Source organism: Streptosporangium sp. NPDC049078 (assembly GCF_040648855.1).
In the GTDB taxonomy this organism is placed as follows: Bacteria; Actinomycetota; Actinomycetes; order Streptosporangiales; family Streptosporangiaceae; genus Streptosporangium.
The window spans coordinates 437,125-494,795 of the sequence record NZ_JBEZEL010000002.1; the positions used below are offsets into that span (position 1 = coordinate 437,125).

Annotated in this window: 48 protein-coding genes; 23 read left to right on the top strand and 25 right to left on the bottom strand. The window is 70.7% G+C overall.

The features are described from left to right. Positions 1–110 precede the first annotated feature (110 nt). On the bottom strand, positions 111–308 hold the full coding sequence (locus tag AB0B90_RS04905; protein WP_350944751.1) for a DUF397 domain-containing protein: 198 nt from the start codon (positions 306–308) through the stop codon (positions 111–113). A gap of 318 nt (positions 309–626) precedes the next feature. Continuing rightward, positions 627–1,409: an SDR family oxidoreductase gene (locus tag AB0B90_RS04910; RefSeq protein ID WP_362920827.1), complete on the bottom strand. Its 783-nt coding sequence runs from the start codon at positions 1,407–1,409 to the stop codon at positions 627–629. Between the two features lie 87 nt (positions 1,410–1,496). Between AB0B90_RS04910 and AB0B90_RS04915 the strand changes: the two genes are divergently transcribed. Further along, positions 1,497–2,348, top strand: coding sequence for a helix-turn-helix transcriptional regulator (locus tag AB0B90_RS04915; RefSeq protein ID WP_350944754.1), 852 nt, complete (start codon positions 1,497–1,499; stop codon positions 2,346–2,348). Between the two features lie 132 nt (positions 2,349–2,480). Here AB0B90_RS04915 and sigJ read toward each other — a convergent pair whose 3' ends face one another. Beyond that, the gene (gene sigJ, locus AB0B90_RS04920; RefSeq protein ID WP_362920830.1) at positions 2,481–3,365 is read right to left on the bottom strand and encodes an RNA polymerase sigma factor SigJ; all 885 of its coding nucleotides are present in this window, start codon (positions 3,363–3,365) and stop codon (positions 2,481–2,483) included. A 145-nt stretch (positions 3,366–3,510) separates the two neighbouring features. On the opposite strand from sigJ, the gene AB0B90_RS04925 reads away from it, so the two are divergent. Continuing rightward, the gene (locus AB0B90_RS04925) at positions 3,511–3,993 is read left to right on the top strand and encodes a carboxymuconolactone decarboxylase family protein (protein WP_362920832.1); all 483 of its coding nucleotides are present in this window, start codon (positions 3,511–3,513) and stop codon (positions 3,991–3,993) included. 114 nt (positions 3,994–4,107) lie between these two features. Here AB0B90_RS04925 and AB0B90_RS04930 read toward each other — a convergent pair whose 3' ends face one another. Then, positions 4,108–4,809: a pentapeptide repeat-containing protein gene (locus AB0B90_RS04930; RefSeq protein ID WP_350944759.1), complete on the bottom strand. Its 702-nt coding sequence runs from the start codon at positions 4,807–4,809 to the stop codon at positions 4,108–4,110. A 170-nt stretch (positions 4,810–4,979) separates the two neighbouring features. Beyond that, entirely contained in the window at positions 4,980–6,485 is a 1,506-nt protein-coding gene (locus tag AB0B90_RS04935; RefSeq protein ID WP_350944760.1) for a glycoside hydrolase family 3 N-terminal domain-containing protein, read from the bottom strand. Positions 6,486–6,835: 350 nt separating this feature from the next. On the opposite strand from AB0B90_RS04935, the gene AB0B90_RS04940 reads away from it, so the two are divergent. Next, positions 6,836–7,525: a TetR/AcrR family transcriptional regulator gene (locus tag AB0B90_RS04940; protein WP_350944762.1), complete on the top strand. Its 690-nt coding sequence runs from the start codon at positions 6,836–6,838 to the stop codon at positions 7,523–7,525. A gap of 80 nt (positions 7,526–7,605) precedes the next feature. Beyond that, positions 7,606–8,289, top strand: coding sequence for a DNA alkylation repair protein (locus tag AB0B90_RS04945; protein WP_350944764.1), 684 nt, complete (start codon positions 7,606–7,608; stop codon positions 8,287–8,289). A 98-nt stretch (positions 8,290–8,387) separates the two neighbouring features. Here the strand turns inward: AB0B90_RS04945 and AB0B90_RS04950 are convergent, their stop codons facing one another. The 7 genes from AB0B90_RS04950 to AB0B90_RS04980 form a co-directional block, all read right to left on the bottom strand. Continuing rightward, complete coding sequence (locus AB0B90_RS04950) at positions 8,388–8,879, bottom strand: hypothetical protein (protein ID WP_362920835.1); 492 nt, start codon at positions 8,877–8,879, stop codon at positions 8,388–8,390. 13 nt (positions 8,880–8,892) lie between these two features. Next, positions 8,893–9,468 (bottom strand): helix-turn-helix domain-containing protein, encoded by a 576-nt coding sequence (locus AB0B90_RS04955; RefSeq protein ID WP_350944766.1) that lies wholly within the window; start codon positions 9,466–9,468, stop codon positions 8,893–8,895. 87 nt (positions 9,469–9,555) lie between these two features. Beyond that, positions 9,556–10,467, bottom strand: coding sequence for a carbohydrate ABC transporter permease (locus tag AB0B90_RS04960; RefSeq protein ID WP_350944767.1), 912 nt, complete (start codon positions 10,465–10,467; stop codon positions 9,556–9,558). Then, positions 10,464–11,369, bottom strand: a complete 906-nt coding sequence (locus tag AB0B90_RS04965; protein ID WP_350944769.1) for a sugar ABC transporter permease — start codon at positions 11,367–11,369, stop codon at positions 10,464–10,466. The genes AB0B90_RS04960 and AB0B90_RS04965 overlap by 4 nt, the downstream gene beginning before the upstream one ends. A gap of 108 nt (positions 11,370–11,477) precedes the next feature. Then, positions 11,478–12,887: an N-acetylglucosamine/diacetylchitobiose ABC transporter substrate-binding protein gene (ngcE, locus tag AB0B90_RS04970; RefSeq protein WP_362920837.1), complete on the bottom strand. Its 1,410-nt coding sequence runs from the start codon at positions 12,885–12,887 to the stop codon at positions 11,478–11,480. Positions 12,888–12,926: 39 nt separating this feature from the next. Beyond that, positions 12,927–13,685, bottom strand: coding sequence for an SIS domain-containing protein (locus tag AB0B90_RS04975; protein ID WP_350944771.1), 759 nt, complete (start codon positions 13,683–13,685; stop codon positions 12,927–12,929). 2 nt (positions 13,686–13,687) lie between these two features. Then, positions 13,688–14,563: a MurR/RpiR family transcriptional regulator gene (locus tag AB0B90_RS04980; protein ID WP_350944852.1), complete on the bottom strand. Its 876-nt coding sequence runs from the start codon at positions 14,561–14,563 to the stop codon at positions 13,688–13,690. A gap of 200 nt (positions 14,564–14,763) precedes the next feature. On the opposite strand from AB0B90_RS04980, the gene AB0B90_RS04985 reads away from it, so the two are divergent. From AB0B90_RS04985 to AB0B90_RS05020, 8 genes are all read left to right on the top strand, one after another. After that, positions 14,764–15,138 carry a hypothetical protein gene (locus AB0B90_RS04985; RefSeq protein WP_350944772.1) on the top strand — a complete coding sequence of 125 codons (375 nt, stop codon included), beginning with the start codon at positions 14,764–14,766 and terminating at the stop codon, positions 15,136–15,138. Positions 15,139–15,388: 250 nt separating this feature from the next. Continuing rightward, entirely contained in the window at positions 15,389–15,982 is a 594-nt protein-coding gene (locus AB0B90_RS04990; protein WP_350944773.1) for an HAD family phosphatase, read from the top strand. 36 nt (positions 15,983–16,018) lie between these two features. After that, positions 16,019–16,654, top strand: coding sequence for a MerR family transcriptional regulator (locus tag AB0B90_RS04995; protein ID WP_350944774.1), 636 nt, complete (start codon positions 16,019–16,021; stop codon positions 16,652–16,654). Between the two features lie 255 nt (positions 16,655–16,909). Then, on the top strand, positions 16,910–17,923 hold the full coding sequence (gene glnII / locus AB0B90_RS05000; RefSeq protein WP_350944775.1) for a glutamine synthetase: 1,014 nt from the start codon (positions 16,910–16,912) through the stop codon (positions 17,921–17,923). A 194-nt stretch (positions 17,924–18,117) separates the two neighbouring features. Then, entirely contained in the window at positions 18,118–18,708 is a 591-nt protein-coding gene (locus tag AB0B90_RS05005; RefSeq protein WP_350944776.1) for a TetR/AcrR family transcriptional regulator, read from the top strand. A 329-nt stretch (positions 18,709–19,037) separates the two neighbouring features. Next, positions 19,038–19,964, top strand: a complete 927-nt coding sequence (locus AB0B90_RS05010; protein ID WP_350944777.1) for a helix-turn-helix domain-containing protein — start codon at positions 19,038–19,040, stop codon at positions 19,962–19,964. Between the two features lie 86 nt (positions 19,965–20,050). Then, the gene (locus tag AB0B90_RS05015) at positions 20,051–21,724 is read left to right on the top strand and encodes an FAD-dependent oxidoreductase (RefSeq protein ID WP_362898689.1); all 1,674 of its coding nucleotides are present in this window, start codon (positions 20,051–20,053) and stop codon (positions 21,722–21,724) included. A gap of 44 nt (positions 21,725–21,768) precedes the next feature. Continuing rightward, the gene (locus AB0B90_RS05020; protein ID WP_362920841.1) at positions 21,769–23,190 is read left to right on the top strand and encodes an ATP-binding protein; all 1,422 of its coding nucleotides are present in this window, start codon (positions 21,769–21,771) and stop codon (positions 23,188–23,190) included. A gap of 152 nt (positions 23,191–23,342) precedes the next feature. On the opposite strand, the gene AB0B90_RS05025 is transcribed toward AB0B90_RS05020, so the two are convergent. Both AB0B90_RS05025 and AB0B90_RS05030 read right to left on the bottom strand, forming a co-directional pair. Continuing rightward, complete coding sequence (locus AB0B90_RS05025) at positions 23,343–24,602, bottom strand: alpha/beta fold hydrolase (RefSeq protein ID WP_350944782.1); 1,260 nt, start codon at positions 24,600–24,602, stop codon at positions 23,343–23,345. A gap of 76 nt (positions 24,603–24,678) precedes the next feature. Continuing rightward, positions 24,679–25,911 carry an ROK family transcriptional regulator gene (locus tag AB0B90_RS05030; RefSeq protein WP_350944783.1) on the bottom strand — a complete coding sequence of 411 codons (1,233 nt, stop codon included), beginning with the start codon at positions 25,909–25,911 and terminating at the stop codon, positions 24,679–24,681. Positions 25,912–26,257: 346 nt separating this feature from the next. On the opposite strand from AB0B90_RS05030, the gene AB0B90_RS05035 reads away from it, so the two are divergent. Continuing rightward, entirely contained in the window at positions 26,258–28,417 is a 2,160-nt protein-coding gene (locus AB0B90_RS05035) for a protein kinase (RefSeq protein ID WP_362920843.1), read from the top strand. 307 nt (positions 28,418–28,724) lie between these two features. Next, complete coding sequence (locus AB0B90_RS05040; RefSeq protein WP_362920845.1) at positions 28,725–31,103, top strand: LuxR C-terminal-related transcriptional regulator; 2,379 nt, start codon at positions 28,725–28,727, stop codon at positions 31,101–31,103. A 239-nt stretch (positions 31,104–31,342) separates the two neighbouring features. On the opposite strand, the gene AB0B90_RS05045 is transcribed toward AB0B90_RS05040, so the two are convergent. Together AB0B90_RS05045 and AB0B90_RS05050 are read right to left on the bottom strand one after the other, a co-directional pair. Beyond that, positions 31,343–31,774, bottom strand: coding sequence for an ATP-binding protein (locus AB0B90_RS05045; RefSeq protein ID WP_362920847.1), 432 nt, complete (start codon positions 31,772–31,774; stop codon positions 31,343–31,345). Between the two features lie 139 nt (positions 31,775–31,913). After that, on the bottom strand, positions 31,914–32,129 hold the full coding sequence (locus tag AB0B90_RS05050; protein ID WP_350944788.1) for a DUF5999 family protein: 216 nt from the start codon (positions 32,127–32,129) through the stop codon (positions 31,914–31,916). 533 nt (positions 32,130–32,662) lie between these two features. Between AB0B90_RS05050 and AB0B90_RS05055 the strand changes: the two genes are divergently transcribed. Further along, entirely contained in the window at positions 32,663–34,453 is a 1,791-nt protein-coding gene (locus AB0B90_RS05055) for a CHAP domain-containing protein (RefSeq protein WP_362920849.1), read from the top strand. A 259-nt stretch (positions 34,454–34,712) separates the two neighbouring features. Here AB0B90_RS05055 and AB0B90_RS05060 read toward each other — a convergent pair whose 3' ends face one another. Together AB0B90_RS05060 and AB0B90_RS05065 are read right to left on the bottom strand one after the other, a co-directional pair. Beyond that, positions 34,713–36,461: a serine protease gene (locus AB0B90_RS05060; protein ID WP_350944792.1), complete on the bottom strand. Its 1,749-nt coding sequence runs from the start codon at positions 36,459–36,461 to the stop codon at positions 34,713–34,715. Between the two features lie 94 nt (positions 36,462–36,555). Beyond that, complete coding sequence (locus AB0B90_RS05065; RefSeq protein WP_362920852.1) at positions 36,556–38,790, bottom strand: MMPL family transporter; 2,235 nt, start codon at positions 38,788–38,790, stop codon at positions 36,556–36,558. A 126-nt stretch (positions 38,791–38,916) separates the two neighbouring features. Here AB0B90_RS05065 and AB0B90_RS05070 point away from each other — a divergent pair, with 126 nt between their 5' ends. Further along, positions 38,917–39,507 carry a TetR family transcriptional regulator gene (locus AB0B90_RS05070; RefSeq protein WP_350944794.1) on the top strand — a complete coding sequence of 197 codons (591 nt, stop codon included), beginning with the start codon at positions 38,917–38,919 and terminating at the stop codon, positions 39,505–39,507. A 115-nt stretch (positions 39,508–39,622) separates the two neighbouring features. Here AB0B90_RS05070 and AB0B90_RS05075 read toward each other — a convergent pair whose 3' ends face one another. Then, positions 39,623–41,680, bottom strand: a complete 2,058-nt coding sequence (locus AB0B90_RS05075) for a PASTA domain-containing protein (RefSeq protein WP_362920854.1) — start codon at positions 41,678–41,680, stop codon at positions 39,623–39,625. 215 nt (positions 41,681–41,895) lie between these two features. Here AB0B90_RS05075 and AB0B90_RS05080 point away from each other — a divergent pair, with 215 nt between their 5' ends. Together AB0B90_RS05080 and AB0B90_RS05085 are read left to right on the top strand one after the other, a co-directional pair. Continuing rightward, entirely contained in the window at positions 41,896–42,714 is an 819-nt protein-coding gene (locus tag AB0B90_RS05080; RefSeq protein WP_350944797.1) for a HipA family kinase, read from the top strand. Continuing rightward, complete coding sequence (locus tag AB0B90_RS05085) at positions 42,711–43,088, top strand: DUF3037 domain-containing protein (protein WP_350944798.1); 378 nt, start codon at positions 42,711–42,713, stop codon at positions 43,086–43,088. Before AB0B90_RS05080 ends, AB0B90_RS05085 begins: the two co-directional genes overlap by 4 nt. A gap of 196 nt (positions 43,089–43,284) precedes the next feature. On the opposite strand, the gene AB0B90_RS05090 is transcribed toward AB0B90_RS05085, so the two are convergent. The 4 genes from AB0B90_RS05090 to dxr form a co-directional block, all read right to left on the bottom strand. Next, entirely contained in the window at positions 43,285–44,127 is an 843-nt protein-coding gene (locus AB0B90_RS05090) for a GNAT family N-acetyltransferase (RefSeq protein WP_350944854.1), read from the bottom strand. Positions 44,128–44,187: 60 nt separating this feature from the next. Beyond that, positions 44,188–45,846 carry an alpha/beta hydrolase gene (locus AB0B90_RS05095; RefSeq protein ID WP_362920856.1) on the bottom strand — a complete coding sequence of 553 codons (1,659 nt, stop codon included), beginning with the start codon at positions 45,844–45,846 and terminating at the stop codon, positions 44,188–44,190. Between the two features lie 494 nt (positions 45,847–46,340). After that, a complete protein-coding gene (gene ispG, locus AB0B90_RS05100; RefSeq protein WP_350944802.1) occupies positions 46,341–47,510 on the bottom strand; it encodes a flavodoxin-dependent (E)-4-hydroxy-3-methylbut-2-enyl-diphosphate synthase in 1,170 nt (389 codons plus the stop codon). Positions 47,511–47,545: 35 nt separating this feature from the next. Next, the gene (gene dxr, locus AB0B90_RS05105; protein ID WP_350944803.1) at positions 47,546–48,730 is read right to left on the bottom strand and encodes a 1-deoxy-D-xylulose-5-phosphate reductoisomerase; all 1,185 of its coding nucleotides are present in this window, start codon (positions 48,728–48,730) and stop codon (positions 47,546–47,548) included. A 302-nt stretch (positions 48,731–49,032) separates the two neighbouring features. On the opposite strand from dxr, the gene AB0B90_RS05110 reads away from it, so the two are divergent. Both AB0B90_RS05110 and AB0B90_RS05115 read left to right on the top strand, forming a co-directional pair. Next, the gene (locus tag AB0B90_RS05110; protein ID WP_362898730.1) at positions 49,033–50,136 is read left to right on the top strand and encodes a peptidase; all 1,104 of its coding nucleotides are present in this window, start codon (positions 49,033–49,035) and stop codon (positions 50,134–50,136) included. 53 nt (positions 50,137–50,189) lie between these two features. Further along, positions 50,190–51,278 (top strand): trypsin-like serine protease, encoded by a 1,089-nt coding sequence (locus tag AB0B90_RS05115; RefSeq protein ID WP_362920859.1) that lies wholly within the window; start codon positions 50,190–50,192, stop codon positions 51,276–51,278. A 306-nt stretch (positions 51,279–51,584) separates the two neighbouring features. Here AB0B90_RS05115 and AB0B90_RS05120 read toward each other — a convergent pair whose 3' ends face one another. Beyond that, on the bottom strand, positions 51,585–53,012 hold the full coding sequence (locus AB0B90_RS05120) for an aldehyde dehydrogenase family protein (protein WP_350944806.1): 1,428 nt from the start codon (positions 53,010–53,012) through the stop codon (positions 51,585–51,587). Positions 53,013–53,223: 211 nt separating this feature from the next. Here AB0B90_RS05120 and AB0B90_RS05125 point away from each other — a divergent pair, with 211 nt between their 5' ends. Beyond that, positions 53,224–53,853 carry a TetR/AcrR family transcriptional regulator gene (locus tag AB0B90_RS05125; protein ID WP_350944807.1) on the top strand — a complete coding sequence of 210 codons (630 nt, stop codon included), beginning with the start codon at positions 53,224–53,226 and terminating at the stop codon, positions 53,851–53,853. Positions 53,854–53,861: 8 nt separating this feature from the next. Here the strand turns inward: AB0B90_RS05125 and AB0B90_RS05130 are convergent, their stop codons facing one another. After that, the gene (locus tag AB0B90_RS05130; protein WP_362920861.1) at positions 53,862–55,322 is read right to left on the bottom strand and encodes a PucR family transcriptional regulator; all 1,461 of its coding nucleotides are present in this window, start codon (positions 55,320–55,322) and stop codon (positions 53,862–53,864) included. A 99-nt stretch (positions 55,323–55,421) separates the two neighbouring features. Here AB0B90_RS05130 and gabT point away from each other — a divergent pair, with 99 nt between their 5' ends. Beyond that, the gene (gabT, locus tag AB0B90_RS05135) at positions 55,422–56,774 is read left to right on the top strand and encodes a 4-aminobutyrate--2-oxoglutarate transaminase (RefSeq protein WP_350944809.1); all 1,353 of its coding nucleotides are present in this window, start codon (positions 55,422–55,424) and stop codon (positions 56,772–56,774) included. Between the two features lie 528 nt (positions 56,775–57,302). After that, on the top strand, positions 57,303–57,545 hold the full coding sequence (locus tag AB0B90_RS05140; RefSeq protein ID WP_350944810.1) for a hypothetical protein: 243 nt from the start codon (positions 57,303–57,305) through the stop codon (positions 57,543–57,545). The last annotated feature ends 126 nt before the right edge of the window (positions 57,546–57,671 follow it).

The window sequence follows — 57,671 nt, forward strand, 5'->3', positions numbered from 1 at the left end:
ACGCACCACTTCAGGGTCGATCAGGTACGGGCAACATGGTCGATGTCGTCGGAGCAGGCGAAAGACGCAGACCGGACCGGCCCGCTGTGGAACTTTGGTTGCGCTATGGCCTACGCGCCGTTTTTCAGGTCGGTCACGAATGCCGCCCAGGTGTTACGGGCGAAGACGAGCTTGGGGCCTTCGTGGTCCTTGGAATCCCTGACGGCCACTGCATCACCCAGGTCCGCGACTTCGACGCAGTCTCCGTTGCCTCCGCTGAGCGAACTCTTTCGCCACACGGCTTTGGTCGGGTCTACCGGGTCGGACATCGCACGGCCCTTCCGCTGGACACTCACACCAGGTTGTTTGACGCGTTCATCAGCATAACCGCCGTATCCGCCGGACTGAGTGCCGCTGCTCTGAGGTAGTCGAACACCGCGACGTAGCGCCGGGTTCCCCCGGTAGTCCGGCAGGCAATGCGCCGTCGGGTCCGGCGCTCGTGCCCCTTGTGAGGCAAGGGGCACGTCTTGCGGGGGCGCCGACTGCGGTCCCTGGCCGGGCTAACCCGCAGGCGATGTCTGTCCTCCGAACCGGCCTGTCCCTAGAGCCGGTCTCGGTAACCGCTCGAATCACGGATTGGCCCGGACTCAGGCGCCGGCGCCGCCGTCCACCGGCACGATCGCGCCGGTCACCATCGAGGCCCGGTCGCTGAGCAGCCACGCCGCCACCTCGGCGACCTCGCGAGGCTCGGCCATCCGGCCGAGCGGGATGCTCGCGTTGATGCGCTCGACGACCCCCGGGGACACCGCCTCCCACTCGTCGATCATCTGCGTCGCGGTGCCGCCGGGGGTGATGCCGTTCACGCGGACCCCCTGCCGTCCCCAGGTCACGGCGGCGGTCTCGGTGATGCTGTTGAGCGCGCGCTTCATCGCGCCGTACGCGGGGAGCTCCGGGTTCGCGCGGCGGCTGCCGATGCTCGAGGTGTTGACGATCGCCCCGCCACCGCCCCGGCGCATGAGCGTGGCCTCGGCTGTCATCGCGGTCCAGTGCGCGCGGAAGTTCACCGCGAACTGCTCCTCGATGTCCTCGTCGCTCGTCGTGTCGAGCGGTCCGGGCTGCTGGATCGCCGCACCGTTGTTGAACGCGCCGTCGAGCCGGCCGTGCAGCTTCTCGACGTGGTCGACCGCCGCGCGGATGCTCGCCCGGTCGGCGAGGTCCACTGTCACGGCGTCCGCCACGCCGCCGTCGGCGCGGACCTCGGTGACGATCTGCTGGAGGGCATCGGTGCTGCGGGCGGCGAGCACGACGGCGGCCCCCTCGGAGGCGAAGAGCCGGGCCGCGGCCGCCCCGATGCCGCGGCTGGCGCCGGTGATGAACACGACCTTGCCGGTGAGCAGGCCGATGGGTGCGATGTCGATGGTGTTCGTCATGACGGCAGTGTCAGGTCGGCCACCAGGCCGGATACAGGCACAGGCAGTACCAGGATCGGCCGCCGCGCGGCGTGCAGACTGGGAGTCATGGACAAGCAGGAGCTCGGAGCCTTCCTCCGGAGCCGCCGCGAGCGACTCCAGCCGCGTGACGTCGGCCTGCCCTCGGGCTCGCGACGCCGGACACCGGGTCTTCGCCGCGAGGAGGTGGCGGTCCTCGCGCACATCTCCACGGAGTACTACGTCCGGCTTGAGCAGGGCAGGGCACCGCGCCCGTCCGGCGAGGTCCTCTCCGGGATCGCCGGCGCGCTGCGGCTGACCGACGCCGAGTCCGATCACCTTCACGTCCTGGCGGGCACCGCGCCAAGCCGTAGCGGACTGCACCGGCGCGACGTCCGCCCGAGCATCCTCGCGCTCCTCGAACGGCTGCCGCAGACGGCCGCTTTCGTGACATCCGCCGTGTTCGAGGTGCTCGCGTGGAACGACCTCATGGCCGCGCTCATGGAGGACTTCTCCGCGCTCGACCCCAAGGACCGCAACCTCGCGCGCAAGGCGTTTTTCGGATCGGCGCGCGCCGACGCGGCGCTGTACGGGGTCTCCGACGCCACGGAGTTCCGGCACCACGTCGTCATGGGACTTCGATCCGCCCTCGCCCGGTACCCGTCCGACCCCGCGGTGATCGAACTCGTCGACGAGCTCCGCGACGGCAGCCCCGAGTTCGCCCGGCTCTGGGAGCGGCACGACGTGCAGGCCGCGCCGACGCTCACGAAGACCTTCCGGCACCCGGTCGTCGGAGAGGTCACCGTCGACTGCGACTCGCTCACGCTCGCCGACCGTGACCAGAACCTCGTGCTCTACAGCGCGCCGCCGGGATCCCGTGACGCCGAGATTCTCGCCCTTCTGAATGTATTGGGAGCCGAGAGCTTCAACGCGAGCAGATAGCGCAGATGACTCTGACGAAGCCGGAAGTCCAGGCGTTCGTTCGGTGTGCACGGTCGACCTCCTGTCAGCTCTTGGGAGGAGGCGCGGCGTCTGGTCGAGGCTCGCCGATTCCCGCTCGACAAAGGTCGGGTGTCACAGCTCCAGGTGGGTGCGGTCGAGGTCGGCCAGCCGGTCGGGGTCGGAGAGGATGTCGATCGCGGCGATCCTGCCGTCGGAGACGGTGAAGCTCATAACGGAGATCAACCGGTCGTCGATGGTGTTGACCAGGCCTGCGAGGCCGTTGACGAGGACGGGATGAGTGGCGGCGCTGGTGGCCATGCGTTGGAAGGTGGCGAGTTGTCCGGCCACGGCCGCGACGCCGCGGATGACCTTCATGCCGGTGAGCGGGCCGGCGTCGGCGCGAAGCACCACGTCGGGGTCGAGGATGGACACCAGCGCGGTGAAGTCGCCGCCACGTGCGGCGGCGAGGAAGGCGTCCACCACTCGTCGCTGACCGCTCAGGTCGGGGTCGGGCTTCGGGGCCGTGTCACGAACGCGCCGGCGGGCGCGGCTGGCGAGCTTCTTGGCCGTCGCCGGCGTACGGTCCACGATGGGCGCGATCTGCTCGAACGGCAGCCCGAAGACGTCGTGGAGCACGAACGCGAGCCGTTCGGCCGGGGTGAGGGACTCCAGCACGACCAGCAGCGCCAGGCCCACCGAGTCGGCCAGCAGCACTTCCCGTTCGGGGTCGGCGGCATCCGCGCGGCTGATCATCGGATCGGGCAGACGCCCCTCCAGCGACTCCTCACGCCGGGACCTGCGGGCTCGGAGCATGTCCAGGCAGACCCGGCCGACCACCGTGGTCAGCCAGCCACCGAGATTGCCGATGTCACCCGAGTCGGAACGCGCCAGCCTCAGCCAAGCCTCCTGGACCGCGTCCTCGGCCTCGCTCAGCGAGCCGAGCATGCGGTAGGCGACCGCCTTCAGATGGGGGCGGTGCACCTGGAACCGGTCGGCCAGAAATTCATGGGGCGTCATGGTCGCATTCCTCTCGTCTCGGCCACGTCGAATCGCTGACGCGGCGGAGCGGTGAAAGGTGACCGCGAACGTACCCGGTCACCTTCGCCCCGTGCGATCCGTCAGAGCGGCGATCCATCATTCGAACCCGGCAGGAAGGCCCACCATGACCACCACCGAGTCGCGTCTGCCCAACCCCCTCGTGCTCGTTCCCGAACTCAAGGACATCGGCGGCGCCCTGTACAGGGCGACCGGGAACGGCACGGTCCCGCCGACCACCATCGGCCTGGTGCAGCTGCGCGTCGGCCAGGTCGTCGGCAGCACGTACCTGACCGTCCTGCACACCGGCAACCTCCGCGAGGCCGGCGCCACCGAGGAGAGCATCGCCGCCGTGGCCTCCTGGCGGGACGCCCTCTGTTTCACCGATGCCGAACGCGTCGCGCTGGAACTGGCCGAATCCGTGCTCACCCCGAACCTGTCGGGTGAGCGCGTCTCCGACGAGCTGTACGCCCGGGCGTCCGAGCAGTATGACGACAAGGCGCTCGCCACGCTCATCATGGCCATCGGCCAGGTCTGCTTCTTCCTCCCCCTCGCCCTCATCGGCAAGCCGCTGCCGGGGGTGTCCGCGGCGGAGCAGTGGAGGCGGTGAGGGCCGATCCCGCGTCTATCCGGTGCTGAAACCGGTTGCGCGGGACGGGTGGGCCGGGGTCGGTGTGTCCGCGGTGGACGAGCCTCCGTCAGCTCCGATCGTCGGCCCTGGCCGTCAGCCCACGGTCAGTCCTCGGGAGGCGAGGATCAGGGCGGCCTGGGTAGGGCTGACGATCGCTCCGCGCAGTGATCGGAGCCGGGTGTCGTCGACCTCGCCGAGGTCGGCGCCGCGCAGGTCCGTCTTGGTGAAGACCGTCTCGACGGTGCGGGCGCCGATCATGCGGCAGTCCTCGAACACACTCTTGGTGAAGTCACAGCCCGACAGGTTGGCGTCGTCGAAGCGGACGCCCCGCAGGTGGAGACCTCGCATCGAGCAGCCGGTGAGGTCGGCCAGCGCCAGGTTGGAGCCGTCGAACCGGTAGCCGGTGCCCCGGCAGGAGGAGAGCACCGCGCCGATCATGCGGCAACCGGTGAAGGTGACGTCGGTGAGCAGGGCCAGCTCGAAGCGCGCGCCCGACAGGTCGACGTCGGTGAAGGTCGCGTCGACCAGCTCGGCGTTCGTGAACCTGAGCCCCGCTCCCCCACCGCCGGAGAAGCGCGCCCCGTCCAGGTCCGCACGGCGGAAGTCGGCCCGCTCCAGCACGCACTTCTCGAACGAGGCCTCCACCAGCGACGCCCCGGCGAGGTCCGCGCCGGTGAGATCGCACTCCCTGAACACGTAGGGTCCTTCACCGGTCAGATGATCGCTGAGCGAGAGCCCCGCCAGATCGACCCCGTGGATCTCGCGTTGCTCTGTCAGCAACCGTGCCGCATTCATGCCGCGATTCAAGCAGCCCCCACCGACAGAATTCTCCCCACCGTCTGGGAGACCACCACGCTCCCGAATACCTCATGCTCCGGGAGGCCGCTGTGGTCCAGGAGACCCCGCGAGTCCGGGGTCCCCGCGTTCCGTTCCGGGGCCGTCGTGGTCGGTGGGAGCGCTCCCGCTCAGGCCGTGCCTGGATCCCCGGCGAGGAGTTCGGCGGCGGCCTGGCCGCAGACGCGGGAGGCGCCGTGGGTCGCGATGTGGACGGCGCCGAGGTCGGAGCGGCCCGGCAGTCCCATCTCGACCACGACCGCGTCGGCGCGGGCGGCCAGCAGGTGCAGGAGCGCGTCGGCCTGCCAGGGGTGGCGGTGGGCGTCGCGGACGACCACGACGAGGGGGCGCTCGGCCGCCGCGGCGAGTGCGGCCTCGACGGCGCCTCCGGTGGCGCCGGAGGCGGTGAGCCGGGTGACCGTGGTGCCGGGGAGGAGCTTGCCGAGCGGCTCCCCGACGCCCCACGGGGTGTCCTTCTCGATGGCGAGGTTCATCTCGGGGGCGAGTTCGACGACGTGCGGCGGTGCGGACAGGGGGATGGGCGCGGTCGCGGAGCGGCGGGTGATCCGCAGGGCTCGCCGGGCGGCGGTCAGGCCGATCGACGGGGTGCCGGAGCCCGCCGACGCGCTCCGGTGGGCGGCCGTGGTCCAGAGGGCGAGTTCGCAGACGCGCCGGGAGGCGTCGGCGAGCCGCTCCTCGGAGAGCCTGCCCTCGATCACGGCGTCCACGATCGCGTCGCGGATCCCGATCGCGGTCTCCTCGTCGGCGTGCTCGCCGCCCACGCAGATCGCGTCGGCACCCGCGGCGACGGCGAGGACCGAGGCGCCGCCGATGCCGTAGGGGCCGGAGACGGCGGCCATCTCGATGCCGTCGGTGACGACGACGCCCTCGAAGCCCAGCTCGACCCTGAGCAGGTCGTGCAGGACCGGGCGGCTGAGGGTGGCGGGCATCGCGGGGTCCAGGGCGGAGACGAGCAGGTGCCCGGTCATGACCGTGCGTACTCCCTGCTCGACGGCGGCGCGGAAGGGCCGCAGCGCCACCGCGCGCAGTTCCTCGGGGGTGGCGGCGACGAGCGGCACGCCGTGGTGGGAGTCGACGGAGGTGTCTCCGTGGCCGGGGAAGTGCTTGGCGCAGGCCGCCACTCCCGCCGACTGCATGCCGCGGATCCAGGCCACGGTGTGTCTGGCGACGAGGTCGGGGTCCGCGCCGAAGGAGCGCAGGCCGATGACCGGGTTGTCGGGGTTGGAGTTCACGTCCGCCGAGGGGGCGAAGTTGAGGTTGACGCCGGCGAGGGCGAGGTCGCGGCCGAGGTCGGCGGCGAGTTCCTCGGTGAGGTCGGTGTCGTCGACCACGCCGAGGGCGAAGTTGCCAGGGCGGGTGCTCCCGCCCGTGGCCTCCAGGCGGGTGACCTCGCCGGACTCCTCGTCGATGCCGACGAGGACCTGGGGGTTCTCCCCTCGGAGTACGGCGGTGAGCTCGGCGACCTGGGAGGGGGTGGCGATGTTCCTGGAGAAGAGCACCACTCCGGCCAGTCCCTCGCCGATCCGGCGCCGGATCCAGTCCGGCGGCGATTTGCCCTCGAACCCGGGAAAGACGACCGTCTCCGCCAGACGGAGCAGCTCTGGGCCGCGCTTCATTCACCCCTCCTCGCCTGACGACCGGTCGGCGTTCCTGCCGGGAACGCGCAGGCACCGCGTTGTCACCGGACCCCCGGGGAAAGCGCTCCCACGGCGGCTCTGCGCAAATCTAATAGGAAAGTTTCCTAATTGCTAGTGGGCTGACCATAGGGCTTCCGCTCAGGATTTTGCGGATCGCGACGATGGACGAGCCGAAGGTCCGCTGATAGGCGGGCGGAGAACGAGAGGTCCCGCGCCCGGCGGGACCCGTCCGGCGACAAATGCGGTGAGCGTTCGGTCGCGGGAGATAACCGGGATGAGCTGGCGCGTTCCGGTGAACAAGCGATTGCGCAAGGGCTCATAATGGGGGCGTGAACACGCGAAAGAACTCCGGCGGCGCGACCACGACCCCGGTCAGGCGCCAGAGCGGGACCAGACGCGCGGCCACATCGGGCCCCGCCTCGGAGCGCCGTGACCATCTCGTCAAACTCGCCGCCGAGCTCTTCGCCCGCAAGGGCTTCCAGGCGACGACCGTCCGGGAGATCGCGGAAGAGGCGGGCATCCTGTCCGGAAGCCTCTATCACCACTTCGACTCCAAGGAGACGATCGTCGACGAGGTGCTCACCACCTTCCTCGACGACCTCGTCGGCCGCTACCGCGCCGCCCTGGACCGCGACGGCGACCCCCGCACGATCCTCTCAGAGATGGTGCGCATCGGGTTCGGCACGCTGGAGCCCCACCGCGCGGCGATCACCGTCATGCAGAACGACTGGAGTTACCTGAGGTCGCTCCCCGGCGACCGCTTCGACTACCTGGTCAGGGCCGAGGAGGAGGTCGAGCGCATGTGGGTCGGGCAGATCAAGCTCGGCCAGGCCGCCGGCCTGCTCCGCGCGGACGTCGACCCCAAGCTCACCTACCGCATGATCCGCGACACCATCTGGGTGACGGTGCGCTGGTTCCGCCCGGGGGGCCGTCTCAACACCGCGGGCCTCGCCGAGCACTACATCACCATCCTGTTCGACGGCCTGGCGACCGGCGAGCGAAGTAGCCAGAACGAATAACGCCCACGGAACCGGCGCGGCGGGCGGCGCGGCCTGTGAGAATCAAGCGTCCGCGAAGCGAACGGGAAGTGGTGGGCAGCGTGGAGATTCTGCAGAAGGCCGTACGAATGGCGCTCACCGACGTGGCCGATCCCGCCAAGGCTCCGGTGATGCAGACCTACATGAGGTCGTCGATGCCGTTCCTCGGCGTGCAGGCCGCGCCCCGCCGCGCCGCGCTGAAGCGGGTCTTCGCCGACTATCCCGTCGACGAGGCGTCCACATGGCGAGAGGCGACGCTGACCCTGTGGCGCGGGGCCGAATACCGCGAGGAGCGCTACGCGGCGATCGAGCTGACCGGTTTCCGCCTCTACCGCTCCTTCCAGACGCTCGACGCGCTGCCGATGTACGAGGAGATGATCGTCACCGGAGCCTGGTGGGACTACGTCGACGAGCTCGCCGTCCACCGCGTCGGCGGCCTGCTCGCGGCCTTCCCCGACACCATGCGCCCCCTCATGCTCCGCTGGGCCCGCGGCACCGACCTGTGGAAGCGCCGCACGGCCATCCTCAGCCAGAACCGCTTCAAGTCCGCCACCGACACCGGCCTGCTGTACGCCTGCATCGAGCCGAGCCTGTCCGACAACGACTTCTTCGCCCGCAAGGCGATCGGCTGGGCCCTGCGCGAGTACGCCAAGACCAACCCCGACGAGGTCGTCCGCTACGTCGACCACACCCGCATCAGCGGCCTGAGCCGCCGCGAGGCCCTGAAAAACCTCCCCAACCGATAGACCCGATACGCGCTGTCATGGCTCTCCTGGGAAGACCGCGCCCCATGTTGCCCAAGCCCGAATATGCCTGCTTCACGGCAGAACGACGATGTCGATGATCACTTTCGGGGGACCGACCCCTGCGGAAAGAGATCGAGCTTCGACACGAGACGTTCGCAGAAGTCAATGATCTCAGCGGTCCACGCGGTCGCCTCGTCGAGTTCGGCGCCGGTGACCGCCTCGCTGGGCTGGCCGGAGTATTCGAGGACATTCCTTCTTCGCCGCATATGATCGAGTCGACGGAGCGAAGCACCTTCCCTGGTCTGCCCGAACTGGGCCGTGACAGCCTCCCTGAGTGCGATGTGGCCACCGGCAGACGTGGCACGCAGGCCCTGGGCTTGCAGAAGCGCCGCTGATGCCTTCCTCGCGGCGTCGTAGCAGAGGGTGTAGGCACCGTCGGGATCGGTGTCACGGATCAACTCCACCGATTCGAGATGGCTTCGCGCCGATTCGAGCATCGACTCGGCCATGTGATCGGCCAGGGGAACCCGTTGGAGCTCACGATCGTCGAGAAGCTTGCGGATCGCGGCTTCCCCGATGGTCCACTGCACTGCCGAGTTCCCCCTAGACCTCCACGGTTACCGTCGGCCCGTTCGCGATCTCGCGGAGCAGACCTTCGTCGCCAGACTCCCACGCGGATACGCTCCGTAACACCGGATTCACGGAAATGCCCAGACGGCGCTCGGCTCGCTCCGCCGCGTCATAGACGTCCCCCCGGGAGGGGGAGCCGATGACCAGGAGGTCGACGTCATTGGGCTGAGGGCCGGAGTGTCCGTGATAACGCGCGGCCCAGGAGCCGAAGATGACGAGCCGCTCGATGCCCGCCACCGACGCGAACTCCTCAGCGATGATCGCGGGAGGACCGAAGGTGACGGCCAGCAGTTGCGCCAGTGGCCGTGAGGCGGCGGCCTCGGCGTTGGCTCTGACAAGCCGCGCCCTGCCGATTCTGCGCTCCCTGAGGAGACCGGCGCGCACGAGGCGATGCACCTCCCGCTGGACCGTGGGAAGCGGAGAACCGAGGAGGTCGGCCAGATCGGTGATCGTGAATTCTTCGTCGGCGGCCAGGAACAGGCGTGTCAGAAGGCGGGCCTGAAGAGGTGATCGGAAGATGGGCATGAGTTCGGGAGCTGATGCTCTCATATAGTTGACGATAACTCTCGTTATACGAGAGCGTCAACGATGCCGAAGTGTCACGGAGATGGTTCCTGCGGGAGGCGACCGGGTGTCCTACTTGAGGGCTCCGGCGGTGAGGCCCTTCTGGATCTGGCTCTGGAAGATCGTGTAGACGATCAGCATCGGCAGGATGGCCATGCTGAGGGCGGCGAACAGCGCCGACCAGTCGGCGTCGTAGCCCGCGGCCGTGGAGATGTCGGCGATGCCCTGGGTGAGCACCCACTTGTCCCGGTCGGAGTTGAGCAGGACGAGGGGCAGTTGATACTGGTTCCACTGGCCGAGCACGTTGAAGATGGTCACGCTCACGATGCCCGGCTTGGCCATCGGCAGCATGATCTGGAAGAACACCCGGGCGTGCGAGGCCCCGTCCACGAAGGCCGCCTCGGCCACCGCTCCGGGCAGCGTCCTGAAGAAGGCCGCGAGGAAGAAGACGGTGAAGGGCAGCGAGTAGGCGATGTAGACCAGCACCAGCCCGCCGTGCGTGTTCAGGCCGATGAACGGGCCGATCACCGGGACCGCCCCCATGTTCTGCACGACGAAGAACAGCGGGGTCAGCGCCAGGTAGACCGGGAAGGCGAGGCCGGAGACGAAGAGCAGATAGATCGACCGGTTGCCCCGGAAGCGGTAGCGGGCGAGCACGTACGCGGCCATCGAGCCGAACAGCATCGTGCCCAGGGTGCCGAAGGCCACCACGACGATGCTGTTGATCATGTACTGGCCGATGTGCGCCTGCTCCCAGGCGCGGGCCCAGTTGTCGAGGCGGAGGTGGGCGGGCAGCGACCAGGCGTCGCCGAAGATCTCGTCCTCGCTCTTCACCGACGCGAGGAACGTCCACACGATCGGCACGACGACCAGAACCGTCCAGACGAGCAGCGCGACGTGCGTCAGGGCCGACAGGGGCCCCAGGCGCCGCCTGCGCTCCTCGCGGGCGAACGCCCTGCTCGGGGAAGTCACGACGTCGGTCACTGGAACTCGATCCGCTCACGCCGCGACAGGCGCAGGGCCAGCGCCGCGAACCCGATGGTGAAGAAGAACAGGACCACGCCCATCGCGGAGGCGTAGCCGAACTTGAAGTACTGGAAGGCGGTGCGGTAGATCTCCGCCGCCATCACGGTCGTGGAGTGGTCGGGGCCGCCGTGCTCGGCCGTCATCACCCACACGATGGCGAAGACGTCCAGCGCGGCGATGCCCAGATAGACCCAGCCGACCTGGATGGTGTCCCACAGCAGCGGCAGCGTGACCCGCAGGAACAGCGAGGGCCCTCCGGCGCCGTCGATCGCCGCCGCCTCGAAGAGGTCGCGCGGGATGGAGGCGATGCCCGCGGAGAAGAGCACGACGTAGAAGCCGACCGCCTGCCAGACCAGCACGGCGAGGATCGACCAGAAGGCGACGTCGGTGCTGGACAGGAAACCGATCGGCTCGAAGCCCAGGGCGATGAGCGGCGCGTTGAGCATGCCGCTGCGGTCGGGCCTGAAGACCTGCTGGAACAGTACGGCGACCACGGCGACGGCCAGCACCTGGGGGAAGAAGAACACCACGCGGTAGAACTTCGACCCCCAGATGCCCCCGGTGCCGCCCCGCCCGCCCGCGTTGAGCAGGAAGGCGAAGAAGAGCGCGATCCCGAGCGTGAGGATCGGCAGCAGGAGGAGCAGGACCAGGTTGTGGCTCACCGCCTGCCAGAACACGTTGTCGGCCAGCAGCCGCCGGAAGTTCTCCAGCCCCACCAGGCGCGGGGTCGCGTTCACCCCGCGCCAGTCGGTGAACGCGATGTAGAAGGCCTGCGCGTAGGGCGCGATCACGTAGATCAGGTAGAGCGTCAGCGGGATCGCGAGGAACCCCGCGACGAACCGTGTCCTGCCGTGGTCCATCGCCGGCCTACCGTTTCCCCTGCGTCGTCACACCACCGAGGCAACGGCCCAGGACCGGTGCCCGGTGAGCGACGGGCCGGCCCCCGGGCGCCCCGTCGCCTGCCGCCGTCATCGGCTGAACTTCTTCACCGAGGCGTCCTTCTTGATGGCGTCCGCCTTCTTCTGCGCCCGGTCCGCCCACTGGTCGACGGTGAGTTTGCCCGCCATGAGCTGCCCGGTCGCGGCGGCCACCTCGTCGTGCAGCTCGACGTACCACTTGCGGAACAGGAACCAGACGGCGTTGTCGCCCGCCGCCTCCAGCGCGGCCGAGGCGCTCTTCAGTCCCGGCTGGAGGGTGCGGCCCGCGTCGGCGCCCTTGACGACCGTGAGCGTGGAGACCATCTCCATGAACTTGCCGGCACCCTCCTTGGAGAGCATGGCGCGCATGTACTCAAGGCCCGCGCGGGGGTTGGCCGACTTGGCGGGGACGACGTACTCCTCGCCCGGCTGGGCGTGCAGGGTGCCGTACGGCAGGGCGTCGGAGGTGCCGAAGTCGGGGAGCGCGAACATCGCGTAGTCGAAGCCTTCTGGGGTGGAGTCCTTCTGCTCGTTCTCCAGCCAGGAGCCGCAGGGCAGCATCGCGACCTGGCCCTTGTTGTGCGCCGTCTGGGTCTGCACGTGGTCGAGCCCCGCGGTGCCCTGGAGCAGATACTTCGACCCGAGCTCGACGAAGGCCCCCGCGGCCTGCCTGACCGGCTCGGCCTTCCAGGCGCCGTCCTGGAGGTTGTCGATGTTCTTCAGCACGTCCTTGCCGCCGATCTTCGCGGCGAGCGTGAGGATGGCCTCGTAGATGTAGAACGGGTGCTTGCCCGCGTAGGTGAAGGGCGCCATCTTGCCCGACTTCTTGATGGTCTCGCACAGGGCCAGGAAGTCGGCCCAGGTCTTGGGGACCTGCCAGCCCTCGGCCTCGAAGAGCTTTCGTGAGTACCAGATGCCCCAGACGGTGTTGGCGTAGTTGAGGACGTACGGCGTGCCGTCGTAGCTGCCCAGCTCGATGGCGTTCTGATCGATCGTGTCGCGCACCCTGACGGCGGGGTCGTCCCAGCTCGGCGCGTCGTACAGCGGTGTGAGGTCGGTGAGCTGGCCGTCCTGGACGAGGGCGCCGAAGTCCATCGCGTTGGCGCCGGAGTTGTTGACGAACTCCGGCGGGTCGCCGCCGGCGAAGCGCGGCTGCAGGGTCTTCGCGATCTCCTTGGTGGCGTTGTGACTGATCTCCAGGTGGGGGTGTTTCGTCTTGAGCAGCGGCTCGTGGACGTCCGTGGCGTAGGCGTCGCCGAAACCACCGTCGAAGATCCAGACCTCCAGGGGCCTGTCCTCGACGAGGCCGAGCGGGTTGGCCGCGCTGGTGGCCCCGACGACGGGCGCCGAGGAGGCGGCGCCGCCGTTGCCCGCGGGGGTGGCGCACGCGGACAGGGCCGGCACGGTGAGACCGGCCAGGGCGGCGCCGCGCAGGAGCTCGCGCCTGGATAGCTGGGTCATGCTTCCTCCTGGAAGTGGCCTGGGAGTGAGGGGCGGTGCTCAGGCACCTCGCCGGATCCTTCCGGCGTAGCGGTTCTCAAGGGCGCGGTTGTGCTCGTCACCGCCGGTCACGTTGGCGGAGCGGTAGATCGGCGGGGTGAGGCCCGCCTCGCTCAGGTCGCGCACCACCTCGGCCACGACCATCTGGGCGAGCAGCGCCGAGGTGATGGTGGAGACCGCACCGAACGTGCCGCCGTCCGGGAGCGGCAGGACCGCGTCGCCGTACGGGGCGCGGTTGTCGAGCACCACGTCGGCGAGGTCGAGGAGCTTGCGGCCCGAGGGGTGGCGGGAGGTCATCGCGGTGCTGTGCCGCACCGATGTGAGGGCGATCAGGGGGTGCCCGTGCTCCTTGACGATCGAGGCGAGCTCGACCACCGATCCGTTCACCCCTGAACTGGAGATCAGCACGAACACGTCCTCGGGGCGGACGGGAGCCAGGTCGTAGATCCGCCGGGCGACCGAGGGGTCGCGCTCCAGCTCGCCGGGTGCTCCCAGCAGGGTGGCGACCGGGGCGTCCCCGTACAGGACGACGTCGCGCAGGGCGAGGCGGTTGCTGGGCACCAGGCCGCCCGCGCGTCCGGCGATCTCCATCGCGATCGCCTCGGAGTGCCCGGAGCCGAACGCCTGGATCACACCGCCACCGCGCAGGGACTCGACGATCAGCGCCGCCGCGGCCCCCACCGCCTCCTGCTGGGTGCCGGAAACCTCGTCCACCAGTGCCTTGACCTCGTGAACGTACTCGGCAGCACCGATCCGCACGGTCAGCTCCTCTCCACGCGATGGCTCTCCAGAGCCCTGATCGTCAACTCGAAGGCCTCGTTGGTCTGCTCGTAGGTGCGCTGCGCGACCGCGACATAGACGGTGTCGAGAACGAAGAGCTGGGAGTGGACGGCGGCGAGGCCGCCCAGCCTGAAGGTGGTCTCGCGGCTCGCGGTGGTCAGCACCTGATCCGCCAGCTCGGCGAGCGGGGAACGGGCGAAGGAGGTGACCGCGACGGTGAGCGCGCCGCGGTCCCCCGCCTCGCCGAGGGACTCCAGCACCTCGCGGGTACGGCCCTGGTGGGAGATGCCGATCGCGACGTCGCCCTCGGCGAGCAGCGCGGCGTCGGCGAGCGCCTCGTGCGCGTCGGCGTGGCTCCAGCAGGGGATCCGGATGCGGCGCAGCCGCCCGCCCATCATCACGGCGACCGCCCCGCTGGTGGAGACCCCGAAGATGAGGACGCGGCGGGCCGCGACGATGGCGTCGGCGACCGTGGCGACGGTGCCCACGGCGAGCTGGGCGGCGGTCTCCTGGATGAGCCGGGAGTCGGCGGCGGCCATCACGCCGATCGCCGCGTCGAGCGGATCGGTGGGACCGATCTCGTGGCCCACCCCCGCGTCCCAGTTGGCCTGCGCGGCACGCCCGTTCTCCGTGGCGAGGGCGACGCGCAGCCCGGCGTACCCGGCGAAGCCGAACACCCTGCAGAAGCGGGTCACCGTGGCGGGCGAGCTGCCGCTCCGCTCGGCGAGCGTGATGATCGTCGATCGCGCGGCCTCGGCGGGGTCGGCCAGGATCGCCTCCCCCACCCGGCGCAGCGCCTCGGGCAGCGCGGGTGTCTCGGTCTGTATGCGTCCGAGCGCGCCTGCGGCCACAAGCATTCCTTTCACCAGGGTTCTTCTGGGTGAAAATTATTCTCAAGTCAAGCTCACGTCAAGGCCGTCGAGGGCACCGTCAGGGGCGCCGCACCCGCCCGGCCGGGGTTTCGGGGGAGAAATCGACAACCTCCGCCGCCTTTCGGGCGTCGTTTCTAGCAGAGGTTCCAGAAAAAGGAACCGCGCTGACGGAGGCGAACCCCACGATGACTCCACGTCCGGCCGACACGCCGCACCAGGTTTCCGGCGCGCACGTCCACGACGAGCTCGCCGCCCGGCGCGCCCGGCGCGCCCGGGACCAGAGACTGCGCAACGACCCGCACATCCGGCTGCTGGAGCACGAGCACGGCATCCGCTTCACCACCGAAGAACTCCAGGCCGCGGAGCGCCAGGCCCAGGAGCTGCTGACGTCGCCGCCTCACCAGGAGCCGCTCATCGACGAGGAGACGCGCTCCCTGCAGCTGCTCGTCTGGCGCCGCCTGGGCCCGCGGGGGTTCCAGGGGTTCATGCGGGAGCTTGAGGAGATGGAGACCGAGCTGGCCAGGGCACGGCACGACGGCTGGGGCGACGAGATCAGCTGAGTCCTCCCACACCGGCCGCGTTCCGACGGATCGGCACGTCCGGCGTACGCGGGCGACCGCGCACCCGCCGGGCCGGCTCGGGAGCCCTGCCCGCCCCGTCGGCGGAAGCCGAAGAACCGCACGTCCGCCGCCCTGGCCGCCCCCCGCGATCTCACCCGTCGCGGTGACGGGACCACCCCCCGGGCAGGCGCCCGCCCTTTCCGGCGCGGGCTAAAGTGGACGTAGATCCACCGTCACGTGTTAGGCGACCATGCTCCACCAGCGACTCCAGCCCTCCACCCCCTACGCGGCCCTGATCTTCGACTGCGACGGGACCCTCGTCGACACCACCTCCGCCAACGAGAGCGCGTGGCGGACCGCGCTGGCCGGGTGGCAGGTCGACCTCGACTCCGCGTGGTACCGGGCGCGCACGGGCCTGTCGTCCGACCGTCTGCTGGCGGAGCTGGAGACCGAGACCGGAGCCGAGCTCGACTACCAGGCGGTGCGGGCGGCGGCGCTCGACGCCTACCAGTGGCTGATCCACACGGTCACCCCGCACCGGCCGGTCAGCGCGGTCGCCGAGGCTCACCGGGGACGGGTGCCGATGGCCGTGGCCTCGGGAGGCGCCCGCCAGGCCGTGGAGGAGACCCTGCGGGTCACCGGCCTGCGCCCCCTCTTCGACATCGTGGTCACCAGGGACGACGTCCGCTACGGCAAGCCCGCCCCCGACGTCTATCTCCTCGCCGCGCGCCTCCTCGACGTCGCCCCGTACACCTGTGTCGTCTACGAGGACACCGACGAGGGAGTGGCCTCCGCCCTCGCCGCGGGGATGACCGTCATCGACGTCCGCCCCTCGCTGCGCTAGCGGCGCCCCCACACTGGCCACCTGTACTATCCAATGATGCGGATATCCGAGCTCAGCACCGCATCGGGCGTACCCATCCCGACGATCAAGTACTACCTGCGTGAGGGCCTGCTTCCCGCGGGTGAGCAGACCTCGGCCACCAGCGCGCGGTACGGCGAGGGCCACGTGCGCAGGCTGCGGCTGATCCGGGCGCTGCTGGAGGTCGGGCGGCTGCCCATCGCCTCCATCGGCAAGGTGGTGGCCGCCGTCGACGACGAGAGCCTGGACCTGCACCACGTCCTCGGCGTCACGCAGTACGCCCTCGCGCCCGAGGCCGAGCCGGACACGCCCGACGAGGAGTGGACGCGTGCCCGCGCCGAGGCCGATGCCATGATCACCAATCTTGGCTGGCAGATCAAGCCAGAAGCCCCGACCCGCGACGAGCTGGCCCAGGCCGTCCTCACCCTCGGCAGGCTCGGCATGCCCGCCGACGGTGAGGCCCTGCGCCCCTACGCCGACGCCGCCCTGCGGCTCGTGACCGAGCACGAGATCGACACCGTCCCGTTCGACGGCCCCCGCGAGGAGGCGGTCGAGGCCCTCGTCCTCGGCACCGTCGTATACGGCAGGGTCCTCGACATCATGCGGCGGCTCGCCCACGAGTCGGTCTCGGCCCGCCTCCTCGACGGCCGATAGCACATGCGACAAAGGTGACGAAAATGACTTGGCGCAATAATCGGCGTCACCTGTGACGGATGTCTCAATCGTTCCAATCGTCCCACGAAAGGGCAGCTCACAGCCCTGGAAACCATCTGTGCGGATTTCAATACAGCCTCTGCCTGCCCATATAGGTCTGAGTAACACTCTGTTCACACATGGGCAACAGATGCGAAATCGCGCCTTGCGAATCTTTGAGAGCAGAAGATCCCTCCATCCTCAAGGACTCCGCCGATGACCTTCAAGGCTGAATACATCTGGATCGACGGCACCGAGCCGACCGCCAAGCTTCGTTCCAAGACCAAGGTGATGGCGGACGGTGCGGAGCTCCCGATCTGGGGCTTCGACGGGTCCAGCACCAACCAGGCCGACGGCTCCTCCTCCGACCGTGTGCTCAAGCCGGTCTTCACCTGCCCGGACCCGATCCGCGGCGGCGCCAACGTGCTGGTGCTGTGCGAGGTGCTCAACATCGACATGAGCCCGCACTCCAGCAACACCCGCGCCGCCCTCGTCGAGGTCGCCGAGAAGTACGCCGGCCAGGAGTCGTGGTTCGGCATCGAGCAGGAATACACCTTCTTCAAGGAGGGCCGCCCGCTCGGCTTCCCGATCGGCGGCTTCCCCGCCCCGCAGGGCGGCTACTACTGCGGCGTCGGCGCCGACGAGGTCTTCGGCCGCGAGATCGTCGAGAAGCACCTCGACTACTGCATCGAGGCGGGCCTGGCCATCTCCGGCATCAACGCCGAGGTCATGCCGGGGCAGTGGGAGTTCCAGATCGGCCCGGCCGGTCCCGTCGAGGCCTCCGACCACATGTGGATCGCCCGCTGGCTGCTCTACCGCACCGCGGAGGACTTCAACGTCGGCGCCACCCTGGACGCCAAGCCGGTGAAGGGCGACTGGAACGGCGCCGGCGCGCACACCAACTTCTCCACCAAGGCGATGCGCGAGGAGTACGACCCGATCGTCACCGCCTGCGAGGCCCTCGCCGCGAACGCCCTGGAGCACGTCAAGCACTACGGCGCCGGCATCGAGGAGCGCCTCACCGGCCTCCACGAGACCGCCCCCTGGAACGAGTTCAGCTACGGCGTCTCCGACCGCGGCGCCTCGGTCCGCATCCCGTGGCAGGTCGAGGTGGAGAAGAAGGGCTACATCGAGGACCGGCGTCCGAACGCCAACGTCGACCCCTACCTCGTCACCCGCCTCATCGTGAACACCTGCTGCTCCGCCCTGGAGAAGGCCGGCCAGGTCTGATCCGACCGCAGACTCGAAGGCCGCGGAAGCCCTGCCGGGGGTCTCCGCGGCCTTCGGCGTTCCGCTCGTCCGCTCACCCACCCCCTTCGGCCGTGTCCGGGGCCTCTCGGGGAGAATCGGCCCGCGAGCGCGGCCGATGCGGCGCGCCGAGCAAGACGATACGTTTCGACTCGTGAAATGATACGTTCGGGCACGTGAAGACCCCGAACCCGGCCCGTCGCAGCGAGCAGTCGCGCCGGGCCATTCTGAGCGCCGCCTTCGACCTGGTCGCCGAGTCCGGATACGCCAAGCTGACGATAGAGGCGATCGCCGCCCGCGCGGGAGTGGGCAAGCAGACGATCTACCGCTGGTGGCCTTCCAAGGGCGCCGTGTTCATCGACGCCTTCCTCTCCAGGACCTCCGACGAGGAGGGGAGCGTCGCACTTCCCGACACCGGCGACCTCGGGGCCGACCTTCGCCTCACCCTGCGGGCCATCGTCGACGAGTACCACGATCCCGAGCTCGACACGATGACCAGGGCACTCACCGTCGAGTCCCTGAACGACCCCGCGATCAGCGCCGAGATCACCGCGCGACTCCTGGGGCCGCACCTGGAGGCGACCAGGGAACGGCTGCGCAGCGCCCAGCGGGCGGGCCAGGTCGCCGAGGACGCGGATCTGAGCGTGGCCGTGGAGCTGCTGTACGGACCGATCTACCACCGCTGGATGCTGCGCACCGCCCCTCTCACCCACGAGTACGCCGACACGCTCGTGGAGTTCGCCCTGCGGGCCCTGAAGCCCGCGTAGCGGAGCGGAGGCGCGGCGGCCGCGACCGAAATTACCGCGCACGCCACCCGAGCGGGACGGGCCCCGGCCCCGCGGCGCTCCCACCCGCGGAGGCCACCGGGACCGGCGGGTCCGGCCCCGGACAGGACCGGGCGGTGCCCCTCGCAGGCAGCTGAGCACGCATGATGACGTCGGCGGCCGGACGAGAGCGAAACGCCTCCCGGTGGAGCGCTCCCACGCTTCGTCGCCCCCGTTCCACGGGTCCGGATGACCTCACGTCACAAAAATCCTACAAAACAGGTGCTTTAGGACAGCGCTAAACGGGTAGTCGGCGCCGTACCATAACTGCGATGCGGGACGTAGTGGAGCAATTACAGCGCTTGGGCATGTCGGGTTACGAGGCCAAGGCGTACGTCACCCTGGTCGGCGCCGGACAGCCCCTCAACGGCTACGAGGTCGCCAAACGTTCGGGGGTGCCGCGCAGCACGGTCTACGAGACGCTTGGCAAGCTGGTGGCCAAGGGCGCGGCCTACGAGCTGCGCGGCTCCGACGACGCCACCGACTATCTGCCGCTACCGCCGCGATCCCTGCTGGAGCGCATGCGCAGGGAGTTCGCCGACTCGATCGGGGCGCTGGAGGTCGCGCTGCCCGCGATCGTGGCGCCTCCCAAGGCATATCTGATCCACAGCCTCAAGGACCCCGTGGCGCTGCTCGACCGGGCGGAGGACGTGGTGGCCGGGGCACGGAGCAACCTGTTCGTGTCGATCTGGCCCGAGGAGATGAAACCGCTCTCCCCGCTGATCAGGTGCGCCGTCGAGCGCGGGGTCGAGACCTCGGTGATGCACTTCGGCGTGGCGCGGGAGCCGGTCGGGAACCTGTACGAGCGCCGTTTCCCCTTCCCCGCGCCCCTGCACGAGGGCGAGGGGAGCGTGAAGGAGGACCAGGACCACCGGCTGCTCGTCGTCGCGGGGGACCGGCGGGAGGCCCTCGTCGGCGGTTTCGCCGGCGGCACCGCGTGGGGCGTCTACACCGAGGACCCGGCCGTCGTCGCGATGGCGGTCGAGTACGTCAGGCAGGACATCGCCCTGCAGATCGTCGCCGACCGGGTCGGGCACGAGGCCATGCGCGAGATCTGGACGACCGACTCCGAACTCAGACGCTTCCTCAGCGACCGCGACCGCCCGGCCGTCCTGCTGCGCGCCGCCGGGATGCCCGGTCACCGTCTCCACGGTTCCCTCGCGCCCCCCGCGACTCCCACCCCTCATGACCACGCCTGATCAATGCTGGCTTTAACACGGATGTGACATCCTTCGGAGAGATTGTCCTTAATATCGGCTATCTCCATCTCGGGGGAAGGCAGGACATGGAAAAACCGGTCATCATGACGGTCGACGACGATCCTGGCGTGTCCCGTTCCATCGCCCGCGACCTGCGGCGCCGCTACGGCCACGCCTATCGCGTCATCCGGGCCGACACCGCGGTCGAGGGCATGGCCAGTGTCCGCGAGCTGCGGCTCAGGGGCGACGACGTGGCGGCGATCCTCGCCGACTACCGGATGCCCCAGATGAACGGCGTGGAGTTCCTGGAGCAGGCGATGGACCTGTATCCCTACGCGCGCCGCGTACTGCTGACCGCCTACGCCGACACCGATGCCGCGATCCAGGCGATCAACGTGGTCGATCTCGACCACTACCTGCTCAAGCCGTGGGACCCGCCGGAGGAGAAGTTCTACCCGGTGCTGGACGCCCAGCTCGACGCCTGGCAGCGGACGGATCGGCGCGAGTCCGACGAGCTGCGGGTGGTGGGCGCGCGCTGGTCGGCCCCGTCGTACGAGGTCAGAGAGTTCCTGTCACGTAACCAGGTGCCCTACCGCTGGATGCTCGCCGACTCCTCCGAGGGCGCCGAGCTGCTCGCGGCGGCCGCGGAGGCCGGGGAGAAGGGGGCCGCCGGCCCGGCCAGGCTGCCGCTGGTCATCACCGGCGACGGCACGAAGCTCACCGCGCCGAGCACCTCGGAGCTGGCCGAGGCCGTGGGGTTGTCCACCGCCCCGGCCACCGACTTCTACGACCTGATCGTGATCGGGGGCGGTCCCGGCGGCCTGGGGGCCGCAGTCTACGGCGCCTCGGAGGGGCTGCGCACGGTGATGGTCGAGCAGCACGCCTCGGGCGGGCAGGCGGGCCAGAGCTCCAGGATCGAGAACTACCTGGGCTTCCCCGACGGCGTCTCCGGCGCGCAACTCGCCGATCGCGCCAGGCGCCAGGCGCTGAAATTCGGCGCCGAGCTGCTCACCGCCCGCACGGTCACCAGCCTTGAGGTCAAGGGCCAGGCCCGGGTGGTCGGTTTCGCCGACGGCGGCTCGATCGCCGCGCACACCGTCATCCTCGCCACCGGCGTCTCCTACCGGCGGCTGAACGCCCCCGGCCTCGACGACTTCATCGGCTCCGGCTGCTACTACGGCGCGGCCCTCACCGAGGCGCCCGAGTGCGCGAACCGCGAGGTCTACATCGTCGGCGCCGCCAACTCGGCGGGCCAGGGCGCGGTCTACCTGTCGGGGTACGCCAGCAAGGTCCACCTGATCGTGAGGGGCGACGGGCTGGAGAGGACCATGTCGCACTACCTGATCGAGCAGATCTCCCAGATCCCGAACATCGAGGTGCACACCGAGACCGAGGTGGTCGGCGCCGAGGGCGAGGGCCACATGGAGCGGATCACGCTGAAGGGTCCCGAGGGCGAGCGCACCGTCGAGGCCGAGTGGTTGTTCGTCTTCATCGGCGCCCAGCCGTTCACCGACTGGCTCGGCGACACCGTCGAACGCGACGCGAAGGGCTTCGTCCTCACCGGTCCCGACCTGACCGCCGACGAGAACAGGCCGCGCAACTGGCCGCTCCGGCGCGGGCCGTACCACCTGGAGACGAACGTGCCGGGGGTGTTCGCCGCCGGCGACGTCCGTGCCGACTCGATCAAGCGGGTCGCCTCCGCGGTCGGTGAGGGCGCGATGGCCGTGGCCCTCGTCCACCGCTACCTGGAGAAGACGTGAGTGCCCCCGACGAGGTCTCCTGCGGCGCTCACGAAGGAGGTCACATGATCGACATCGAGGTGCTCCGCGGGCTGTTCCTCTTCGAGAGGCTCGACGACGACAAGCTCCGGTGGCTCGCGAGGTACGGGGACGAGGAGGAGTACGAGGCGGGCGACCCGATCGTCAAGCAGGGGGATCCCGCCGACTGCTTCGCCGTGCTCGTCGAGGGCGAGGTGGTGATGGTCACCGAGACCACCGCCGGGCCCGTCACGATGACCCCCACCTCGCAGCCCGGCGCCTACGGCGGCGCGGTCCTCGCCTACCTCGGAGACCGCGCCCCGGCCACCTACGCCCACACGCTGCGCGCCACCAAGCCGACCCGCATGTTCATGCTCCCCGCCAGGAAGTACGGCATGATCATGGCCGAGTGGTTCCCGATGGCGGTGCACCTTCTGGACGGGGCCCGTCTGGGCGGGATGGCACAGCGGGAGCTCATCGACCGGCGGCAGCGGCTGACCGCGCTCGGCACGATCACCGCCGGACTCACCCACGAACTCAACAACCCGGCCGCGGCGGCGGTGCGGGCCGTCGACGACCTGCGGGTCCGGATGAAGACCTCGCGCAGGCGGCTGGCCGTGCTGGCCGAGGACGGCATCGAGCCCCACCGGCTGAGCGCCCTGGTCGACCTGCAGGAGGCGTGCGCCGCCGGCCTCGCGGAGATGCCGCCCCGCTCCCCGATGGAGATCTCCGACGCCGAGGACGAGTTGTCCGACGCCATGGAGGACGCGGGGGTGGAGGACCCCTGGGAGATCGCCTCGCCCCTGGTGGCGGCCGGCTTCAAGCCGGAGAAACTGGACAAGATCCGCGAGGCGCTGGGCGAACGGTACCTGTCCGGGGCGATGCACTGGCTGGCGGAGGCCATCGAGATCACCCAGATGCTGAACGAGGTGACCGACGCGACCGAGCGGATCTCCTCGCTGATCGCCTCCGCCAAGCAGTACTCCCAGATGGACCGGGCGCCGTACCAGACGGTGGACGTGCGGGAACTCCTGGACAGCACCCTCACCATGTTCCGCGGCAAGATCCCGCCGGGGATCAGCATCGTCACCGACTACGACCCGGACCTGCCGCCCATCCCGGCCTACGCCGGGGAGCTCAACCAGGTGTGGACCAACCTGATCCACAACGCGCTGGACGCGATGGCCGGCACCGGCGTCCTGACCGTCCGCACCCGCCTCGAGCACGACACGATCGCGCTGATCGAGATCTGTGACAGCGGCCCCGGCGTCCCCGAGGCCCTGCGCGAGCGGATCTTCGAGCCGTTCTTCACCACGAAGGCGGTCGGCGAGGGCACGGGGCTCGGCCTGGACATCTCCTTCCGCATCGTCGCCGGCCGGCACGGCGGCGACCTGCGCGTGGAGTCCAAGCCCGGCGACACCCGCTTCGAGGTGCGTCTGCCCCTCACCGAGACGGCCGCTCCCGCCTGACACCGGAACGTGGAGCCCTCCCCCGCCCGGCGGCGGGAGGACTCCACGGCCTCCATGGCGTCCGGCCGGTTACCGCGGTCCGGGAGGCGTGGGCGTTCGGTTCGGGAGGCGCGGGTGCTCAGGAGCCGTGGCCGCTCAGCGGTCATGAGCGCTCAGGAGCCGTGGGCACCACCCGCGATCTCCATCAGGCGGGCGAGGACCTTGCCGCCGGAGACCCTGACACCGTCGTGCTCCCACTCGTTGGTCACCCAGGTCCGCACGCTGCCCACCGCCTTCGCGGTGCGCATGGACAGGCCCTGATCGACGTACATGTCGTCGTAGTAGACGGCGGCGGTCACCGGAACCCGGTTGGCGGCCAGCCGGGCGGGATCGTAGAGGGCCGGCCAGTCCGAGACGGTGGCGAGAATCTCGGCGGCGCCCTTGAAGGGGCGGAGCGCGGCGATCTCGTCGAACATCCAGGGATAGATCATCTCTCCGGTGGGCAGGATCGGTCCGGCGTCCTCGCGGAACTCCTCGGGCAGCAGCCGGTGCGCGGCCCAGCCGGTGGCGGCACCCTGGGCGTAGATCGACTCGTGCAGGACCGCGTAGAGCGGGTTGCCGACGAAGCCGGTGGCCATCATGACCTCGTACAGGAACAGGTCGGAGAGCCTGCCGCCGCTCCAGGCCTCCTCCAGCACCCAGTGCAGGTATTCGGCCCCGTCGCTCATGCCCAGGCACATGCCGAGGGTCTGCAGGCGGCGCACGGTCAGCACGTCGCCGTCGGGCAGGAGCACCTCGCGAAGGCGCAGGTGGGCCGCGATCGCGTCCAGGCGCTCGGAGTCGTGCGGGTAGCGGGCGAAGTAGCGGTTCACCTTGTCGCGGACCCGCGGGTAGGTGCGGGAGTAGACGTCGTCGGCGGTGGCGTCGAGCCCGACCAGGCCACCGGTCACGTAGCAGGCCGCCAGGCCCTCGGGAGCCCGGGAGAGGTAGGTCAGCGTGATGAAACCGCCGTAGCTCTGACCGAGGGTCTCCCACGGCCGGTCACCGGAGAGCTCGCGCCGGATCAGCTCGGCGTCGGCCACGATCGAGTCGGCCCGGAAGTGCGCGAGGCGGGCGGCGAGCTCGGCGTCCGTGCCGCGTACGGTCTGCGCGGTGATGGGGGTGCTGCGGCCGGTCCCCCGCTGGTCGAGCAGCAGGACCCGGTGGGTCTTCAGCGCGTGTCCCAGCCATCCGTCGGCGGAGGCCGGGCGAGGCGACTTGCCTCCGGGGCCGCCCTGCAGGAACAGCAGCCACGGCAGATCCTCCCCCCGTCGTTCCGGGGCCACCGCCTCACGGGCGAAGACCTCGATCGTCTCGCCACCGGGGTCGGCGTGGTCGAGGGGAACGGTGAACACGTGGTCGGTGAGCGCCACACCGGGCAGAAGGACAGTCACCCACGGAAAGCTATCGGACCCGTACGCCCGTTCTCACTTTCGCGTGCCGCCCGGGGCACGGCCTCACTGCGCCGGTTCAGCCGGACACGTGTCCCGCCGGGGCTGGGGCGGGGGGCGCGACGCGGCCCGCCGGGCGCACCGCGTGGCTGCGCAGCAGGAAGTCCTCGACGACCAGGGTGGCCGCGCCCAGGGCGACCGCCTCGGCGCCGAGCCTTCCCAGCTCGATCGACGTCTGTGAGAAGGGCAGCGGCAGGGCGTACCGGGAGGCCGCGGCGCGGATCTCGGGGAGGAACCTCTGCCCGAGGAGGGACCCGGCCCAGCCACCGAGGATGACGCGCTCGGGGTTGAGGAGGTTGATGAGGTTGGCCAGCCCGGCCCCCAGGGAGCCGATGGCCTCCTCCAGCGCGGGCCGCGCGAGCGGGTCGGCGAGGAACTCGGCGAAGACGCTCTCCTCGTCGTCACCTCCCAGGTCCCTGCCCGCGCCGGCGAGTATCGCCTCGGCCCCGACGTAGGCCTCCAGGCAACCCTGGCCACCGCATCGGCAGGGACGCCCGTCAAGAACAATCTTGGTGTGTCCCCACTCACCGGCACCGTTCGCCGTTCCCCGGTAGGTGACGCCGCCGTTGACGACGCTCGCCCCGGCCCCCGTGCCGATGAAGGCCATGACCAGGTGCTGGGCACCCTTGCCCGCGCCGAACCAGAGCTCGGCCTGGCCCGTCGTCTTGACCCCGTTGTCGGCGAAGACCGGCAGCGAGGTGCCCCCGCGGATGAGCGCGCCCAGGGGAACACCGTCCCAGCCGAACGCGCGGGCGTGGATGAGCAGGTCAGGCCCCTGCTCGGCGACGCCGGGTACACCGAGGCCCATGCCCAGCACCTCGGACTCGGTGGCTCCGGCGTCGGACAGGACCGCCTCAAGACCGTCGAGGACGTGACGGGCCACCACCGCCGGCTCGTGGTGGCCCGGGTCGAGGGCGAACTCCTTTTTCGCCCGCTCCCGCAACGCCAGGTCGTACAGCTCCACGCGGACGCGTGTCTCTCCGACGCCCACCCCGACCACGTATCCGTACGAGGGATCCACCCTGAGCATGATCCGTGGCCGCCCGCCGTCCGAGTCGACGGAACCCGTCTCCACCACGATGCCGTCCGTGATGAGGTCGCCGATGACGTTGCTGACCGTGGCCGCGCTGAGCCCGGTCAGCCGGGCGAGATCGTGCCTGCTCAACTCGTCTGCGAAGTACAGCGTCCACAGCACCACGGACCGGTTGCCCTTGCGCACGTCACGAAGGGTCCCCCGCTGTGGACGGCTCATACTTCTCCCCCGGGGAATTAATTTCAGATGTTAGTACAACTATTCTAGTCACTGCCGGTCCAGGCTTTCCCGCCGCGCCCACCTGTCCTGGAACGGTCCGCTCGCCTCGGGTACCGCGCGGGTTTCCCAGGCCGCGACCAGGCGTCCGCCGTTCCCGGCGATTCCCCGACCGAGAACCTCCGCGACTCCCTTTTCAGAACTCGCATGACTCATTAATCTCATAAGCCACTAAATCGGCTACCGGCCATTATTCCAACGTCACTCTCCGCCAAAGTTGACCAATCGTGACAACCAACCGCAGGGGTGAGACCGTCGAACAAGTCGACGGCGCTCGGAAGGGGACGGGATGGTTCCGGGATACCGCGAGGTTCGGGAACTCGGCATCGGCGGAGGCGGGCGCGTGGTGCTGGCCACGTACGCCCCCACCGGCGCCTACGTGGCCATCAAATACCTCAACGCGACCCTCAAGGACGATCGTCGCTTCCTGGCGCGCTTTCGCGCGGAGGCGCGCGTCATGGTGGAGTTGCAGGACCCGAACGTGGTCCAGCTCTACGAGTACTACGAGGACGTCCTCGAAGCCGCGATCGTGATGGAGCTGGTCGACGGGGTCGCGCTCAGGCGGATCCTGTCCGAGCACGGCAGTACGAGCCCGGAGGCGGCGCTGGCCGTGCTCAAGGGCTCGCTGCTCGGTCTGGCCTTCGCGCACACCGCCGGCATCGTGCACCGCGACTACAAGCCGGAGAACGTGCTGATCCAGGCCGACGGCGGCAGCAAGCTCGCCGACTTCGGCATCGCGGCCCACGTCGGGGAGTCGGGGGTGACCGCGGGCACTCCCGCCTACATGGCCCCCGAGCAGTGGGAGGGGGCGCCGGCGAGCGCGGCGAGCGACGTCTACGCGGCCACGTGCGTCTTCTTCGAGTGCCTCACGGGCCACCGGCCGTACGCGGCCGATCACCGTGTCGTGATGATGCACCGGCACCGGCACGCGCCGATCCCGGCGGAGGAGGTGCCGGCGTCGGTACGCGGGCTGGTCACGCGAGGTCTGGCCAAGAACCCGGCGGACCGGCCGCGGAGCGCGCGGGCGTTCCTGGAGGAGCTGGAGACGGCCGCGCGGGCGGCGTACGGACCGGACTGGGAGCAGCGCGGGCGGCGGCACCTCGCCGAGCTCGCCACGCTGCTGGCGCTGGCGTTCCCGCTGGCCAAGCCCACCCCGAAGGCCGGCTCCTCGGTCGCCCGGACGGTGCTCGGCCGGGTGGGACGGGCGCGCCGCCCCCGGCTGGGCCCCCGGACCCTCGCCGGGCTGGGAGTGATCACCGTCGCGATGACCGCCGGTGTGATCGCGGCCAACCGGCCGCAGGACCGGCTCTCCGCGGACACGATCTTCACCCCGCCGCCCAGCTCCGCGATCATCCAGGAGACCCCCGCGCAGCGGCGGCAGAGCCGGGTGTCGGCACCGCCGGACCCCTCCCCTGAACCCGACACCCCCTCGCGAAGCGCCGCCGTCAAAAAGCCCGTCTCCCCCTCGGGTGGCGCGAACCCCGGCCAGGCCACCTCGCGCCCCTCCCTGGTCCCGGCCCCCACCCGGACGGTGGTCGCCCCACCCTCCCCACCCCCCACACCGACCGCTTCGCAGCCACCGCCCCCGCCGCCCACCTCCACGCCCACACCCGCCCCCGAGCCCACGCCAACGGCGACACCGGGGCCCGCGCACGCGGTGAGCGGCCTGAAGGTCGTGGGAATCGACGCGCACGGGACCACGGTCGGCTTCCGCGCCTCCACGACCGGGAACGTCGCGGTGACCGTCACCTTCGCCGAGGGGCCCGACCGTGACCGGCTCGTCCGGGCGTCCTCGCGCACCTCCGTGATCGGCGGGCTGAAGACCTACTCCCACACCGTCCCGCACGCCTTCACCGTCCCCGCCTGCGGGCAGACCCTCTACCGTCGCGTCACCGTCTCCACCGTGCCCCGTTCCACGGGCGGGACGGCCGGCCGCACGGAGCGGGTCCACGGCGAGCCGTGCGCGCCACCCGCCGTCTCGATCACCTCCTTCGACGGCACCACGGTCAGGTTCCGGGTGCGGACCCCCACCACCTCGGCGGTGACCGTGCGGCTCGGGTTCGCCCAGAGGGCCGGGGGCACGCGTGGGACCCCGACCGGCGGCGTGCGGGAGCTGGAGCTGTCCGGCGCCACCGAGTACGAGCGGGAGGTGACCGGGGAGTTCCCCGACCTGCCCGAGTGCGGGGGGTACGTCACCCGGCTGGTGACGATCACCACCTCTCCCGAGGGGGACACCCCCTCCCGGACGGCCAGGATCGACCTGCCCTCCTGCACCCCCGATCCGGGCACCGGCCAGGACCAGGACACGGGCGCGAGCCCGGGTTCACGGGAGCCGCGGAACTCCGAGAACCCGGGTCCACGGGAACCGCGGGACTCCGAGGGACCCACAGGGAACGAGCCCGGCCTGATCGACCTGGACGTAGACCTCGACCTGGGCGGCATCCTGTGAGCCGACCACGCCCGCGCCGCGTGGTGGTCGGCCGCCGAAGTGATCGGCCGCCGCCCCCTCAGGACCGCCCCGGCCCGTGACGCGTCCTCCCACCGGCTCCCTGCCGGGGAGGGCGGGCCAGTGCCTCGGCGAGCCTCGGGGCGCCACGCCCACCGTACGCGAACGGGTCCCCGTCGGCGGGCCACCGCCCCGTTGGGTGCCCGCCCGGCCACGGGTGCGCGCGGGGAACGGCGTGCGCATAAGGTGGATTACGCCCACCAGATCCGGACATAAAGCGATTTAATTGATAAAACCGGCGTGAGGGTTGATGGGAGAGGTGGCATCGGCCACCTCGAAGCGGTGGCAGGCGACGAACCTGCCCCCCGAGGTGACCAGTTTCGTGGGGCGTCGGCATGAGATGGCCGAGGTCAAACGCCTGTTGTCCGGGGCACCCGTGGTGACCCTCACCGGTCCCGGCGGCGTCGGCAAGACCCGGCTGGCCCTGCGCGTCGCCGCCGACGTCCAGCGGGCGTTCCCCGACGGGGTGTGGCTGGCCGAGCTCGCCGGGCTGGAGAATCCCGAGCTGCTCGCCGCGTCGTTGAACGAGGCCATGGAGATCAGGGACGTCTCCCACCGGTCTCCCCTGGATGTGCTCGTCGACCACCTGCGGGAGAAGCGGGCGCTGCTGATCCTCGACAACTGCGAGCATCTCCTGCGACCCTGCGCCGTACTGGTGGGCGCCCTCGTACGCTCGGCCCCCTCCCTGCGGGTCCTCGCCACCAGCAGGCAGGCGCTGGGCATCTCCGGCGAGCAGACGCTGGTCGTCCCCACGCTGCCGCTGCCGCCAGACCCCGATCTCCCCAGGCTGTCCACAGAGGTGCCGGCGCTGTCGGAGGCGGTACGCCTGTTCACCGAACGGGCCACCGCCGTCCTGCCGGATTTCACCCTCACCGAGACCAACCGGTCCGCCGTGGAACAGATCTGCCGCCGCCTGGACGGCATCCCGCTCGCGATCGAGCTGGCGGCGGTGCGGCTGCGCGCCCTCTCCCCCGAAGAGCTGCTGTCCAGGCTGGACCACCGGTTCCGGCTGCTCACCGGCGGCTCCCCCGCGGCGCTGCCCCGCCAGCAGACGCTACGCGCGCTGATCGACTGGAGCTACGCCCTGTGCGGCGAGGAGGAGCGGCTGCTGTGGCAGCGCGCCTCGGTGTTCGCCGACGGCCTGGACCTCGAAGCCGCCGAGGCGGTCTGCTCGGGGAACGGCATCGAGCGCGAGGACGTGGTCGACCTGGTGATCGGACTCGTGGGCAAGTCGATCCTGATCCGGGAGGACCCTCCTTCGGCCTCGACCGCGACCCGCTACCGGCTCCTGGAGACGATCAGGCAGTACGGGAGGGAGAGACTCGCGGCCTCGGGGCAGGAGGACGCCCTGCAGCGGCTGCACCGCGACCACTACCGGCGGCTCGCGGCGGAGGCGTACGCGCAGCGGTTCGGCCCGCTGCAGGTGTTCTGGTTCGGCAGGCTGAAGCTCGACCACGCCAACCTGCGCACCGCCCTGGAGTACTGCCTCGCCGACCCCGAGGAGACCCCCGTCGCGCTGGAGATGGCCGCCGACCTGCTCTATCACTGGATCACCAGCCACTATGTCAGGGAGGGACGCCGCTGGATGGACCTGAGCCTGCTCGGCGGCACAGGACCCGACGAGAGCCGGGGTCGTGCGCTGTGGTCCGACAGCTGGCTGGCGATCATCCAGGCCGATGTCGTCGCCGCCACGAGGATGCTGGAGGAGGCGAGGGAGATCGGAGAACGCCCCGGGTGCGAGCGGATCCTGGCCTACGTCGCGCTCTACTCGGGGATGATCGCCATGTTCCGTGGAGACGTCGATCGCGCGATCGGCCTGTACGAGGACGCGTCGGCGCGCCACCGCGCCGACGACGACCCGACCGGCCAGGCCCTGGCGCTCATTCGTCTCTGTCTCGCCCACTCCTTCCGGGGGGACTGGTCGAGCGCCGTCGCCGCGGGCGAGGAGTGCATCGCGCTGTGCGACGCCCACGAGGAGGGCTGGCACCGGGCGTACGCGATGATGGCGCTCGGCCTCGGGGTCTGGTGCCAGGGCGACGCCCGGCGCGCCACCGAGTTGGAGAAGGAGAGCCTGAGGTTCAACCGCTCACTCGACGATCTTCTGGGCATCGGCGTGAACCTGGAGGTGCTGGCCTGGATCGCCGCCGCGGAGGACGACCACCGGCGGGCCGCCAGGTTGCTGGGGATCCTGGAGCAGGTCTGGCAGGTGATCGGAGCGCCGCTGTCCGGTTTCGGGCACCTGAGGCGCTACCACGACGAGTGCGAGGAGCGTACGCGCGAGGCTCTCGGAAGGCAGACCTTCGACACCGTGCTCAGACAGGGCTCGAAGATGCGGTGCGACGAGGCGATCGCCTTCGCCCTTGAGGAGAGCGTGCCCCTCGGCGAGCCCTCGGGCGAGGCCGAGGAGCCTTCGCCACTGACCCGCAGGGAGACGGAGATCGCCAGGCTCGTCGCCCAGGGACTGAGCAACAAGGAGATCGCGGCCTCGCTCACGATCTCCCAGCGCACCGCGGAGGGTCACATCGAGCACATCATGACCAAGCTCGGTTTCCACTCGCGGGCCCAGATCGCCGTATGGACCGGCGAGCACATCCTGAACGTGGACGGGGAGCGCCCGCCCGGCACCTGACGGACGGGGCGGAGAGGCCGGAGAAGCCGGAGAAGCCGGGACGCCGGAGCCGACGAGTGCGATGATCTCGTCGGCTCCGGCGTCCTGCCGAGGCCGGGTCGGGGGACCCGGCTCCGGCGCTCGGCCGAGGTCGAGTCGGGGGACTCGGCGTCGGCCCTTCGGAGATGGTCTGTGTGGCCGGCTCCCGAAGGAGCCTCACGGGAGGGCTTCCTCGCCCGGCGCTCCGGGAGGTCTCGCGGTCAGGCCGCGAGCGCGCCCGCCGTCGTGAGCTCGAACCAGACGGCCTTGCCCTCGGTCGTGCGGGCACTGCCCCAGCAGCAGGCGAGGAGTTCGATCAGGTGAAGCCCTCGTCCCCGCTCCTCGTCGTCGCGTGCCCGGCACGCGCGGGGCAGGAAGGGGTCGGCGTCCTCGACCTCGCAGCGCAGCAGACCGTCCCGGAAGGAGAGGAGGAGCCCGATGGTCCCCCGCGAGTGGCGCAGCGCGTTGGTGACCAGCTCGCTGACGAGCAGTTCGGCGACCGCGCTGTGCTCGTCCAGCCCCCAGTCCGCCAGGTGGGCGCGAGTCAGGTGGCGAGCACGGGGCACCGACGCCGGCTCGGGCGCGAAGGAGTACGACGTCTCCCGGCCGTCCAGCTCTTCCTGCTCGTACGGCTTTTCGAGGAGTGGGTTCATTGTCCACCTCCCTGGTCGTCGGTCGCCTCGATCGGATGCGGATCGCACGCGCGTCCCCCGCCGGAGACCATCGGCCGCCGCGGAACCACTCGTCCGCGTGGCGCGTTCGGTCCCGGCACGGCGGGCGCGCGGCGCGAGATCACGCCGCCTGGCCCAGGGTGACCCGGTGGAGCGGGAGCGGCATGGCGTGGACGGGAGTGCTGCGGCCGTCAGGCATGAGCGCTCCGGTGTCGTCGAAGACCACCACACCGTTGCAGAGCAGACCCCACCCCTGCTCGGGGTGGAAGGCCACGAGCGACGCGGCTTCGTGGTCGGGCGCGCTGGCGACTGGGCATCTCGGCTGGTGCTGACACATGGCTCGTACCTTTTTTAACCTTCTCTGACTGCTGCTGAGCCTTACCTGGTGTGACCAGCATCTCCCGTGACCACTACCTACATATCGGGAGAAATACCCCCATGTCTACCCATTTCCCCGAAAGGTAAAGAAATCGGGCGTCGAGGCAAAGGGGGATCGACAAGATCGAACGGCGCGGCCACGGAGGTCCCGGCCTCCGCCCGCGACCTCCGGTAGATCCTTTTCGTGGGCGCTTTACCACTGAAGATCACCCAGAGACGCCCTGACGTCGCCTTTTGTCCGTCTATGCGACGTTGATCGACTTGACGCGCCCTTTAGTGTGTCTTGACCTATCCTTGGGGGCGGGTAACCTCCCTCGTCACGGAAGACAACCGGTCAGTGGTGCCGCCACACGCGTCCCTCCTCACCCCTCGGCGGGTTCGCGTGAACGCGCCGTCGCTCAACCTCGTCTCCCGATAGCCAGGTCGCGAGGTGGAGCGACCATGCCCGCACGGCCACCGGGAGCCCCCCTGAAATCCTCTATGACACCTGAGATGCGCAAGTTCATCGAGCTGCTGGAGAGCCAGCTCGGCTACTCCGAGAAGAGCGGCGGCTACACCAAGTTCGGTGACTGGTACGGCAAGAACGTCGAGTTCGACGCCGACTACACCTCGGCCCCCTGGTGCGACATGTATCTGTCGTGGGCGGCGGAGAAGCTGGGCTACCAGGAGTGGATCGGCCAGTTCGCCTACACCGTCCACCACGCCCAGTGGTTCCGGCAGCAGGACGCCTGGGGCACCGTTCCCAAGCCGGGCGCCATCGTCTTCTTCGACTGGCGCGGCTCGGACAAGATCAGCCACATCGACCACGTGGGGATCGTCACCAGGGTCGAGGGAAACAGGATCCACACGATCGAGGGCAACATCGACGGCGGGGTCGCCAAGCGCAAGGAGCGCGACACCGGCAAGGTCGTCGGTTACGGATACCCGGAGAAGATCAAGGCCCGGCTCGACCGGGAGGCCACCGAGAAGCAGACCATCCTCACGCCCGCCACGGCCGGGGACAACGCGGTGGTGATCGGCCCCGGGCCCAACCTGATCGCGATGGTCCCCGCCCCCGTGCCGACGCCGGAGACCTCGGCCTCCACGGGGCCGGGCAGGAATTCCGAGGGAGTGACGAGCAAGCCGGCTCCCGGGCGCACCGCCGCGACGGCGAAGGGGAAGGGGAAGGCCGCTCCGGGCGACGACGCCCACGCCGTGTCCGGCGGGAACCCCGCCGCGAACCCCCAGCGGAGCGACCGGACGGCCACGAAGGCGCCCGGCGAAACCCAGGCGCCGGCCACCGGCCGTACCTCGCCGGGAAAGCACGCCAAGGCCTCCACCGCCGACACCAGCGCGCTCGCCGTCACCCCCACCGCCAGCGCCCGCGACCTCGCCACGCCCGTCCCCGGTTTCGACTCCCCCGCCGTACTCGCCCCGGTCCTGCTCGCCGCGGCCGCGATCCTCGCCCACGGCAAGGCGAGGCAGTCGAGGGTACGGCTCCTCGCGTCCGCCTCGGGGCGCGCCGCGGTGGCCCCCGCCTCCTCGTCCCGCCGCGCCCCGGGCCGCCGCCGCGCCCCGGGCCGTCGTCGCATGCCCAGGAACGCCTCCGCCCGCGACCTCTCGTACGCGCCGACCCCGGCCGGCACCCCGGAGAACACCCTCGCCTCCCGCGACCTCCGGTACGCGCCGATCCCGGCCGACGCCTCGGAGCACACGCCCGTCGCCCCCGACCTCTGGGACGCGTTCCTCCCCTCCCGCGGGGCCACGAGTCCCAGGGAGAGCGTTCCGGAGAGCACGTTCGCCCCGACCGCCACCACCGGGTTCCCCTCGGTCACGACCTCCGTCGCCCACGTCGAGGAGCCCTCGGGGCGCCCTGCCGCGCTCTCCCCCGTACCGCGCCCTCGCGACGACCGCCCCCGGGCCCCCTACCGGGGCAGGCGTCGCCTGCAGGAGCAGGCCGTGGCAGAGTCGTCGATGTCGTCGATGTCGTCGATGTCGTCGACCTGGGTCCAGGACTCCCCGCCGCGCGGACGCCGTCACCGCCGGGCCGACCCCGTGGTCACCACCGTCCCGGCCACCCCGACGCGCCCCGCCCGTCCTGTCCGCCCCATCGCCCCCACCCGGTCCACCACGTCCGCCTGCCCGGTCCCCGGACCGAGAACGGCCGTTCCGGTCTCGACGGTACGGACCGGCCGGGGCGAACCCGCCGTCCCCGCCGGTTCCGCCACGCTTCTCGCGGAGCCGGGCGACATCCTGGTCCACAGCGGCTACCGGGGGCGGCGCCGGGCGAGGACACCGGTCTAGGCGACGTCGCCGAAGTGGCGGCCGAGTCTCGTGGCGCCTCCGCCACGCCACCGCGCACCGCGCCTGGGAGGAGGGCTGGATCTAGGTCTGGCCCGCCGCGTCGCGGTGGACACGTCGCCCTGGGGACCCCTCCGCCCAGGTGAGGCGGTGGTCTCTCCTGGGCCGGGAGACGGGTCGGTCCCCGCCGGCGTGACACCGGCGGGGACCGCGTTCACCAGGGCCCGGAGGCCGGGCCCTCGGCGCGTCCGGGAGGGCGCGCTCAACGCTGCTCGGGCGGGCGCTGCCCCATCGAGCGGCGCAGCTGCTCCAGCTCGGCCTCCAGACCGGCGATCCGGGTGTTGGCCCCCGGGCCCCCCGCGCTCCCGGCGCCACCGGGGCCGGGCTGGGGGTTCGGCGGGCCGTAGGGCGAGTGCGGCCGGACCGCCCGGGTCTCCTCCGGCGCGGCCGGGAGCGGATAGGGTGCCCGCTGCTGGTACTGCTGCGGCGCGCCGTACGGCTGCCCCTGCTGTCCGTACTGCGGCTGCCCGTACGCGGCACCGCCGTGCACCTGCGCCGCGTAGCCGGGCTGCGCACCGTAGGGGGTGGGCGGGAACGGGGCCGGTCCCCTGGAACGGCGCCTGCCCCTCGCGACCGCCGTGATCGTACCGATCACGAACAGGACGGCCAGGCCGCCGCCACCCCACAGCAGCCACGGCAGGATCGGCGTGCCGCTCTCGTCCTTGCCCGCGGTGATGGCCTGCTGGGAGTCGCTGATGTACTTGGCGACGTACGGGTGGTTCGGCTGCAGCGCCTGCACCTCGCGGAACCTGGGCAGCGCGTCGGAGTACCTGTTCTGGAAGAACAGGTCGAGCGCCTCGTTGTAGGCCTTCGTCGTCGTCGACTCGACCGGCTTGATGTTCTTCTCGTTCAGCTTCTCCTTGACGATGCTGACCGGCAGCACGAAGCTCTCCGCCTCGGTGGAGCCGCCGTCCTGCTGGACCAGGCCGCCGACGAGGACACCGATCACCTTGCCGTTCTTGGCGAACACCGGTCCGCCCGAGTTGCCGGGATAGGAGGGCGCCTGGGTCTGGATGTACGGCACCCCTTCCGGGGTCTGGCGGGCTGCGTTGTAGGGCCCCTCGGTGAAGGCCGGATCGAGCTTGGACTCCAGGTTGAAGATCGAGGTCTGCGTCACCGTGCCGGGGAACCCGCTGATGTAGAGGGTGTCGCCGACGCGCACGTCGGAGTCCTCCCCCAGTGGCACGGTCGGCAGATTGCTCTGCCCGTTGGCCTTGAGGATCGCGACGTCCTTGCCCGGGTAGACCGTCCCCTTGGCGACGAGCTCGATCGGCACCGTCTTGGTGGTCTTGTCGACGCCGCCGCCCGGCAGGCTCTGCAGCAGCGAGAGCGAGCTCTGCACGTTTCGGATCTTGATGTTGTCCGCGTTCCAGATCTGGAAGATCTTCGTCGCCGTCCTGAGGATCTCCTCGTCGGAGGCGACGTCCCCGAGCTCGGCGACCAGGTCGGCCGCGTCCTTCTCGTTGATCTTCGTGAGTGCCTGGGCCGCGAAGGTCTGCGCCAGTTCGGTCTCCTCCTGGCCGACGCAGTGCGCCGCGGTCACCATGTATCCGTCCGGCGTGACCCACCAGCCGGTGCACAGCCCGCCCGCCGTCGCCTCGACGACCCGCTCACGCCCGCCGGGCGAGAAGTAGCGGCCGGGGTCCTTCGCCATCTGCTGGACGACCCAGCGGTAGATGCTGTTCTCGTCGGAGGAGATCTTGCCGCTCTGCACGGCGTTCACCCCCTGCTGGGTGAGGACCCTGATCGCCTCCAGGTTCGCCTCGGGCGTCGGCACGGCCACGTCGGCCGTGTAGGACACCGAGGTCAGCTGGACGGCCGGGTGCGTCCTGGCGGCCAGCCACGTCCCGACGGGAACGTCGACCTCCTTGGGTTTCGCCACCGCGGTGCCCGGCAGCGCCAGCGTGCTCGCCAGCACCAGGCCGGCGACGGCGCTGATTCTTCCCAACATCTTCGTACTCTCCCCAAAACTCGCTTCCCAGGCGAGAGCATGGCGGAGGCCACTTGGGGAGGACTTGGAAGCGACTGGGACGGCGTTCCGCCCCTCAGCCGCGACCGGCGCCGACGAGTTCCCTGTCCGGCTCCTCCGCCTCCTCGTCCTCCTCGTGACCTTCGACGGAGAGGTTGGGCAGGATGCGGTCCAGCCAGGCGGGGCACCACCAGTTGGCCCTGCCGAGCAGGGCCATGGTCGCCGGGACGAGCAGTCCCCGGATGATCGTGGCGTCCACCGCGATGGCCACCGCCAGTCCGACACCGAAGATCTTGACCATCGGGTCGGGGTAGGCGATGAACGCGACGAAGACCGCGACCATGATCAGGGCGGCGGAGGTGATGACCCTACCGGTCGACCCCAGCCCTTCGGCCACCGCCCTGCGGTTGTCGCCGTGCCTCAGGTACGCCTGCCGCACGGCCGTGAGCAGGAAGACCTCGTAGTCCATCGACAGGCCGAACAGGATCGCGAACAGCATCAGCGGGATGTAGCTGTCGATCGGCACCGTGAAGAACACCGTGCTCAGGTACGAGTCGTCCGCGCTGACCGGCGTGTCCATGCCCACCAGGCGGCTGCCCAGCCCCAGGGAGAAGACCAGCGAGAGCGCGCCGAACGCGGCGCCGAGGGAGATCAGGTTCATCAGCGCGGCCTTGATCGCGACGACCGGCGAGCGGAACGCCAGCAGCAGCAACAGCGCGCTCAGCAGCACCACGACGCCGACGACCATCGGCGTGCGTCCGGCGATCCTGTCGCCGGCGTCGGCCATGCCGGCGACCTGACCGCCCACGTGCACCTGGGCGCCCTCGACGTCGAGGGCGCGTACCGCCCTGACCACGTCGAGCGCCCGGGGGTCACTCGGAGCGTAGTCGGGGATCGCCTGCACCAGCGCCGCCGTACCGTCCTCGTTGAGTACGGGATCGCCGACGTGGGCCACTCCCTCGACGTCCGCGACGCGATCCTTCAGGTCGCGCAGCACGGCCGGGGTCGGCTCCCGGTCGACGACCTTCGTGTCCAGGTCGGCCACCACGACGAGCGGGCCGTTCATGCCGGGCCCGAAACCGGCCTGCAGGAGTTCGTAGGAGCGTCGCGCGTCGGTGCCGCGGTCGGCGTAGCCGTTGTCGACCGAGCCCAGCTTGATGAAGAGGGCGGGTGCGGCCAGCGCGCCCAGCAGGACGACGCTGAGCGCGAGCACACTCCACGGCCGCCTGGCCACCCAGTCGCCCAGCGAGGCCCAGCCCGACGAGCCGTGGCTGCCCTGCCGTCCCATGAACGGCAGGCGCAGCGCGTTGACCCGGTGCCCGAGCAGGCCGAGCAGCGCGGGGACCAGCGTGACCGAGGTGAGCACCGCGCAGACCACCGAGATGCCGGTGATCCAGCCGAGCGTCTGCAGCATGGGGAAGCCCGCGAGCATGAGCGCGCTGAGCGCGATGATCACTGTGGCTCCGGCGAACACCACCGCGCCGCCGGAGCTCGCGACGACCCTGCGGACCGCATCCTGAGGCGGCAGGCCGTCGGCCAGCAGCTTGCGGTGCCTGCTGAGCAGGAAGAGCGCGTAGTCGATGCCGACGCCGAGACCGATCATCGTCGCCATGATCGACGCCTGCTTGGGCACGTCCACGACGTGGCCGAGCAGGCTGACCACGCCGAGCCCGGTCGCGATGCTGACCAGCGCGGTGAAGATCGGGATCATCGCGGCGACCAGGGTGCCGAACGCCAGCAGCAGTACCAGCAGCGCACAGATCACACCGATGATCTCGCTCGTCCCGGTCTTGATCTCCTTGTCCGCCGGGTTGGCCGAGGTCACGGGCACCGCCTCGATGCCCGCCGCCCGTGCGGGCTCGGCCGCCTCGGAGAGGAGTTTGGTGGTCTCGGCCAGCTTGGTGGTGTCGTTCCCTTCCAGTTTGACGGTGATGATGCCGATTGCCAGGCTGGAGGCGAGACCACCTCCCTGATGGGGGGACTTCACCTCCACCACGTGCGGCACCTCGCGGATCCGGTCCACGGCGCGCTCCACCGCGCGCTTCCTGGTCTCGGTGATGAGAGAGCCGTCGGGCGAGTAGAGGACGATCTGTGCCGAGCCGCCGGCTCCGTAGCCGGGGCCGAAGCCGTCCTTCATCAGGTCGACGGCACGCTGGGCGTCAGTGCCGGGAATGCTGACGTTGTTGCTGACCGGTCCCGGGAAGAACACCGAGCCCGCTGTCAGCGATACCGCCGCGATCACCCACAGGGCCAGCACGGCCTTGCCGTGTCGCGCGCACCAACTTCCGAGCCGCCCCAGCAAACCAGACATCGGTGACCGCCCCGCTTTTGGAGTATCAAACACCCTGAAAAACCGTACTGTACGCTCGTACAATACCTACGGTAGAGCGTAGGAGGATAAATCGGTAAATGCTGTAAGCAGCGTGGGACTGAGACGATGACCACACCTGAGCACGGGCACGAAACGCGGGAGCGAATCCTCGACGCCGCCCGTCAACTGTTCGCCGAGCGCGGTTACGCCGCGACCTCGCTGGCCGACATCGCCTCCGTCGTCGGCCTGACGAAGACGGCCGTCGCCTACCACTTCCATCCCAAGGACCGTCTGGCCACGGAGCTGATCGCACCCGCCGGCCAGGAGATCGTGGCCCTGATCGAGGACGACTTCGCCGACGACCGCGCCTTCGTCGAGGCTCTGGTGACCTTCACGGTGAGGCATCGGGCGATCATTCGGCTCATCATGGAGGACATCCACTGCGCCGACGACGCGCCCCCCGGCTCCCCCGGCGAGGCCATCCGCGCCTTCCGCGACGCGATCTACAGCCGTCTGGCCGGACCCGACCCCGGCCCCGCCCGCCAGGTCTGGGCGTGGGCCACGCTCGGCTCGCTCCAGTCGGTGATCAAGACGATCGACCTCCCCCAGGAGGAGGTCAGGAAGACCCTCCTCGCCACCGTCCTCGCCTCCCTGGACGCCCCGGGCACGGCGCCGAACGCCATTCCTCCCGGCCCCGGTCTCACCGGACGGCACTGAACTCTCCGCGCCGGCCTCCGAAGGTCCCGCCCTCCGGTCGCCTCACACCGGGCCGGGACGGCGAACCCGCACCGCTTTCGACCGTCCTTCGGGTGTGTCCGGCCGAAGAAGCGCCTCACCCGGAAGGAGCGGCCTCCCCGGGAACGGGCGTCGGCGGGACCGTGGGGTCGGGGGGCTCGACGGTCTCCCCCGGGTCCGGCCCGGGTCCCGGTCCCGGGCCGCTCTGCCCCTCGACACCGACCGTGAGCACGATCGTCGCGCCGGGCCTCGCGCAGGTGCCGGGCGCCACGCTCTGCGCCAGCACCACCCCGTCCTGGGCCTCGTTGGTGACCAGACGCGCCCGCGTGCGCACGGCGAAGCCCGCCCCGCCGAGGGTGTTGGAGGCGTCGGTCGCGCCCTGACCGGTGACCGGAGGCACCGGGACACCGTACCTGGAGACGACGAGCGCCACCGCGCTCCCCGGAGAGACGCGCCTGCCCGCGCCGGGAGTGCTCGCGAGCACCCGCCCGGCCGGCTGCTCCGAGCAGCGCGTGCTGACCCCGCCGGAGACCAGCCCGGCCTGGGCGAGCGCCGCCTCGGCGCCTCCCCTGGCGAGACCGACCAGCGTGGGCACCTGGATGCCACCGGAGACCTGCAGATCGACCCTGCCCTTCTTCGGCAGGGCCGTCCCCGGCGCCGGGCTGCTCGCGAGCACCTCCCCGAGCGGCCGGGTGGAGTCGACCGCCTTCACGGCCCCCGCGACCAGTCCGGCCCGTTTGATCAGGCGCGCCGCGTCGGAACGATCCAGCCCGATGAGCGCGGGCACGACCACCGTGGCGGCGGGGGGCGGCAGCGGGGAGGACTTGACGCCCTCCGCTCGTGGGGGCCCAGCCGGGACGGTCGGCACGACCGGGAGCGGTTTGATCGGAGCGCTCGCCCTGCCCTCGTGCGACGTGGTGCCGCCCTGGGCCGTGGTCTCCACCAGGGGGACGATCGGCGGCGCGGGCGCGCCTCCGGGCGTCACACCGCTCAGCGCCGGGACCAGCACCCCCACCAGCACGGCGGCACTGACGAGCAGCGCGCCGGAGACCGCGACCGAGGCCCTGGTCGCCGCACGCCCCGGGTGGGTCCGGGGCTCGTCGAACTTCTCACCCTCCGCGGGAAACGCGCGCCCGCCGGACCTCGCGCCCGCCGAGGACGCACCGCCCGATTCGCCGTACCCGCCGCCCCCGGCCCGCCAGGCGGACCCGGAGTCGCTCCATCGGCCGGAAGCGCCCGTGAGACCGGTCCGTCCCGAGAAGAGCGAGGGGCCGGAGGCGTCGGGCCCGCCGAGCACGGCCGGGAACCCCGGCACCGGCGAGGAGCGGGACCCGGCCACCGAGCGGCCCCCGTCGTCGCCGAGCAGCGCGAGCAGCAACTCCCGGCTGGTGGGGCGGTTGCGGGGATTCTTGTCCAGGCAGTCGACCACCAGCGCGCCGAGCAGCCCGTCCAGACGGCCCAGTCGCGGAGCCGCGGTGAGGATCCGGTTCAGCACGGCCGCGATCGAGTCCTGCCCGAAGGGAGCCTGGGCGTTGGCGGCGAAGCACATCGTGGCGCCCCAGGCGAAGACGTCGGCCGCCGGGTCGATCTCGGCGCCCTCCACCTGCTCGGGCGCCATGTAGGCGGGCGTGCCCGCGCCGCGCCCGCTCTGGGTGGCCGCGGCGTCCAGCGCCCTGGCCAGCCCGAAGTCGATCACCCTCGGCCCGTCGGGACCGAGCAGCACGTTCTGGGGCTTGAAGTCGCGGTGCACGATCCCGGCCCGGTGGATGGCCGCCAGCGCGGTCGCCGTGCCGATGGCCAGGCGCTCCAGCCTGCCTCCCTCACGGGGCCCGCTCACCGCGACCTCCCGGTGCAGCGACGGGCCGTCGACGTACTCGCTGACGATGTAGGGCCGGTCACCGTCCAGCCCGGCGTCGATCACCTGGGCCGTGCAGAACCTGGCGACCTGCTTCGCCAGCTCGACCTCGCGCAGGAAGACCTCGGGATCCTCCCCCACCGAACCGTGCAGAAGCTTGACCGCGTAGGGCTCGGAGCCGGTGCCGGGGCGCACCCCGACATAGACCACCCCCTGCCCACCCTCGCCGAGACGCCCGATGATCTCGTACTCACCGAGCCGTGCCGGATCCCCCGTTTTGAGCGGCTGCGCATACGGCACGCGAGCCTCCCCTCGCCGCCACCCTTCTCACTCAAGAAGAAGCATCGCCGACAGTCAACGGGGCTGAAGGTCTTGTCTTCCTCACCGTGACACTCATGTGATGCTCAGGTCAGGGCAAGACACAACACATCCCCCGAATACGCGGCCGCCTTTGTTCTCCCTTCCCGCCGTCTGCCCGCCGTGTCGTTCCGCGGGCCGGCCGGTAGCCTGGCGAGGTGCTTGAAGCGATCAAAGCCACTCGTTATGTGACACCGCTGCGTGAGGGGGGGTCGCTGCCCGGGATCATGGAGGCGGACGACCTCGGCACCCACGTCGTGAAGTTCCGCGGCGCGGGGCAGGGCCGCCGGGTTCTCGTCGCGGAGATCGTGGCCGCCGGGCTGGCCCGGCGCCTGGGGTTCCGTACGCCCGAGCTGAAGGTGATCGACGTCGATCCGCAGCTCGGCGCCCGCGAGCCCGACGAGGAGATCCAGGACCTGCTCAGGGCGAGCGAGGGCAACAACCTGGCGGTCGACTTCCTGCCGGGCGCGCTGGGCTTCGAGCCGCTCGCCTGGCCCCCCGAGCCGGGGTTCGCCTCCCGCCTGCTCTGGTTCGACGCGCTGATCCACAACGTGGACCGCAGTTGGCGCAACCCGAACCTGCTCCTGTGGCACGGCGACACCTGGCTCATCGACCACGGCGCCGCGCTCTGGTTCCACCACAACTGGCCCTCGGCCAACCCGCTGCGCGACTTCGACGCGAGCGACCACGTGATGGCGCCCTTCGCCACCCTGATGCCCGAGGCCGACGCCGAGTTCAGCGAGATGATCACCAGGGACCTGCTCGACGGTGTGGTGGACGAGGTCCCCGACGAGTGGCTGGAGGACGAACCGGGGTTCGACGGGGCGCAGGCGGTGCGGCAGGCGTACGTCGAGCATCTGCTGGCCCGCGCCCAGGGGCCACGCACCTGGCTGCCGGGTCCCGCGGTCCAGGAGACACCGCAGGACCAGGAGAGGAAGACCGGCTCGGTGGGCGCGTTCTGGAGGGACAACCGGTGAAGGACGTCTACGAGTACGCGATCATCCGGGTCATCCCCCGCGTGGAACGCGGCGAGCTGATCAACGCCGGGGTGCTGCTCTACTGCCAGCCCCGCGAATACCTGTGCGCCCGGGTGGAGCTGGACGAGGCGCGCCTGCGCGCCCTCGACGACAGCGTCGACCTCGAAGGGGTACGGCACGCCCTCGGCGCCTACCAGCGCTCCTGCGGCAGCGACTCGGGACCCCTGACCAGGGAGCCGCTGGGCGGCCGCTTCCGCTGGCTGACCGCCCCGCGCAGCACGATCGTGCAGACCGGCCCGGTCCACGCCGGTCTCACCGATGACCCGGAGACGGAGCTGGAGCGCCTCGTGGCCCGGCTGGTCCGCAGCCCCTGACCGGTCCGAGATGTCCAGCCCCAGAGGTTCGGCGTTGGTTCGAGGCCGCCCGGGCCACCCGGCCTCGGGAGCTCGGCGCCGCTCGCCGACGTGATCGCCACATCCCGGCCGGGCGCCCCTGGGCGGCCCAGATGGTCCGGCCTCGGAAAACAGAGGGCCGCTCCTGGGAGGGCACCGACGTGTCCGGGGGCGGGTTTCAGAAGAGCACGGACATGAAGGTGCCCACCTCGACGAAACCCGCCCTGCGGTAGGCGGCCCTGGCGGGGGCGTTGTAGTCGTTGACGTACAGCGAGACCACCGGAGCGAAGTAGTCGAGCGCGTGCTTGACCACCGCGGCCATCCCCGCCACCGCGTGGCCGCGGCCGCGCAGGTCGGGGTGGACCCAGACACCCTGGATCTGACAGGCGTGCGGCGTCACCGCGCCGATCTCGGCCTTGAAGACGACCCTGCCGCCCTCGATGCGGGCGTAGGACCTGCCGATCCTGATCAGCTCGGCGACCCTGGAGCGGTAGAGGGCGCCGCCGTCGCCCGCCTCGGGGGAGACGCCCACCTCCTCGGTGAACATCGCCACGCAGGCCGGGAGCAGGATGTCGAACTCGTCGGGCCGGACGCGCCGCACCAGCGGGTCGGCGGGCACGGGCGACGGCTCGGCGATCACCATGACCGGCTGCGCCCAGCGGATCGCGCGGGCGGTCCCCCAGTGCGGCTCCAGCCGCTCCCACAGCAACTCCACCGCGTCCGCGGGGCCGACGATCGAGGAGCAGCGGCGGCCCTGCTTGCGCGCGCGATCGGCGAAGGCGTGGACGGCGTCCGTACCGGCGTTGACCGGAACCAGGTTCGCACCGGCGTAACAGATGGAGGTCAGGCCGCCGCGCGGCCCGAACCCCCACATCTGGCCACCGAGCCTGGCCGGATTGAGCCCGACCGAACGGACCCTGGAGGCGACGAAGACATTGCCGACGGGATCGGTGTCGAGAAGCGCCAGGACCTCGTCTCGATCGTTGTCGTCGAGCACGCGCGACGCCGTTGTGCGCAGCATCACGTGCTCAGCCTACGCGACCCCCTCGATTTTGGCAGGAACCAACACAGAGCCTCTCATCTACCTGCTTTGGCCATCTCTTTCCACCGGGCGCCTCACCATGTGCCTCACCACATGACCCGTCACGCGACCCGCCGCGTGACCGGCGGGGACACGGACGGCCGGTGGGGCGGCCACCGGCACGGGCGCGGGGACTCCCGGGCACCGGGCGTCAGGGGCGTCCGAGGTCTGGCGGGTGCCGGGAAGGGTGCCGTCCCTGAGGTAGGCGGCGAGACGCCGGTCGACGCAGGCGTTCCCGTTGAGCGCGATCCCGTGGTTGCCGCCGGGCACGGCCAGCAGCCGGGAGCGGGAGAACAGGGCGCGCATCCGCACCGCCCCGGCGTACGGGGTGGCGGCGTCGCGCTGCCCCTGGATCAGCAGGATCGGCGGCAGCTTGGCGTCGTCGTGAATCCGCACCGGAGTCCCGGCCGGCTGGGGCCAGAAGGCGCACGGCGCGTTGTACCAGGCGTTGGGCCAGGTGAGGAAGGGCGCCCTGGTGTGGACCCTGGTCATGTCGGTCCGCCAGTGTGCCCAGTCGCGCGGCCAGGCGGCGTCGCGGCACTGCACCGCGAGATAGACCGCGTAGTTGTTCTCGTCCTTGTCGTCGTTCACCGCGTGCTTGCGGTAGGCGTTGACCAGGGGAGTCGCCTCCCCCTTCTTGACGTAGGCGGAGAACGCCCTGGCCAGCTGCGGCCAGATGACGTCCGAATAGCCGCCCAGGGTGTAGACGTCGTCGAGCTCACTCGGGCCGACCACCCCTCCGGCCGGGCGGCCGGCCAGCCGGGTCCGCATGGCGTCCCAGGCGAAGGAGACCGCCTTCTCCGTGGCGCCGAGCCGGTAGACCGGATTGTGGCGGGCGACCCACTTCAGGAAGTCCTCGTGCCTGTCCTGGAAGGCGATGCTCTGGTCGAGGTTCGAGCGATACCAGATGCCGCGCGGATCGACCACGCTGTCCAGGACGAGCCGCCTGAGCCGGTCAGGGAAGAGCGTCGCGTAGACGGCCCCGAGATAGGTCCCGTACGAGTAACCCAGGAAGCTGATCTTCGACTCGCCGAGGGCCGCCCTGATCGCGTCCATGTCCCTGGCGGAGTTCTCGGTGGTCATGTGCGGCAGCATCCAGCTCCAGCGCTCGCCGCACGCCTCGGCGTACCTGCGGGCCCGGCCGATCAGCACGTTCTCGTCGCGCCTGGTGACCGGCACCTGGTCGGGACGCGGCGCCTCGTAGTACTTCTTGGGATCGACGCACTTCAGCGCGGGGTCGCTCGCCCCCACCCCGCGCGGGTCGAACCCGATCACGTCGAACCGGTCGGCCAGGCCGTCGGGAAGCCCGGCCACCACGGTCCTGACCAGGTCGCGGCCGGACGCCCCGGGACCGCCCGGGTTGACCAGCAGCGCGCCGAGACGGTCGTGAACGGCCTTCCCCCTGATCCGGTTCAGGGCGATGCCGATGGTCCGCTGCGGGTTGGCGTAGTCGAGCGGCACCCTCAGGGTGGCGCACTCCATCGGGTTGTCCCCCGCTCCGGTGGACGCCGCCCCGGTCACCGGAACCCCGCCCTCGCAGGAGCCCCAGACCAGCCCCTCCCTCGCCTGTCTCTCCTGGGCCACCGCCCCCTGCGGCACCCCCATCGCCACGGCCAGCATCGCGATGCTCGCGGCGATCCCGACAACCCTCTTCTTCACTGTGTGATCCCCCTACTCGTACGGCAGAGGCGATGGTCTCCCGAGCGCGGCACGGTCATCCGGAACACAGCCGAACACCTGGCAAAGTGTAGTCAGATAATTGCTAACTGTAATGACCGCAGGTGGGATGGGCCGATCGAGGAGCCGTGAACGCCGACAGCGGTCATCGGGGCCCCCGACCGCCCCGGCGACCCGCCCGCGCCGCGGTACGGGTACGGCGAGGACAGCGAGGTGCGGCGCCCGTAGGACCGGCGAGCGCCCGCCTCCGGCCGCGCCCGCAGGCGAGACGGCGCGAGGCTGAACGCCAAAGGAAACCGCCCGCCCCGGCGCGAACGCGATCTCGGGGACGGGCGGAAGGGAACTCCACGGCAGGGCGGCCGTCGGCCCGGTTCTCCGCAGGTGCCGCACCGCTCTCCGCACCTTCGTCAGCGGCCGCGTCCGACGCGAGGAGGGATCACCCCGGGGGCGGACGGGAGCAGGCGCGGGACGCGGGGTCAGCCGCCGACGACGACCTGGGGTCCGGGGGCGTCGTCGTCGAGATCGACCTCCACGCCCATCTCCTCCGCGAGGCGCAGGGCCTCCTCGATCAGGGTCTCGACGATCTGCGACTCGGGGACGGTCTTGATGACCTCGCCCTTGACGAAGATCTGGCCCTTGCCGTTGCCGCTCGCGACGCCGAGGTCGGCCTCGCGGGCCTCGCCGGGACCGTTGACGACGCAGCCCATCACCGCGACGCGCAGCGGCACCTTCAGCCCTTCGAGCCCTGCCTGGACCTGGTCGGCGAGGGTGTAGACGTCGACCTGGGCACGTCCGCAGGAGGGGCAGGAGACGATCTCCAGGCCACGCTCGCGCAGGTTGAGCGACTCCAGGATCTGGTTGCCGACCTTGACCTCCTCGACCGGAGGGGCCGACAGCGACACGCGGATGGTGTCGCCGATGCCCTCGGCGAGCAGGGCGCCGAAGGCGACCGCGGACTTGATCGTGCCCTGGAAGGCCGGACCGGCCTCGGTGACGCCGAGGTGGAGCGGGTAGTCGCACCGGGCGGCGAGCAGGCGATACGCCTGGACCATCACGACCGGGTCGTTGTGCTTGACGGAGATCTTGATGTCACGGAAGCCGTGCTCCTCGAACAGCGAGCACTCCCAGAGCGCCGACTCCACCAGCGCCTCGGGGGTGGCCTTGCCGTACTTCTGGAGCAGGCGGGGGTCGAGCGAGCCGGCGTTGACGCCGATCCTGATCGGCACGCCGCGCTCGGCCGCCGCTCGGGCGATCTCACCGACCTTGTCGTCGAACTTCTTGATGTTGCCGGGGTTGACCCGGACCGCCGCGCAGCCCGCCTCGATCGCGGCGAAGACGTACTTCGGCTGGAAGTGGATGTCGGCGATCACCGGGATCTGCGACTTCCTCGCGATGATCGGCAGCGCGTCGGCGTCGTCCTGGGAGGGGACCGCGACCCGCACGATCTGACAGCCCGAGGCGGTCAGCTCGGCGATCTGCTGGAGCGTCGCGTTGACGTCGGCGGTGACCGTGGTGGTCATCGACTGGACGGAGACCGGCGCGTCCCCGCCCACGGGGACGGAGCCGACCATGATCTGACGGGATACGCGTCGCTCGGCGATCGGCCTGGTCCTGACGGACGGGATTCCGAGAGCAACAGAAGTCATTTTCAGCCCTTGAAGAGTCGACGACACCCATCAGTCTAGGCAGTCCCAGTGAGCTCGCGTGCCCGTATCCTCGCCCAGGAGTCGGCGTCGAGCACCTCGGCGACGGAGGCGGCCTCGGTCACCTCGTGCTCGCAGAGCACCGCCTCCACGGTGTCGACGATGCCGGGGAACGGCAGGCGCCCGGCCATGAAGGCCTCGACACAGACCTCGTTCGCGGCGTTGTAGACGGCGGGGGCGGTGCCGCCGGCCTTGCCGACCTGCCTGGCCAGCGCGACGGCGGGGAAGGCCTCTTCGTCGAGCGGCTCGAACGTCCAGGTGTGCGCCGCGGTCCAGTCGACCGCGGCGGAGGCGTCGGCGACCCGCTCCGGCCAGCCGAGGGCGAGGGCGATGGGCAGGCGCATGTCCGGCGGGCTGGCCTGGGCGATGGTCGAGCCGTCGACGAACTCGACCATCGAGTGGATGACCGACTGCGGGTGGACGACGACCTCGATGCGGTCGAAGCCGATGTCGAAGAGCAGGTGGGCCTCGATGACCTCAAGGCCCTTGTTGACGAGTGTGGCGGAATTCACCGTGATGACCGGCCCCATCGACCAGGTGGGGTGGGCGAGGGCCTGCTCGGGGGTCACGTCCGCGAGGTCCGCGCGCGACCTGCCGCGGAAGGGGCCGCCGCTCGCGGTGACGACCAGGCGGCGCACGGCGGAGGCGTCGGGGCCGGCGGGGCCCGCCGCCCACAGGCACTGGGCCAGCGCGGAGTGCTCGGAGTCGACGGGGATCAGCTGGCCGGGTTTGGCCAGGCGTTTCACCAGCGGCCCGCCGACGATCAGCGACTCCTTGTTGGCGAGCGCGAGCACCCGGCCCGCCTCGAGCGCGGCCAGCGTGGAGGTGAGCCCCAGAGCCCCGGTGATGCCGTTGAGTACGACGTCGGCGGGCCAGGCGGCGGCCTCGGCCACCCCCTCGGGGCCGGCCAGCACCCGCGAGCCCACCCCGTGCGCGGCCAGGGCCTCCCGCAGCCGCGGCAGCGCGGAGGGGTCGGCGACGGCGACCACGTCGGGCCGGAACTCGGCCGCCTGCCTGGCCAGCAGGTCGATCCGGCCACCGTAGGCGGCCAGCGCGGCCACCCGGAACCTGCCGGGGTTGCGGGCGATGACGTCGAGGGACTGGGTCCCGATGGACCCGGTCGAGCCGAGCAGGACGACGGAGCGAACGGTGTCTGGCTGCACCGCCCCATTCTCCCGGCTCGGACCGCGCTGTCGAATCGGTCGCACCGGGGTGAATCCCCCTGTCCGCGATCCGACGCCCGAGGGATCGCCGAATCGGCCGTACCAGGATTGATCAACCCGGATCGGCGTACGCCGGTGTTGATCAGGCAGGATCGCGGCGAAAAACTGTTAGCCGTGGAGCACACGATAAAAGGCAGTATTTAAGTCCGAATTTCGTCATATCAATAGTTGTAAAGCCTGAGAAATGCATACGTACAGCGCACTAGCTTCCCGGAGCAGTGACAGGCCCTCGGGAGGTACATATGCGGCGCACGGCACGACTCATCCCTGTTCTCACCGCCATCGCGGGAAGCACACTGCTCTCCGCGACGGTCGCGCACGGCGCCACCGTGGAGGCCACGACGGGTGCCAGGCTGGACACCCCGGCGGGCGCGGCGGGCAGGAGCGGGGGCGGCGTCACCCCGGCGCGGGCCGTTCCCCAGCCGGTCGAGGAGGAGGCGGCCGACACCAAGAAGGAACAGCAGACCGTCCAGCGCTACTGGACCGAGGCGAAGATGGAGGCGGCCAAGCCGCTCGCCGCCCTCGTCCCCGAGAAGGACGGCGCCCGGCTCACCGCGGGGGCGATCGCGGCCCAGACCGCGGCCGACCCCGTCTCCGTCCCCGCGACCGAGCCCGACGGCGACGCCGTCACGGTCACCAGGGGCTCGGCGGCGGCCCGCGCCTCCACCGGCGCGGCGTGGACCCGTCGCGGGGCGATCGTCAAGACCGCGGGCCGGGTCTTCTTCACCTACCAGGGCCGCAACGCCTCGTGCTCGGCGAGCGCGGTGACCAGCGAGAACAAGAGCACCGTGATCACAGCGGGGCACTGCGTGAGGATGGGCGGCGCCTTCCACGGCAACTGGGTCTTCGTGCCCGGCTACCAGAACGGCGACCGGCCTTACGGCACGTGGGTGGCGACCACCCTCTACACCACCCCGCAGTGGAACAACAGCGAGGACATCAACTACGACGTGGCCTCGGCCGTGGTGGCCCCGCTGAACGGCAAATCGCTGACCGACGTGGTCGGCGGCCAGGGCGTCTCCTTCAACCAGGCGCGACGCCGGCAGATGCACTCCTTCGGCTACCCGGCCGCCGCCCCGTACGACGGTTCCAAACTGGTCTACTGCTCCGGGCGCGCGTTCGACGACTTCCTGATGTCCCGCGACATCGGGCTGAACTGCGACATGACCGGCGGGTCGAGCGGCGGGCCCTGGTTCCTCGACTTCAACGAGAGCACCGGCCTCGGCACCCTGAACTCGGTGAACAGCTTCAAGTACGGCTTCGCCGAGGGCTGGATGTTCGGCCCCTACTTCGGGGCCGAGGCGCGGGCCGTCTACGAGGCGGCCCAGACCACCGGCACCCCCTGATATTGACCAAAAGTAATCACAGGAACACCACACGTAGTGCAAACTCGGGTTTCATGACCTCAAGCCTCCCCCTGCTTGCGGCCGCCTCGCTCCTCGCCGGGTCGCTGAGCGCCCCGGCGCCCGGCGCGACGGCCACCTGGCAGGCGGTCACCGAGTTCGGGAAACGGTCCGCGAAGCCCTCCGACCACCCCTCCGCGGAGACGGCGGAGAAGGCCGGGACGACGGAGACGACGGGGAAACCCGCGACGGTCGCGGCGTCCGGCATGCCGGACGTCGTCGAGCACGCGCCCGCTCCCACCGCGTCGGAGCGGGAGCGCCCGCTCGGCTACTGGACCCCCCGCCGGATGGCCTCCGCGACCCCCTTCGACCGGCTCGACAGGGTCACCGGAACGCTCGGGCGGCTCTCCGCCACCGGTCGGGGGGTCGTCCCCCGCCAGAGATCGCGCGGCGCCGTGTCCCGCACCGCCGGCGCCCGGTGGACCTCCGGCGGGGCGGTGGCACGCACCACGGGACGGGTGTTCCTCACCATCAAGGGCAGCGACTTCGTGTGCTCGGCGAGCTCGGTCAGGAGCGCCAACAAGGATCTGGTGGTGACCGCCGGCCACTGCGTCAAGGACGGCACCGGCGCCTGGGCCGACAACTGGACCTTCGTCCCCGGCTACAGCCAGGGCCGCCGCCCGTACGGGCAGTACACCGCGCGCCGCATGTTCGTCGCGGGCCCCTGGTCGCGTGAGGGCGACGACAGCCACGACATCGGCATGGTGGCGGTCGCCACCAGCGGCGGCAGGCACCTCGGCGACGTCGTCGGCGGCCAGGACATCGCCTTCGGCGTTCCCAGGGGGCGCCTCGCGAGCGGTTTCGGCTTTCCCGCCGACGCGCCCTACGACGGCGAGCACCTGGTCTACTGCGCGGGCCCGCTCCGCGACGACCCGAACGGGCAGACCCGCGACCAGGGCATGCGCTGCGACATGACCGCCGGATCCAGCGGGGGTCCCTGGCTGAGCGGCTTCGACGCCTCCACCGGCCGGGGCACGATCGTCTCGGTCAGCAGTTTCAAGTACAGCGACGACCGCCGCACCATGTACGGCCCCTACTTCGGTGACTCGGCCAAGGCCCTCTACGCCACGGCCTCGGCGTCGTGACCTCTACGCCACGGCCTCGGCGTCGTGACCTCTACGCCACGGCCTCGGCGTCGTGACCTCGGCGTCGTGACCTCGGCGTCGTGACCTCGGCGTCGTGACCTCGGCGTCGTGACCTCGGCGTCGTGACCTCGGCGCGGAGACCGCGCCGAGAGCGTCGCAAGGCCGCTTCGACGGCACCGAGAGCCGGAACCGGCCGCGGAAGACCGGGCCCGTGGCGCCGGGACCGGCCCGTCGAAAGTTCGGGCCGGTGCCCCTGATGAGCCTCGAAAGGGCGGATCGACGGCGCGCGGGTCGGGCCCCGGCCCGTCAGAGGGTGAGGCCGGTGAGGACCATCACCTTCTCGTAGGTGAAGTCCGCGATCGCCGAGCGAAGTCCCTCGCGGCCGACACCCGAGTCCTTGACCCCTCCGTACGGCATCTGGTCGGCGCGGTACGACGGCACGTCACCGATGATCACACCGCCGACCTCCAGCTCCCGGTTGGCGCGAAAGGCGTGGTCGAGGTCGCGGGTGAACACCCCCGCCTGAAGGCCGTACCTGGAGTCGTTGACCGCGGCGAACGCCTCGTCCACACCGGACACCTTCTGGACGACCATCACCGGGCCGAAGACCTCCTCGCGGGAGACCTTGGCGTCGGCCGGCACGTCGGCGAGCACGGTCGGCGCGAACGTGGCGCCGTCGCGGGTGCCGCCGGTCAGCAGGCGGGCGCCCGCGGAGACGGCCTCGCCGACCCACTGCTCCACGCGCTCGGCGGCCTCGGCCGACACGAGGGGACCGACCTGCGTCTTCTCGTCGGCGGGGTCACCGGTGACCAGGGCCTCGACGGCCGGGACGAGCCGGGCCACGAAGTCGTCGTGGACCGACGCCTCGACGATCACCCGCTGTACGGCGATGCAGCTCTGACCGGCCTGGTAGTTGGAGAACAGCGCGATCCGCGAGGCGGCCCAGTCGAGGTCGGCGTCGGCGAGCACGACCGCGGCGGCGTTGCCGCCGAGTTCCAGGGTCACGTGCTTGCGCGGGACCCGGTCGATGATCGCGTACCCCACGGGGGCCGAACCCGTGAAGGAGACGACCGGCAGGCGCGGGTCCTCGACCAGGGCACCGGCGCGGTCGTTGGACACGGGGAGCACGGAGAACATGCCCTCCGGCAGGTCGGTCTCGGCCAGGATCTCGCCCAGGACCAGCGAGGAGACCGGCGTCGCCGGTGCGGGCTTGAGGACGATCGGGGCACCGACGGCGATGGCCGGGGCCACCTTGTGCGCGACCAGGTTGAGCGGGAAGTTGAACGGGCTGATGCCCAGGATCGGGCCGTGCGGGACCCGGGAGACGTAGGCGAGGCGGCCCGCGGAGGCGGCCTCGGTGTCCAGGCGCACGGTCTCGCCGCCGAGACGGCGGGTCTCCTCGGCCGCGAACCTGAAGGTGGAGATCGCCCGGCCGACCTCGCCGCGGGCCCAGAAGATCGGCTTGCCGTTCTCGGCGGTGATCAGGGCGGCGATCTCGTCGGCGCGCTCGGCGAGGCGACGCGAGACGTGCGCGAGGGCCTCGGCCCGTACGTGGATCGGGAGCGCGGCGGCCTGTTTCCGCACGGCCGCCGCGGCGGCCACGGCCTCCTCGACCTGGCCGTCGGTCGGCACGGAGCAGACGGCGACGACGCGGCCGTCATGCGGGTTGGTCACGGTGAGCTCGGTCTCGCCCTTGGCGGGGCGTCCGGCGAGCCAGAAGGGGCGCACGTCCATATCCAGACGCTATGTCACCGGCATGGGAGCGGCCTTACTCCACTCCGCACAACAGCCTCGCGACGGCACGCCGTTCCGCATAAAACCGCCCGCCCGTGCCCTGTAACGAAAACAGGGGTAATCGGGGATATTCCTTACAAGGCACCGGTTTGAATGATCTTCACCGTGGCTAAGTCACCGGATGACGATGAGAGCGGAAGGGCGTGGGCGCATGACCTCCTCGGCGCCGCGCGGCCTTCAGGGCGCCTACCTTGTCGGTGAGCGGGCATCTCAGGACGAGCTTCGTGCCAGGTTGCTCGACGTCGCCAGCCAGTTGCTGGTCACCATCGGGCCGGAGAGCCTCTCGATGCGCCGCATCGCCACCGAGGCGGGATGCTCGACGACCGTCGTCTACACCATGTTCGGCAGCAAGGAGGGCCTCGCCGAGGCGCTGTACCTGGAAGGCTTCGAACGCTTCCGGCGCCGTCTGGAGGCCGTGCCCTCGCGCAAGGACGCCCTGGAGCACCTCATCGCGCTGGGTCCCGTCTACCGGGAGGCCGCGCTGGACGAGTCCGGTTACTACGCCCTGATGTTCGAGCGCGCGATCCCCGGCTTCGTGCCGAGCGAGCGGGCCAGGACCCTCGCCCGCGCGGCGCTGAACATCGTCGATCGGGTGATCGCGGACTGCATCTCGGCGGGATACATCGTCCCCACCCAGCCCAGGAAGATCGCCGACGCCGTGTGGGCCGCGGCCCAGGGCGCGATCGGCTTGGAACGTGCCGGGCACCTGCGCGACAGCGCCACCTACGAAACGGTCACCTATGCCGTCATCTCCCGCTATCTGGTCGTCGACCGCGACTGATCCCGCCCTCACCTGGCGACGGCGAGGGCGACCCAGAGTTCGGCGCGGACGGCGGGGTCCTCAAGGTCACGTCCGACCAGTTCCGCCACCCGCCGCATGCGGTAGCGCAGAGTGTGGCGGTGCACCCCGAGCCGCTGCGCCGCCGCGTCCCAGTGACCGTTGCAGTCCAGGTAGACGCGCAGGGACCCGAGCAGATCCGCACGCGAGCCGTACTCCCTGAGCGGGGCGAGCAGCGCGGCGGAGAACGCCTCCGCCACGCCGGGGTCGAGCAGGGAGAGCAGTCCCTGCCCCGCCAGGTCGGCGAAGCGCGCCACCGGCGCGGTGCCGCGCCCGGCCGCGGCGAGCGCCCGGTCGGCCTGCTCCAGTCCCTCGCGCAGGTCGTCGAGACCCACCGGTTCGCCGACCCCGACGGGGCCGTACTCGCCGAGCGTCGCGGCCACGGCGTCGGCCCGCGCGGGCGGGACCAGCAGGACCACCCTGTCGCCGTCGGCCGCCGCGAACTCGGCCCCCGCGGCCTCGAGCACCGCCTCCGGCTCACCGGCGCAGGCGATCGCCACCAGCGGCTCGCCGGCGAGCCGCTCCCCCAGCCGCTCCAACGTCTCGCGCCCGGCCTCCGGCTGCCCGGCCAGCAGCAGCCGCAGCACCGCGGAGCGGACCCGGCGTTCGGCGGCCAGGTGCTCCACGCCGTGCTCGACGGCGAGTGTGAGCAGGGACGCGGCGGCGTTGACCACGGTGTGCGCGACCGGGGTGAAGGACCGGCCGATGCCGACGGCGAGGAATCCCCTCACCCGACGGGCTCCCAGTGGCCGCACGATGACGTGTTCCTCGGGTGAGGAGAGGGCGACGCTCGCGGGAGCGCCCTGACTCGTGATCCTTCTCAGCCGTTCCAGCTCGGGGCCGAGGTCTCCGGCCGCCGCGGTGGCGCCTCTGCCCGCCAGATGTCGTACGGCCCCCGCCTCGTCGAGCAGGATCGCCCAGCCGCCCAGCTCGCGGGCGAGGCGGTCGATCACCGCGCGAGGGCCCTCCGGGCGCAGCGCGGCGCGGGTGAGGCGGCCCTGGGCGGCGAAGGCGCTGCTGAGCTCGTCGTACTGCTCGGCGGCGATCAGCTCGCTCACCGCCTTGCCGATGGCGACGAACGGGGTGTCGCGCGGCACCTCGACGAGCGGCAGCCCGGCCCGCGTGGCGGCCTCGACCAGCGCCTCGGGGATCGTCTCGTGCCCGAGTCCGACGCCGAACCCGAGTCCGGCGACGTCTCTGGCGACCAGGCGCTCGACGTAGGGTCCGGCGTTGCGGGCGTCCAGGCGCATGCCCGTGGTCAGAACCAGTTCGCCGCCCTCGAGGAACGGGGTGGGATCTTCCAGCTCGCTGACCGCCACCCAGCGCACCGGCCGGTCGAGCGCCTCCCGCCCGGTGAGGACCACGAGCCCGAGGGCGAGTCGCCGTACGACGGTGTTCAGCGTCGGCGCCATCCCCACCCCCTTTTTTTGTACGTTATGTCTATTCTGCTCTTCGCAATTTTGCCATAGTGCATCATCGGCACACCGGCATCGGCGACATAGCTTCACATCATGAGCACCGTCACCGAGGGCGGCCCCTCGCTTCCGCAGGAGCGCCGCCTCGTCACCGAGATTCCCGGCCCGAGGTCCCGCGAACTGCTCGCGCGCAAGCAGGCCGCCGTACCACCGGGCATCGGCACCACGCTGCCCGTCTTCGTGACGCACGCCGGGGGCGGTGTCGTCGTCGACGCCGACGGCAACTCTCTGATCGACTTCGGGTCCGGCATCGCGGTGACCGGTGTCGGCAACTCCGCCCCGCGCGTCGTCGAGCGGGTGAGCAGGCAGGTGGCGGACTTCACCCACACCTGCTTCATGATCACGCCGTACGAGTCGTACGTGCGGGTCGCCGAGAAACTCAACGAGATCACCCCCGGTGACCACGAGAAGCGCACCTTCCTGCTCAACAGCGGCGCCGAGGCGGTGGAGAACGCGGTCAAGGTCGCCCGCCACGCCACCGGCCGCCAGGCGGTCGTCGTCTTCGAGCACGGCTACCACGGCCGGACCCTGCTGACGATGACGCTGACGGCCAAGAACATGCCCTACAAGCACCGCTTCGGCCCGTTCGCGCCCGAGGTCTACCGGGTACCGCTCGCCTACCCGTTCCGCTGGCCCACCGGCCCGGAGAACTGCGCCGAGGAGGCCGCGGCCCAGGCGATCGACCAGATCACCAAGGAGATCGGCGCCGAGAACGTCGCCGCCGTGGTGATCGAGCCGATCGCGGGCGAGGGCGGCTTCATCGAGCCCGCCAAGGGCTTCCTGCCGAGGATCCTGGAGTTCTGCCGCGAGAACGGCATCGTCTTCGTCGCCGACGAGGTGCAGACCGGCTTCTGCCGTACCGGCCACCTGTTCGCCTGCGAGGACGAGGGCATCGTGCCCGACATCATCGTCACCGCGAAGGGCATCGCGGGCGGCCTGCCGCTCGCCGCCGTCACCGGCCGCGCCGAGATCCTCGACAAGGTCCACGTCGGCGGGCTGGGCGGCACCTACGGCGGCAACCCGCTCGCCTGCGAGGCCGCGCTGGGCGTGATGGAGACCATCGAGGCCGACGACCTGATCGGGAAGGCCCGCCGCATCGGCGAGACCATGCTTCCGCGGCTGCGCGCCATGGCGAGGAGAAACCCGATCATCGGCGACGTACGCGGCCGGGGCGCCATGATCGCCATCGAGCTGGTCGTGCCCGGCACCGGCGAGCCCCACCCCACGGCGGCGGGCGAGATCGCGAAAAGGTGTCACGCGGAGGGTCTGCTCGTGCTGACCGCGGGCACCTACGGCAACGTGCTGCGCTTCCTGCCGCCACTGGTCATCCCCGATCACCTCCTGGAGGAGGGGCTCGCGATCCTGGAGAAGGCCGTGAACGAGGCCTGACTGTTTAGAACGCACCAAAAGGGGCACCCGGCTTGATGCCGAGTGTCCCTTTTGCCGCTATACGGCCCGCATGTAGGCCGTGATTTAACCACCGCTTGACATCCGCCACAGCGATCACGGGTCGTGACCGCGTTATAACGGTTCCGATATGAAAGTACGCGATCAAGACAGGAAACGTGCCGACGTCCTCCTCGCGGCCGAGCCACGGGAGAGAACAAGGAGTCACCACGCTGGAGGAATGTGATCGGCTTCCTCCCCACGACCGAAGCCAGGGGATTCCAACCCGCACGGGGTGGGTCTCCCGCTTCACCGCCAGTTGCCCGCCAGGAGAGAAATTCTCCCCTCTGAGGTCCTACCCCGGCTCCACAGGCGTTTTCTCTCGCCGCCGGCCCGGCGGCGAGGGTGGTGCGGGTATGCGCAGGCGGCTCGGCCATCGCCACCGCACGCGCATGCCACCAACCCGTACGGCGCCTTGCCGCGTTTCCTTCCCACGCCTCAAGGCGGGGTCTCCGCGCTGAAAGGAACACGATGAACTGGAGGCCGCCCAGCACGGCACACGCCACGATGACCTTCGATCCCGACGGACTGACCCGCACCCAGCGTGAGGGCGACGCCTGCGTGGCCTGCCACAAGAAGTGGCCTCGCCCGCGGACCAGGATCGGCCGCCTCCCCGACGGCACGGCCCTCTTCGCCTGCCCGGAGTGCGCCGACGCGCTGCTGCCGCAGCAGGACGACGCCCGCTCCCGGCCCCGGCGCGTGGCCTTCTTCTGAGCTCTTCTCGACAACCGGTGCGAGTCCGCGGCCCCGCACCGGTTGATCACCGGTACGGCCGCGGCCTCCGTCGGCACCCCGATCACCCTCGCGAAGCCGATGCGGCCGGAATCCCCGGAACGCCTT

Coding starts and splice junctions, on each gene's coding strand:
- AB0B90_RS05055 (WP_362920849.1), top strand. CDS start 32,663: ATGCGCAAGTTCATCGAGCTGCTGGAGAGCCAGCTCGGCTACTCCGAG.
- AB0B90_RS04925 (WP_362920832.1), top strand. CDS start 3,511: ATGACCACCACCGAGTCGCGTCTGCCCAACCCCCTCGTGCTCGTTCCC.
- AB0B90_RS05110 (WP_362898730.1), top strand. CDS start 49,033: ATGCGGCGCACGGCACGACTCATCCCTGTTCTCACCGCCATCGCGGGA.
- AB0B90_RS05125 (WP_350944807.1), top strand. CDS start 53,224: ATGACCTCCTCGGCGCCGCGCGGCCTTCAGGGCGCCTACCTTGTCGGT.
- AB0B90_RS04915 (WP_350944754.1), top strand. CDS start 1,497: ATGGACAAGCAGGAGCTCGGAGCCTTCCTCCGGAGCCGCCGCGAGCGA.
- AB0B90_RS05050 (WP_350944788.1), bottom strand. CDS start 32,129: ATGTGTCAGCACCAGCCGAGATGCCCAGTCGCCAGCGCGCCCGACCAC.
- AB0B90_RS05020 (WP_362920841.1), top strand. CDS start 21,769: ATGATCGACATCGAGGTGCTCCGCGGGCTGTTCCTCTTCGAGAGGCTC.
- AB0B90_RS05060 (WP_350944792.1), bottom strand. CDS start 36,461: ATGTTGGGAAGAATCAGCGCCGTCGCCGGCCTGGTGCTGGCGAGCACG.
- AB0B90_RS04980 (WP_350944852.1), bottom strand. CDS start 14,563: ATGCTTGTGGCCGCAGGCGCGCTCGGACGCATACAGACCGAGACACCC.
- AB0B90_RS04955 (WP_350944766.1), bottom strand. CDS start 9,468: ATGAGAGCATCAGCTCCCGAACTCATGCCCATCTTCCGATCACCTCTT.
- ispG (WP_350944802.1), bottom strand. CDS start 47,510: ATGACTTCTGTTGCTCTCGGAATCCCGTCCGTCAGGACCAGGCCGATC.
- AB0B90_RS05030 (WP_350944783.1), bottom strand. CDS start 25,911: ATGAGCCGTCCACAGCGGGGGACCCTTCGTGACGTGCGCAAGGGCAAC.
- AB0B90_RS05015 (WP_362898689.1), top strand. CDS start 20,051: ATGGAAAAACCGGTCATCATGACGGTCGACGACGATCCTGGCGTGTCC.
- AB0B90_RS05130 (WP_362920861.1), bottom strand. CDS start 55,322: ATGGCGCCGACGCTGAACACCGTCGTACGGCGACTCGCCCTCGGGCTC.
- AB0B90_RS04930 (WP_350944759.1), bottom strand. CDS start 4,809: ATGAATGCGGCACGGTTGCTGACAGAGCAACGCGAGATCCACGGGGTC.
- AB0B90_RS05070 (WP_350944794.1), top strand. CDS start 38,917: ATGACCACACCTGAGCACGGGCACGAAACGCGGGAGCGAATCCTCGAC.
- AB0B90_RS05120 (WP_350944806.1), bottom strand. CDS start 53,012: ATGGACGTGCGCCCCTTCTGGCTCGCCGGACGCCCCGCCAAGGGCGAG.
- AB0B90_RS04965 (WP_350944769.1), bottom strand. CDS start 11,369: ATGGACCACGGCAGGACACGGTTCGTCGCGGGGTTCCTCGCGATCCCG.
- ngcE (WP_362920837.1), bottom strand. CDS start 12,887: ATGACCCAGCTATCCAGGCGCGAGCTCCTGCGCGGCGCCGCCCTGGCC.
- AB0B90_RS05010 (WP_350944777.1), top strand. CDS start 19,038: ATGCGGGACGTAGTGGAGCAATTACAGCGCTTGGGCATGTCGGGTTAC.
- AB0B90_RS05045 (WP_362920847.1), bottom strand. CDS start 31,774: ATGAACCCACTCCTCGAAAAGCCGTACGAGCAGGAAGAGCTGGACGGC.
- AB0B90_RS05065 (WP_362920852.1), bottom strand. CDS start 38,790: ATGTCTGGTTTGCTGGGGCGGCTCGGAAGTTGGTGCGCGCGACACGGC.
- AB0B90_RS04910 (WP_362920827.1), bottom strand. CDS start 1,409: ATGACGAACACCATCGACATCGCACCCATCGGCCTGCTCACCGGCAAG.
- AB0B90_RS04985 (WP_350944772.1), top strand. CDS start 14,764: ATGACTCCACGTCCGGCCGACACGCCGCACCAGGTTTCCGGCGCGCAC.
- AB0B90_RS04905 (WP_350944751.1), bottom strand. CDS start 308: ATGTCCGACCCGGTAGACCCGACCAAAGCCGTGTGGCGAAAGAGTTCG.
- AB0B90_RS04935 (WP_350944760.1), bottom strand. CDS start 6,485: ATGAAGCGCGGCCCAGAGCTGCTCCGTCTGGCGGAGACGGTCGTCTTT.
- AB0B90_RS04990 (WP_350944773.1), top strand. CDS start 15,389: ATGCTCCACCAGCGACTCCAGCCCTCCACCCCCTACGCGGCCCTGATC.
- AB0B90_RS05035 (WP_362920843.1), top strand. CDS start 26,258: ATGGTTCCGGGATACCGCGAGGTTCGGGAACTCGGCATCGGCGGAGGC.
- gabT (WP_350944809.1), top strand. CDS start 55,422: ATGAGCACCGTCACCGAGGGCGGCCCCTCGCTTCCGCAGGAGCGCCGC.
- AB0B90_RS05115 (WP_362920859.1), top strand. CDS start 50,190: ATGACCTCAAGCCTCCCCCTGCTTGCGGCCGCCTCGCTCCTCGCCGGG.
- sigJ (WP_362920830.1), bottom strand. CDS start 3,365: ATGACGCCCCATGAATTTCTGGCCGACCGGTTCCAGGTGCACCGCCCC.
- glnII (WP_350944775.1), top strand. CDS start 16,910: ATGACCTTCAAGGCTGAATACATCTGGATCGACGGCACCGAGCCGACC.
- AB0B90_RS05140 (WP_350944810.1), top strand. CDS start 57,303: ATGAACTGGAGGCCGCCCAGCACGGCACACGCCACGATGACCTTCGAT.
- AB0B90_RS04995 (WP_350944774.1), top strand. CDS start 16,019: ATGCGGATATCCGAGCTCAGCACCGCATCGGGCGTACCCATCCCGACG.
- AB0B90_RS05040 (WP_362920845.1), top strand. CDS start 28,725: ATGGGAGAGGTGGCATCGGCCACCTCGAAGCGGTGGCAGGCGACGAAC.
- AB0B90_RS05090 (WP_350944854.1), bottom strand. CDS start 44,127: ATGCTGCGCACAACGGCGTCGCGCGTGCTCGACGACAACGATCGAGAC.